Origin of the sequence: Morganella sp. EGD-HP17 (assembly GCF_000512315.2) — a bacterium.
GTDB classification, from domain to species: Bacteria; Pseudomonadota; Gammaproteobacteria; order Enterobacterales; family Enterobacteriaceae; genus Morganella; species Morganella morganii.
Genome location: NZ_AZRH01000006.1, coordinates 1 through 57,671, shown reverse-complemented (window position 1 = coordinate 57,671; position 57,671 = coordinate 1). Strand labels below are relative to the sequence as shown.

54 protein-coding genes and 1 other annotated feature are annotated in these 57,671 nt (G+C 49.3%); of the genes, 32 read left to right on the top strand and 22 right to left on the bottom strand.

The features are described 5' to 3' along the window. The first annotated feature begins 131 nt into the window (after positions 1-131). From X965_RS08175 to X965_RS08165, 3 genes are all read left to right on the top strand, one after another. Positions 132-5,423, top strand: coding sequence for a DUF637 domain-containing protein (locus X965_RS08175; protein ID WP_036417729.1), 5,292 nt, complete (start codon positions 132-134; stop codon positions 5,421-5,423). A 1-nt stretch (position 5,424) separates the two neighbouring features. Then, entirely contained in the window at positions 5,425-5,931 is a 507-nt protein-coding gene (locus tag X965_RS08170) for a contact-dependent growth inhibition system immunity protein (protein ID WP_072144567.1), read from the top strand. A gap of 100 nt (positions 5,932-6,031) precedes the next feature. Beyond that, complete coding sequence (locus tag X965_RS08165) at positions 6,032-6,538, top strand: contact-dependent growth inhibition system immunity protein (RefSeq protein WP_004235272.1); 507 nt, start codon at positions 6,032-6,034, stop codon at positions 6,536-6,538. A gap of 39 nt (positions 6,539-6,577) precedes the next feature. Here X965_RS08165 and arsC read toward each other — a convergent pair whose 3' ends face one another. Both arsC and X965_RS08155 read right to left on the bottom strand, forming a co-directional pair. Further along, positions 6,578-6,931 carry an arsenate reductase (glutaredoxin) gene (gene arsC / locus X965_RS08160; protein WP_036417727.1) on the bottom strand — a complete coding sequence of 118 codons (354 nt, stop codon included), beginning with the start codon at positions 6,929-6,931 and terminating at the stop codon, positions 6,578-6,580. An 11-nt stretch (positions 6,932-6,942) separates the two neighbouring features. Beyond that, positions 6,943-8,406, bottom strand: coding sequence for a M48 family metallopeptidase (locus X965_RS08155; RefSeq protein ID WP_004235274.1), 1,464 nt, complete (start codon positions 8,404-8,406; stop codon positions 6,943-6,945). A gap of 136 nt (positions 8,407-8,542) precedes the next feature. Between X965_RS08155 and X965_RS08150 the strand changes: the two genes are divergently transcribed. Next, positions 8,543-9,625: an AI-2E family transporter gene (locus X965_RS08150; protein WP_004239935.1), complete on the top strand. Its 1,083-nt coding sequence runs from the start codon at positions 8,543-8,545 to the stop codon at positions 9,623-9,625. 61 nt (positions 9,626-9,686) lie between these two features. On the opposite strand, the gene X965_RS08145 is transcribed toward X965_RS08150, so the two are convergent. The 3 genes from X965_RS08145 to X965_RS08135 form a co-directional block, all read right to left on the bottom strand. Next, on the bottom strand, positions 9,687-11,021 hold the full coding sequence (locus tag X965_RS08145) for a filamentous hemagglutinin N-terminal domain-containing protein (RefSeq protein WP_036417725.1): 1,335 nt from the start codon (positions 11,019-11,021) through the stop codon (positions 9,687-9,689). A 167-nt stretch (positions 11,022-11,188) separates the two neighbouring features. Continuing rightward, positions 11,189-11,659 carry a thioredoxin-dependent thiol peroxidase gene (gene bcp, locus X965_RS08140; RefSeq protein WP_004239939.1) on the bottom strand — a complete coding sequence of 157 codons (471 nt, stop codon included), beginning with the start codon at positions 11,657-11,659 and terminating at the stop codon, positions 11,189-11,191. A gap of 37 nt (positions 11,660-11,696) precedes the next feature. Continuing rightward, on the bottom strand, positions 11,697-12,239 hold the full coding sequence (locus X965_RS08135) for an ACT domain-containing protein (protein ID WP_004235282.1): 543 nt from the start codon (positions 12,237-12,239) through the stop codon (positions 11,697-11,699). Positions 12,240-12,556: 317 nt separating this feature from the next. Between X965_RS08135 and dapA the strand changes: the two genes are divergently transcribed. From dapA to X965_RS08120, 3 genes are all read left to right on the top strand, one after another. Then, complete coding sequence (gene dapA, locus X965_RS08130; protein WP_004235284.1) at positions 12,557-13,456, top strand: 4-hydroxy-tetrahydrodipicolinate synthase; 900 nt, start codon at positions 12,557-12,559, stop codon at positions 13,454-13,456. A 17-nt stretch (positions 13,457-13,473) separates the two neighbouring features. After that, entirely contained in the window at positions 13,474-14,523 is a 1,050-nt protein-coding gene (gene bamC, locus X965_RS08125) for an outer membrane protein assembly factor BamC (protein WP_004235286.1), read from the top strand. A 277-nt stretch (positions 14,524-14,800) separates the two neighbouring features. Next, positions 14,801-15,829 carry a glycosyltransferase gene (locus tag X965_RS08120; protein ID WP_036417723.1) on the top strand — a complete coding sequence of 343 codons (1,029 nt, stop codon included), beginning with the start codon at positions 14,801-14,803 and terminating at the stop codon, positions 15,827-15,829. 21 nt (positions 15,830-15,850) lie between these two features. Here the strand turns inward: X965_RS08120 and X965_RS08115 are convergent, their stop codons facing one another. Together X965_RS08115 and X965_RS08110 are read right to left on the bottom strand one after the other, a co-directional pair. Further along, positions 15,851-17,005 carry an MFS transporter gene (locus X965_RS08115; RefSeq protein WP_004235295.1) on the bottom strand — a complete coding sequence of 385 codons (1,155 nt, stop codon included), beginning with the start codon at positions 17,003-17,005 and terminating at the stop codon, positions 15,851-15,853. 51 nt (positions 17,006-17,056) lie between these two features. After that, the gene (locus X965_RS08110; RefSeq protein WP_036417721.1) at positions 17,057-17,854 is read right to left on the bottom strand and encodes an inositol monophosphatase family protein; all 798 of its coding nucleotides are present in this window, start codon (positions 17,852-17,854) and stop codon (positions 17,057-17,059) included. Between the two features lie 86 nt (positions 17,855-17,940). Between X965_RS08110 and X965_RS08105 the strand changes: the two genes are divergently transcribed. The 5 genes from X965_RS08105 to X965_RS08085 all read left to right on the top strand — a co-directional run bounded on the left by X965_RS08105 (position 17,941) and on the right by X965_RS08085 (position 23,184). After that, the gene (locus X965_RS08105) at positions 17,941-18,711 is read left to right on the top strand and encodes a DeoR/GlpR family DNA-binding transcription regulator (protein WP_015422764.1); all 771 of its coding nucleotides are present in this window, start codon (positions 17,941-17,943) and stop codon (positions 18,709-18,711) included. 139 nt (positions 18,712-18,850) lie between these two features. Further along, the gene (purC, locus tag X965_RS08100) at positions 18,851-19,564 is read left to right on the top strand and encodes a phosphoribosylaminoimidazolesuccinocarboxamide synthase (RefSeq protein WP_004235306.1); all 714 of its coding nucleotides are present in this window, start codon (positions 18,851-18,853) and stop codon (positions 19,562-19,564) included. Positions 19,565-19,725: 161 nt separating this feature from the next. Next, positions 19,726-20,613: a neutral zinc metallopeptidase gene (locus X965_RS08095; RefSeq protein WP_004235308.1), complete on the top strand. Its 888-nt coding sequence runs from the start codon at positions 19,726-19,728 to the stop codon at positions 20,611-20,613. A 103-nt stretch (positions 20,614-20,716) separates the two neighbouring features. Then, positions 20,717-21,169, top strand: coding sequence for a DUF441 domain-containing protein (locus X965_RS08090; protein ID WP_004235310.1), 453 nt, complete (start codon positions 20,717-20,719; stop codon positions 21,167-21,169). An 8-nt stretch (positions 21,170-21,177) separates the two neighbouring features. Continuing rightward, positions 21,178-23,184, top strand: coding sequence for a tRNA(Met) cytidine acetyltransferase TmcA (locus tag X965_RS08085; protein WP_036417719.1), 2,007 nt, complete (start codon positions 21,178-21,180; stop codon positions 23,182-23,184). Here the strand turns inward: X965_RS08085 and X965_RS08080 are convergent. Together X965_RS08080 and X965_RS19890 are read right to left on the bottom strand one after the other, a co-directional pair. Continuing rightward, on the bottom strand, positions 23,171-23,368 hold the full coding sequence (locus tag X965_RS08080) for a YpfN family protein (protein WP_004235313.1): 198 nt from the start codon (positions 23,366-23,368) through the stop codon (positions 23,171-23,173). The genes X965_RS08085 and X965_RS08080 overlap by 14 nt on opposite strands. Positions 23,369-24,250: 882 nt before the next feature. Further along, entirely contained in the window at positions 24,251-24,373 is a 123-nt protein-coding gene (locus tag X965_RS19890; RefSeq protein WP_004239958.1) for a hypothetical protein, read from the bottom strand. Between the two features lie 526 nt (positions 24,374-24,899). Here X965_RS19890 and mdlC point away from each other — a divergent pair. Together mdlC and X965_RS08070 are read left to right on the top strand one after the other, a co-directional pair. Beyond that, positions 24,900-26,528 (top strand): benzoylformate decarboxylase, encoded by a 1,629-nt coding sequence (mdlC, locus tag X965_RS08075; protein ID WP_036415019.1) that lies wholly within the window; start codon positions 24,900-24,902, stop codon positions 26,526-26,528. 181 nt (positions 26,529-26,709) lie between these two features. Further along, positions 26,710-27,126 carry a DUF454 family protein gene (locus tag X965_RS08070; protein ID WP_015422762.1) on the top strand — a complete coding sequence of 139 codons (417 nt, stop codon included), beginning with the start codon at positions 26,710-26,712 and terminating at the stop codon, positions 27,124-27,126. On the opposite strand, the gene X965_RS08065 is transcribed toward X965_RS08070, so the two are convergent. Genes X965_RS08065 through X965_RS08055 form a run of 3 tightly spaced genes read right to left on the bottom strand, consistent with a single transcriptional unit; the run spans position 27,123 to position 29,320 of the window. After that, on the bottom strand, positions 27,123-27,800 hold the full coding sequence (locus X965_RS08065; RefSeq protein ID WP_004239964.1) for a M15 family metallopeptidase: 678 nt from the start codon (positions 27,798-27,800) through the stop codon (positions 27,123-27,125). The genes X965_RS08070 and X965_RS08065 overlap by 4 nt on opposite strands. Next, a complete protein-coding gene (gene dapE, locus X965_RS08060) occupies positions 27,797-28,927 on the bottom strand; it encodes a succinyl-diaminopimelate desuccinylase (RefSeq protein WP_036417718.1) in 1,131 nt (376 codons plus the stop codon). The genes X965_RS08065 and dapE overlap by 4 nt, the downstream gene beginning before the upstream one ends. A gap of 15 nt (positions 28,928-28,942) precedes the next feature. Beyond that, a complete protein-coding gene (locus X965_RS08055; protein WP_004235323.1) occupies positions 28,943-29,320 on the bottom strand; it encodes an ArsC family reductase in 378 nt (125 codons plus the stop codon). A 162-nt stretch (positions 29,321-29,482) separates the two neighbouring features. Between X965_RS08055 and X965_RS08050 the strand changes: the two genes are divergently transcribed. After that, positions 29,483-30,040, top strand: coding sequence for a hypothetical protein (locus tag X965_RS08050; RefSeq protein ID WP_024473281.1), 558 nt, complete (start codon positions 29,483-29,485; stop codon positions 30,038-30,040). A 29-nt stretch (positions 30,041-30,069) separates the two neighbouring features. Here the strand turns inward: X965_RS08050 and X965_RS08045 are convergent, their stop codons facing one another. Continuing rightward, positions 30,070-30,699: a LuxR C-terminal-related transcriptional regulator gene (locus tag X965_RS08045; RefSeq protein WP_036417716.1), complete on the bottom strand. Its 630-nt coding sequence runs from the start codon at positions 30,697-30,699 to the stop codon at positions 30,070-30,072. Between the two features lie 453 nt (positions 30,700-31,152). On the opposite strand from X965_RS08045, the gene maeB reads away from it, so the two are divergent. The 3 genes from maeB to htpX all read left to right on the top strand — a co-directional run bounded on the left by maeB (position 31,153) and on the right by htpX (position 35,106). Next, on the top strand, positions 31,153-33,432 hold the full coding sequence (gene maeB / locus X965_RS08040) for an NADP-dependent oxaloacetate-decarboxylating malate dehydrogenase (protein ID WP_004235329.1): 2,280 nt from the start codon (positions 31,153-31,155) through the stop codon (positions 33,430-33,432). A gap of 60 nt (positions 33,433-33,492) precedes the next feature. After that, positions 33,493-33,882, top strand: a complete 390-nt coding sequence (locus X965_RS08035) for a VOC family protein (protein ID WP_004239969.1) — start codon at positions 33,493-33,495, stop codon at positions 33,880-33,882. Between the two features lie 342 nt (positions 33,883-34,224). Next, positions 34,225-35,106: a protease HtpX gene (gene htpX / locus X965_RS08030; protein ID WP_004235332.1), complete on the top strand. Its 882-nt coding sequence runs from the start codon at positions 34,225-34,227 to the stop codon at positions 35,104-35,106. Between the two features lie 244 nt (positions 35,107-35,350). Here the strand turns inward: htpX and X965_RS08025 are convergent, their stop codons facing one another. The 3 genes from X965_RS08025 to hxpB all read right to left on the bottom strand — a co-directional run bounded on the left by X965_RS08025 (position 35,351) and on the right by hxpB (position 38,368). Then, a complete protein-coding gene (locus X965_RS08025; protein ID WP_004235333.1) occupies positions 35,351-36,745 on the bottom strand; it encodes an L-cystine transporter in 1,395 nt (464 codons plus the stop codon). 234 nt (positions 36,746-36,979) lie between these two features. After that, positions 36,980-37,537, bottom strand: a complete 558-nt coding sequence (locus tag X965_RS08020) for a metal-dependent hydrolase (protein WP_036417715.1) — start codon at positions 37,535-37,537, stop codon at positions 36,980-36,982. A gap of 165 nt (positions 37,538-37,702) precedes the next feature. Continuing rightward, positions 37,703-38,368: a hexitol phosphatase HxpB gene (gene hxpB, locus X965_RS08015; protein WP_004235335.1), complete on the bottom strand. Its 666-nt coding sequence runs from the start codon at positions 38,366-38,368 to the stop codon at positions 37,703-37,705. 179 nt (positions 38,369-38,547) lie between these two features. Between hxpB and X965_RS08010 the strand changes: the two genes are divergently transcribed. Then, positions 38,548-39,087: a YniB family protein gene (locus X965_RS08010; protein ID WP_004235338.1), complete on the top strand. Its 540-nt coding sequence runs from the start codon at positions 38,548-38,550 to the stop codon at positions 39,085-39,087. Positions 39,088-39,158: 71 nt separating this feature from the next. Here X965_RS08010 and X965_RS08005 read toward each other — a convergent pair whose 3' ends face one another. From X965_RS08005 to X965_RS07985, 5 genes are all read right to left on the bottom strand, one after another. Further along, complete coding sequence (locus X965_RS08005) at positions 39,159-40,022, bottom strand: fructosamine kinase family protein (RefSeq protein ID WP_004235340.1); 864 nt, start codon at positions 40,020-40,022, stop codon at positions 39,159-39,161. Positions 40,023-40,215: 193 nt separating this feature from the next. After that, a complete protein-coding gene (locus tag X965_RS08000) occupies positions 40,216-41,070 on the bottom strand; it encodes a metal ABC transporter permease (protein ID WP_004235342.1) in 855 nt (284 codons plus the stop codon). Beyond that, complete coding sequence (locus X965_RS07995; RefSeq protein WP_036417713.1) at positions 41,067-41,942, bottom strand: metal ABC transporter permease; 876 nt, start codon at positions 41,940-41,942, stop codon at positions 41,067-41,069. The genes X965_RS08000 and X965_RS07995 overlap by 4 nt, the downstream gene beginning before the upstream one ends. Then, positions 41,939-42,823 (bottom strand): manganese/iron ABC transporter ATP-binding protein, encoded by an 885-nt coding sequence (locus tag X965_RS07990; RefSeq protein WP_024473275.1) that lies wholly within the window; start codon positions 42,821-42,823, stop codon positions 41,939-41,941. The genes X965_RS07995 and X965_RS07990 overlap by 4 nt, the downstream gene beginning before the upstream one ends. Then, positions 42,820-43,749 carry a metal ABC transporter substrate-binding protein gene (locus X965_RS07985; RefSeq protein WP_036417711.1) on the bottom strand — a complete coding sequence of 310 codons (930 nt, stop codon included), beginning with the start codon at positions 43,747-43,749 and terminating at the stop codon, positions 42,820-42,822. The genes X965_RS07990 and X965_RS07985 overlap by 4 nt, the downstream gene beginning before the upstream one ends. 237 nt (positions 43,750-43,986) lie before the next feature. Between X965_RS07985 and X965_RS07980 the strand changes: the two genes are divergently transcribed. The 6 genes from X965_RS07980 to rplT all read left to right on the top strand — a co-directional run bounded on the left by X965_RS07980 (position 43,987) and on the right by rplT (position 50,166). Continuing rightward, complete coding sequence (locus tag X965_RS07980) at positions 43,987-44,667, top strand: transglycosylase SLT domain-containing protein (protein WP_036417709.1); 681 nt, start codon at positions 43,987-43,989, stop codon at positions 44,665-44,667. Between the two features lie 452 nt (positions 44,668-45,119). Further along, the gene (locus tag X965_RS07975; RefSeq protein ID WP_239670179.1) at positions 45,120-46,673 is read left to right on the top strand and encodes a phosphoethanolamine transferase; all 1,554 of its coding nucleotides are present in this window, start codon (positions 45,120-45,122) and stop codon (positions 46,671-46,673) included. Between the two features lie 332 nt (positions 46,674-47,005). Then, positions 47,006-48,937 carry a threonine--tRNA ligase gene (gene thrS / locus X965_RS07970; RefSeq protein WP_004235354.1) on the top strand — a complete coding sequence of 644 codons (1,932 nt, stop codon included), beginning with the start codon at positions 47,006-47,008 and terminating at the stop codon, positions 48,935-48,937. A gap of 3 nt (positions 48,938-48,940) precedes the next feature. After that, complete coding sequence (infC, locus tag X965_RS18945; RefSeq protein WP_071592720.1) at positions 48,941-49,480, top strand: translation initiation factor IF-3; 540 nt, start codon at positions 48,941-48,943, stop codon at positions 49,478-49,480. Positions 49,481-49,571: 91 nt separating this feature from the next. Further along, entirely contained in the window at positions 49,572-49,769 is a 198-nt protein-coding gene (gene rpmI, locus X965_RS18940; RefSeq protein WP_004235358.1) for a 50S ribosomal protein L35, read from the top strand. Positions 49,770-49,809: 40 nt separating this feature from the next. Next, the gene (gene rplT, locus X965_RS07960; protein ID WP_004235362.1) at positions 49,810-50,166 is read left to right on the top strand and encodes a 50S ribosomal protein L20; all 357 of its coding nucleotides are present in this window, start codon (positions 49,810-49,812) and stop codon (positions 50,164-50,166) included. A 74-nt stretch (positions 50,167-50,240) separates the two neighbouring features. Here the strand turns inward: rplT and X965_RS07955 are convergent, their stop codons facing one another. Next, the gene (locus X965_RS07955; protein WP_004235364.1) at positions 50,241-50,525 is read right to left on the bottom strand and encodes a hypothetical protein; all 285 of its coding nucleotides are present in this window, start codon (positions 50,523-50,525) and stop codon (positions 50,241-50,243) included. Continuing rightward, positions 50,312-50,434: a sequence feature (Phe leader region), on the top strand. Its footprint overlaps the gene before it by 123 nt. Between X965_RS07955 and pheS the strand changes: the two genes are divergently transcribed. The 7 genes from pheS to X965_RS07920 all read left to right on the top strand — a co-directional run. Next, a complete protein-coding gene (gene pheS, locus X965_RS07950) occupies positions 50,524-51,507 on the top strand; it encodes a phenylalanine--tRNA ligase subunit alpha (protein ID WP_004235365.1) in 984 nt (327 codons plus the stop codon). The two genes, X965_RS07955 and pheS, sit on opposite strands and share 2 nt — an antisense overlap. 14 nt (positions 51,508-51,521) lie before the next feature. Continuing rightward, positions 51,522-53,909 carry a phenylalanine--tRNA ligase subunit beta gene (gene pheT, locus X965_RS07945; protein ID WP_004235367.1) on the top strand — a complete coding sequence of 796 codons (2,388 nt, stop codon included), beginning with the start codon at positions 51,522-51,524 and terminating at the stop codon, positions 53,907-53,909. Positions 53,910-53,913: 4 nt separating this feature from the next. Next, positions 53,914-54,210, top strand: a complete 297-nt coding sequence (gene ihfA / locus X965_RS07940) for an integration host factor subunit alpha (RefSeq protein WP_004235369.1) — start codon at positions 53,914-53,916, stop codon at positions 54,208-54,210. A gap of 111 nt (positions 54,211-54,321) precedes the next feature. After that, complete coding sequence (gene btuC, locus X965_RS07935; RefSeq protein ID WP_004239981.1) at positions 54,322-55,332, top strand: vitamin B12 ABC transporter permease BtuC; 1,011 nt, start codon at positions 54,322-54,324, stop codon at positions 55,330-55,332. Further along, positions 55,332-56,105: an ATP-binding cassette domain-containing protein gene (locus X965_RS07930; protein WP_036417707.1), complete on the top strand. Its 774-nt coding sequence runs from the start codon at positions 55,332-55,334 to the stop codon at positions 56,103-56,105. Before btuC ends, X965_RS07930 begins: the two co-directional genes overlap by 1 nt. Positions 56,106-56,248: 143 nt before the next feature. Then, the gene (arnB, locus tag X965_RS07925) at positions 56,249-57,394 is read left to right on the top strand and encodes a UDP-4-amino-4-deoxy-L-arabinose aminotransferase (protein ID WP_004235375.1); all 1,146 of its coding nucleotides are present in this window, start codon (positions 56,249-56,251) and stop codon (positions 57,392-57,394) included. Then, on the top strand, positions 57,395-57,671 hold a 277-nt coding region (locus X965_RS07920), incomplete at its 3' end, for a glycosyltransferase (RefSeq protein WP_036417705.1).

Here is a 57,671-nt window from a genome sequence, read left to right as displayed (position 1 = left end):
ACAGGGTATTTGTTTCAGGAATGAATTAATTATTATTGATAAGGTCATCATGAGTATCAGCAATGATTGTTCATAGGATATCTTCTGGTGAGTGTATGACTGTATTGCTTAATTAACACACCGGAGGTGTTATGTGCTTTATTAATAAGATGAAAAAATTATTTATTATATTATTTTCTGTTTTTCCCTATTATATATATGCATCAGAAATAACTCCGGCTAATAACCGTTTAAAAGTAAATGTCAAAAGAGATATAACTATTATTGACATTTCAAGGCCGGATGGAAATGGATTGTCACATAATCAATACAGTAAGTTTAATGTTTCTGAAGTCGGCGTGGTATTAAATAACGGAACAGAAGACAGTCAATCTTATCTGGCAGGTGAAATAGAGGGAAACATAAATCTGCGGGGGAGTAGTGCCAGTTTAATTATTAATGAGGTAATCAGTGATGGTCTATCTGACTTTTCGGGGGCTATGGAGGTTTCCGGTAACCCGGCATCAGTTATTATTGCTAATCCCAATGGTATTACCTGTGATGGCTGTCATTTCATTAACACGCCAGATATTACACTTGCCACGGGGAATGTGAATTTTAATCCTGAAAATAAATTTTCATCTCTCAATGTAAGAAATGGATCAATCACGATAAATAAAAAAGGGATGGATACATATGCACAAAAAAATACTAATCTTATCAGTGCTGATACGAAAATAAATGGAAAGATAAATACAAAAAATCTTTTTATTATAAATGGTACAAATAAAATTAATTACCAGGATGGTATTCAGGAATCTATATCCGGTTTTATGGGGAATCAATCATCATCAGTAAATATGACTGAGGAAGGTGGGATTTCGGCTGAAAAAATTCGCATTATTAATACAAGTAGTGATGGCAATGTACAACTAAATAATATTGAGTCTGTTAATAATGGTATAAGTGTAACAGCAAAAAAAGCGGTATTATTATCGGGAAATATAACATCAAAAGAAAGAATAAGAGTAATAGCCGACAACATTATTATAAAAGATAAAGCAAAGGTTGCTTCCGGTCGTGATACTACTCTTATATCAAATGATATTTTAAATGCCGGAGAGGTTATATCAAAAGGTAATGCACGTATTTTTTCTGATGTTGTTAATAATCAGGGCCACGAAGCAATTATACAGGCAGAGGAAAATTTATGGATACAAAAAAATCCGGAAGGTGATTTTAGCAAGAGTGTTGTTAATAAATCAGCTTCACTAAAGTCTGAACGTGGTAATTTAATTATAAAAGCAAAGACATTAACTAATGTCAGTAACTCTGAGCCTGTTGAGTTTTTTAAGATTCCGGCAGAATCTACCGAGGTTCGCAGCGTCGGGAATCAGTTGCGTTATTTGCCTATGTGGCGGCGAGATGGGTTATTGATTGTATATCCGGAATTAAAAAACTTTAAATATGAAAAATGGTTTGATGAAATAGATTTACTAGCTAATGACAGTGTTAATGTTGAAAAATATGCAGTGAGATATAAGAGTGATTATCATCCTGCGTATATAGATTCCGGTAAAAAAATATATATAAATGCGAATCACTTTGACAATAATGATTCATTTTTATCTGCAGGGGGAAATATAGTTTTAACCGGCAAGGATATCAATATTAAAAATCATGGTCTGGGTATTTTAAAACTATGGGAAAGATATGAACCGGAAGATATAAACAGTGAATGGCTGCGTTTTTTTGTTGAGCCGGATACTATTCCCCCCGGGGTAATGGTTAATGATATTAAAATTCCCTTTCAGAAAAAGGAGCAATTTTATACATGGATTAGCCATGGGGTGGCTGACAGTCCATCTGTAAGTTCAGAAAATCTGATTATAGATTATAGCAATACAATTAATGTAGAGAGTAAGATCCCTGAAAAACACTATCCGGTAAATGAGATTATCAGAGATAGTTTTAGTCATCATTTAGCTGCAGAAAATATATTGTTGAATTCTTCATCAATAGATTTGAAGTCAAAAATAGGTGCAATTAATAATTTAAATGTTCAGGCTAAAGAGAAAATTTATTCACGTGAAAGTACATTGGTAGCGGGTAAGTCATTATCATTAACAGCAGATAGTATTGAACTTGAAAATACCAATATAAAGTCCGGTGAGCTGTCTCTTATTGCAAAGAAAGGCGATGTAATATACTCAACAGGAATCAGGCCTGTATTTACATCTGACATTTCTGCGCTGCCTCTGTTACATGCACCTGGTGGCATCTATGCAGATGCAGGAGGTGATATTACATTCAAAAATATAGCATTCACATTAAATAGTCATGTGGATTTATCTTCCCGAAAAAATATACTGATTGATTTTGATCCGAAAACGATATCAGGAATATCCACAAAAAAGGCAGATTATGAAATAAAATCACTGTCAGATAAATTTCAGGAATGGACACTTTCAGATTATATCACCCTGAATGCCGGAAGTGATATTGCTATTAATGGTACAGATATTAGCAGCAAAAATGATATAGGTTTTTATTCCGGCGGAAATATAGATATTACCTTTGATAAAAAATGGGAAGGCCGTAGTGATATCTATGCAAGATATTTAAGGCCCAAAATACGCATTCATTCAGAAAGAAACTTTATTATTAACTCTGCCGGAGATGTAAATCTATTGAATGCAGGCCTGCATGCTGATGAGTCTTTATTATTGTTTTCTGGCGGGGAGTTTAGCCTGGCAGGGATTCCTTATTCAGCAATAAGGTATTCTTATGATGATTACATTGATAATCGCTATGTAAGTTCTTATCTTACAGCAAAGAAAAATATTACATTAGTGGCGGAAGGTGATGTTAATCTGCATGCAGCAATACTCTCCTCTGATGATGATATATATATTCATAGCAGTGGAAATATTCAGTTGGGATCTGAAAAAATACACTATCGTCAGAAAAGACGTGATTATCTGGAAGATACATATCGCCATGTCAGTACACTGGTAAAAAGCAAGAATAAATTAACACTATTGTCTGAAGGCAGTGTTTTATTTCAGGGTGCTGAGCTTATTTCTGATGGTGTAATGGATATCTCGGCAAAGGGCGGGTATTTATATGCACAGGCAATGGAAGAAACGAGTCATTATGAAGATAAGAAAAAGAAATGTAATCGTTGGACATTCTGTATAACAAAAAAAGAAGTTACAAAGGTAAAGTATGAAGTAAAAAATAAAACGACAGAATTTACATCGAAAGAAGATATTAATTTAATCGCCCTGGATGATATCACACTTGAAGCTGCAAAAATTTCAGCAGCTAAAAATGCCAGGCTGAAAAGTATCTCAGGGAAAATTAATTTTAAAGCTGTTAACGACTCACTTTATGAGCAAACCGTCAGCCATTCAAAGGGTTTTTACATTACCCGCCGGGATCAGGGGCACTCGCTGAGCCGCTGGCGGTTGCCGCAGATTTATTACGGCGGAAATTTATCTGTTGATGCAGCAAAAGGCATAACCGCAGACAGTAAAACTTTCAGCATTCCTGAATTTAAAGAATCCGCAATGATGCTGAGCAGCCATACCGGAACAGGTTGGCTGAAAGAACTGATAACCCGTGATGATGTTCAGTGGAACCGGGTCGCAGATGCCTATCAGCGCTGGGACTATAAAGAGCAGCACCTTAATCCGGTGGCATCGGCTGTTCTGGCTGTCGCCGTCACCGCTGCGACATCGGGCTCCGGGCTGGCAGCGTGGGCGGGGAGTACCGCATCTTCCGCAGCCACAGGAACGGCTGCCGCTGTTATTTCCGGAGCCGCGCATTCCGGAATGATAGCACTGACAACACAGGCAGCGGTTGCACTGGCGGAGAATAAAGGCAATTTATCTGAAACATTTAAATCTCTGGGGCGCAGTGAAAGTGTTAAGTCTGTTATTGGTCAGATGGTTGTCGGAGGGGCGTTCAATGGTCTGGATAAATCGATGGGCTGGCAGAACGGAAATCCGGCACAATCGCGGATTCCGTTACTGAGTGACGGAGATTGGCACAAGGTTGCACAGCGCGTTTCCGCCCAGTCTGTAATCAGCTCAGCGGTGGGTTCGGCAGTATCAGAAACAAGTTTCAGGGAGAACTTTATTAGTGCGCTTCTCAGTAACACGGGAAGTCAGTTTAATGCTGAGGGCGCAAAATTAATTGGTGACCACGGTGAAATATTAACGGAACCGGGCAAAGCAATTACGCATGCTGCGGTTGCTGCTGTCAGAGCTGAGCTGACCAACCGGAGTGTCAGAGGAGCGGTTACCGGGGCGCTGGCAGCGTCGGCAGCCGGTATTATATTAGGCGATTCTTTAGATCAGACAGCGCAGGAACATGAACAACAGGCACAGCTGGCCCGGATGACAGGTGCTGTTGCCGGATTGATTGCAACAGGCCATATCAACGGGCTGACCACTGCGGCGGATGCTGCTGAGATCGTTGAACGTTATAACCGTCAGTTTCATTTGCAGGAATTAAAGGCGATAGAGGAACTGGCTGACGGTGATAATTTTAAAAAAGAGCGCCTGCTTGCAGCAGGTTGCCGTCTGATCAACTGTACTGTGCAGGAATCTGCAAATTCACCGGATAAATTACGTTTTGATGCGTTAATGGCAAAATATCCGGAGACATATCTTGAAGATAATTTACTGACAAATTACTGGGTGACAAAAGCGGATGACGGCATTCGTTATTATCCCTGGTCAGTTGCACCTGAAAAAGTACAGCTTTTTACTTACAGTGAAACTGAAAGACATGATGATATTGATGATTTTGTCCGTAATCAATATGCGGAATATATAACAGATTTTACCGGTCTGGAAAAAGCAACTGCCGAAATTATTATCGACAGTATATTGATGTCATCAGTGAATGGCAGGAGAGGTAATCCTGCCAGAATGCATAAACATATCAGAAAGGTCAGTTATGCAGATTTAAATCAAATCTATACCACCGATAAAAAGGGCAATAAAATCCCGATGAAATGGTATCAGTCAGGTTCCTCTGTCAACCAGCAGGGTATGCCGTTTGAGCATTATATTGGTACACAATTACCGCCAGGCTCAAAACTCCCGGATGGATTCAAAACCTTTGATTATTATGACAGTAAAGATAAAATAGCGATTAGCGTAAAAACTATTAACACTCAAACAGATAGTAGACTAAATAAACCTGATGCCATAAAATATATCATTAATGGCCATGTTAATAAAATGGCTCAGTTTACAGATCACATAAAAGAGGGTACTCCATTGAGCACAGATGATATCAAGAAAAGAGTATTACATATTGGTCTTCCGGAAAAAACAACATCTGAACAATGGAAGTCAATAAATAGTGCAGTAAAGAACGCAAACGATAAAAATATAGATATTAAAATAACCATTATAAAAGGTAATTAGTATGAATTCGATAAATTCGGATGAGTTTAATGCAGTCGTAAGTTTTAATGAAGATTATTTTTATTTTTTAAGGATGATTAATCATGGGTTGTTAATACCGGACTATTTATTTGGTGATATTATTATTCCTGTGGATGCAGCAATTGACAATATTGGCTTAAGTTTAAAGCAGGTTCTTACAAAAAATAAAGATGGAGAGTCTGAAAGTTATTATATATTTGATCATGAATTAAACAAGGAGAATTATAAAGAAAACATAGTAAAGTTAATGAGGTTATGCGGATATAAGAATAAAAAATTACTTTTTAAAAAAATGAATAAATGCCTTGTAAGGCAAGTTGGTAATATTATTAAAATAAAACCCCTAAACCATATTAAACTCGAAGCTTGGGACGGTGATGGTATATCAGAAACTGACGATGTCATTATTCCGGTATCGGCTTCAGATGAAGAGTTGGGTAATGCCGTTATCGAGGCGTTTTCCCGCTGTAAGGGAAGGCAATTCTGAGTTCTGTTCCCGGCAGTTACCGGAGGACATAAGGTATCATTGGTTCAGCGAATGATAAGAATATAGAGATTAAAATAACCATTATAAAAGGTGAATAAATATGAACCAAAATACTGAACAGGGGTTAAATGCCAGAATAGGTTTTAATGGCGATTTTTATCATGTTGATACCATGTCCGGGCATGGTATTTTAATTGTGGATAACCTGTTTGAGTCTTGTCTGTTATCAAAAGATACCACAGCGGAAATGCTCGGTTTGTGTTTAAAGAAATGCCTGAAACAAAGCCGGATAGTAGATCCGGGAAATTATGATTTCTTTGACTATAAAAAAGTAAAAGAAAGATATGAAGAATGGATTAAAAACATCATTCAATTGCGCGGATATAAAAATAAAAAAACACTTTTTAAACAAATGAATACATGTAATGCAAGGCAGGTTGGTGACCTTATTACAATAAAACCTTCAAACCATATTAAACTTGAAGCTTGGGACGGTGATGGTATATCAGAAACTGATTATGTCATTATTCCGGTATCGGCTTCAGATGAAGAGTTGGGTAATGCCGTTATCGAGGCGTTTTCCCGCTGTAAGGGAAGGCAATTCTGAGTTCTGTTCCCGGCGGTCACCGGGGACAGATGATCAGGTTCAGATAATCTCCAGCACCTGCTCCGGCGGACGGCCGAGGCGGGCTTGTTTGCCTTTAATCACTATCGGGCGCTCAATCAGTTTCGGGTTATCATGCATGGCCTGAATCAGTGCTTCCTGATCGGTCACTGTCGCGAGCCCCAGCTCACTGTAAAGGGCTTCTTTGGTGCGCATCAGTTTGCAGGCGTCATCAAATTTCAGCTCACGGAGCACAGTTTTGATTTCTGCCACTGACGGCGGAGTGTCCAGATAGAGCATTACTGCCGGAGACACGCCGTTTTCTTCCAGCAGTGCCAGAGTTTCACGGCTTTTGGAGCAGCGCGGGTTGTGCCAGATAGTGACAGTCTCAGTCATGGTTTTCCTCATTATTTAAATTGTTTGAATTGCAGCTGTAACTGGCGGATCTGGTCAATCCGCGCATCATAACGCGCCTGATCATAACTGCCGGGTTTCGCCTGACGGGCGGCTTCGGTCAGGCTGCGGATAGCACCGTCAAAGTTGCCCATTAAGTTCTGATATTCCGCCCGTGCGGCCAGTTCGTCCGTGCGGCGGCCGGCTTTTCCGCCTGCTTCTGCCAGCAGATCCCAGCCGCTCGGGTCAGCAGGGTGATCAAAGGTATAATTGCGCAGAATCTTAGTTGCTTTATCATATTGTTTATTCTGAATATAGGCATTACCGAGGTTTATCTGATATACCGAATTCCCCGGTTCCCGTTTCAGGGCATTTTCCAGCCTGGTCACCGCCTGAGAGGTTCTGTTCAGACCGATATCCACATCTGTCATGACATCGATAAACCAGACATTGTCAGGATCGGCAGCCAGTAATTTCGACAGAATTTGTGAGGCGGGTTCATATTTGTTGTCACGGTAGAGCAGAATGGCACGGGCATAATCCGCCGCCATTTGTTCTTTACTGTTGCCTTTGCTGTAGTTATCAATCATCTGGTCAGTCGCATTGCGCAGCGGCTGGCCGCCGTACATTGCCATCGCCCGGGCGCGCGCCAGCAGGAAATCAAAGGACTGTGGCGGATTTTTACGCGGCATCTGACCGGCACGGCTGCGCGCATCCGCCAGACGGCTGTCCGGCAGGGGGTGAGTCAGCAGCATTTCCGGAGGTTTGGAGCTGTAACGGGACATATCCACCATGATGGTCATAAAGTCCGGCATACCCTGCGGGTCAAACCCGGCACGGCTCAGTGTGCCCATGCCGATGCGGTCCGCTTCCTGCTCGTTGGATTGTGTAAAGCTGATCATATTCTGCTGGATCCCGGCCATGGTCGAGGTCATGGCGGCGGCACCGACCGGGGTGCCGGTCATCAGAAGCAGGATAGAGCCCAGAGTGGCCGCCCAGGCCAGCGGTGCTTTGTTCTGCTGATCTTCCATCATCCGCGCCAGGTGGCGCTGGGTAACGTGAGCGATTTCGTGCGCCATCACAGAGGCGAGTTCACTTTCTGTCAGGCTGTAGCGGAACAGGGAGGTGTGCAGAACCACATTGCCGCCGAAGAAGGCAAAGGCGTTAATGTTCGGGTTGGCTATCAGGAAAAAATTAAACGGGGTTTTGACCGAGTCAGCGTTTGAGACCAGACGCTGGCCGAGATTATTGATATATTGCAGCAAAACAGGATCATAGACCATCGGGGAGCTGCTGCGGATCATCCGCAGATAAAAGTCCCCCATCAGGTTTTCCTGTCCGATACTGAGTGTACCGCCGGCGGTGGTGCCGATTTCAGGTAACGCATCCTCAACCGCAGCCTGTGCGGCAGGCAGTACCGGGAAGGTCAGGGCAAGGCTCAGTAAGACGGCTAACGGTTTTTTCAGAAACGTATTCATAGGATGACGCTTTCCCCGTTGATTATCACTGGTAATAATTCGTGTATCATAGCAAACACTCAAGTAAAATCCTCACACAGTCTGCCCGGTGGGCAGGATTTGTCATATTTTTGCCGCTAATCCCGGGAGCAGAACAATGTTAGATTTGATCATTCAGTGGTACCGACGACGTTTTGCCGATCCGCAGGCAGTTGCTTTGACCGTTATTTTACTGGCGGGTTTCGGAATTATTTATTTTTTCAGCGGTATCTTAGCGCCGCTGCTGGTGGCAATTGTACTGGCGTACCTGCTGGAGTGGCCGATTCATCAGATGGAAAAACGGGGCTGCTCGCGCAAGCTGGCGATTATGCTGATCCTGACGCTGTTTATCGGGGTCAGCGTGCTGGTGATCTTTATCCTCGCGCCGACGGTCTGGGGACAGGGGCGTAACCTGCTGCTGGATATGCCGAATATGTTCAGTCGTTTCAATGAGTTCGCCCGTGAACTGCCGAACCGTTTCCCTGCGCTGATGGATGTCGGGCTGATGGATATGATCCTCGATAATGCCCGCAGCAAGCTGCTCTCAGTCGGGGATTCAGTGGTGAAAATGTCGCTGGCGTCACTGGTGGGATTACTGGCGCTGACCATTTATCTGATTCTGGTGCCGTTGATGGTGTTCTTTTTACTGAAAGATAAAGAACAGCTGCTGCGCGGTTTTCAGCGTATTCTGCCGCGTAACCGCTCACTGGCCGGGAAAGTGTGGGTGGAGATGAATCAGCAGATTTCCAACTATATCCGCGGCAAAGTCACCGAGATGATTATTGTCGGTGTTTGTACTTATATCGTCTTCGCGGTGGTCGGCCTGAATTATGCGTTACTGCTGGGTGTGCTGGTGGGGCTGTCAGTCCTTATCCCGTATGTGGGGGCGGTGATTGTGACGGTGCCGGTGGTTCTGGTCGGGCTGTTCCAGTGGGGACTGGATTCGGATTTCTGGACCATGTTTATCGCCTATCTGGTGGTGCAGGGGCTGGACAGCAATATCCTGGTGCCGATCCTCTATTCTGAGGCGGTGAACCTGCATCCGCTGGTGATTATTTTGTCGATTATTATTTTCGGCGGATTATGGGGATTCTGGGGCGTATTCTTTGCTATCCCGTTAGCAACCCTGATTAAAGCAGTGATTCATTCCTGGCCTGAAGAGGTTGCTGAAGATAATATACAATCAGTATCAAAGGAATAATCAAAAAATAAAAAGTGATGTTTTTATAAAACATCACTTTTATATTCATACCGCTATTCGGTCAGATATCAAAATTATGGGTGGTAACTGACACGTTCTCATTCCGGGAACCATTGCCATAAACACCAACAATACCATGTATTGCAGAGTCAGCATCTGTTCTCAGATAATGGTCATTATAGAATTGTACTGAACCGGCAGTGACATTCATTTTTCCGGTAAACATTATGCCATCGTTTTTAATGTGTACGGCGTCATGCTTTCCTGCAATATTGAATTGTCCGGTTGCAAATGTGGCACCGGTATCATTACTGACAGATAAGGTATTATCTCGCAGATAACCCTGATATGCATTATTTTTCAGGTCAATCATATGGTTGATGTTATGACTGTTAATGGACATATTTTGGGCATAAAAATTATTTGGTTTTTCCCCTGCTGTAGTATTGTAAATGGAGAAATTGCCATTATAATCAACAGTCAGATTTTTTGTACTAATCTTTTGATAATTAGAAATACTACCATTTTTTGCATTAATATTAATATTTGATGCTTTAAGATAACCATCATTAATAAGTTCAGAATGTAGTAAGTTTAAGTTAACCTCCGATAATATAATATTACCGTTATTTGTTAACGTTGCATTTTTGGCATTGACGGTCATTTTACCGCGTATTTTAGTATCGCTGTCGATCAATGAATTCGAATATGAGCCTGAACTATTAACTACTTCCCCCGGGGTTAATTTAATATCAGAAATCTGAGAGTTAAGATTATTTTTAAGATCGATATTATCTGCACCAATATTAATCGTTGTATGCGGTGAATTAACATAAGAGCTGTTGATTTCAACGCTGTTTCCCGTTAATGTCAGGTTGCTTTTTATCGCATTTTTTTTGACATTACTAACGATAACATTATTCGTTATATTTTTAAAACCGATTAGTTTTCCTGTAGTAACATCAAGTGAAGTATTTCCGGCTAATAGTGTCAGGTGGCTAACATTAGATACACCACAGCTGTTACAGTTAACGCCATTCGGGTTAGCAATGACCAGACTGGCTTGTTTACCAATAATGGCCATAGTGCCATCGAGCTGACTGATATTGGTTCCGGTTACTTCGTTGATAATCACACGAGCTGATGGTGAATTATCAATATTCAGGCCATTTTTTCCGACATTGAATTCAGTAAAGTAATTGTGTGAAATACCATTTGAATTTGGTGTGCTGATTGATTGTGTCGGTTTATTATCCTTAATCCGGATATTAACTTCGGGTGATGCCTGATCTGTCGTGATTTTATAACCATCACGATAGGTGAAATCTTGTGTCGCCGCCGATAAATAAGCAGGTGATAAAAATAATAATACGGTAGCAATTTTGGTTAACTTCATTAAGTATCCCTTTTAATAGCGTGACATCATTGTCAGCAGAGATACAATATCATATTAACTTAATTACAAAGTACTAATATCCAGAATATGTATTTTTTTTTAAAAAAACATCAGGAATATAAAAAACACTACCGGGAGATAGTGTTTTTATCATTCCGGCAAATAAATCAGCTGTGAGCTTTGAGGTATTCAAGCACAACCTGATCATGGTCGCTGGTTTTGAATTTATCAAAAACATGCTCGATTTTACCGTCAGCGCCGATTAAGAAGCTGATGCGGTGAATACCGTCATAGGTTTTCCCCATAAACTGTTTTTCACCCCAGACGCCAAATGCTTCAGCAACCGCGTGGTCTTCATCTGACAGCAGGGTAAAATTCAGTAACTCTTTTTCCGCGAAACGAGACAGTTTTTCGGGTTTGTCTGTACTGATCCCCAGCACTTCAACATTGAACTGTTTCAGTTCATCCATATTGTCGCGCAGACCGCATGCCTGGACAGTACAGCCCGGCGTCATGGCTTTGGGATAAAAATACACCAGCACACGCTGACCGGCATAATCGGCCAGGCTGATTGATTCACCATCCTGGTCGGGAAGGCTGAACAGGGGCGCCTTATCACCGGCGTTCAATGGGCTCATTACACACTCTCCGTAAACGTAATAATAAACACAAACATTAATGATTCATCAGGGTAATAGTGCCTTCGGCCTGTAACTCAGCACAAAGACGGTAAAACTGCTGCTGCAGCACCGCGTTGTTTTCCCCTGTCGGGTGATGCGCGGTGATCTGAATCTCCAGCAGTACTGCGTCTGTATCATCCTCCGGCCGGGTTTTGGACACCAGTTCAGCCAGGGTGTAATCCAGTCTCATAAACAGATTGGTAAAGCGTTCCACCAGCCCGGCGGCATCAGGCACGGTGACCTGCGCACTGACACCGGTAGTGGCCGCAGGCTGATGCCCGCGCTGTGTCCGTTTCATGACCGTCAGCAGGTCAAGTTCCGCCGCCAGTACCGGCAGGGTGGCCTCCAGCATGGCAATGGCATTCCAGCTGCCTGACAGCATCATAATAAACGTGAACTCCTCACCGAAAATCGCCAGACGGCTATCTTCGATATTACAGTCACACTCTCCGGCATGACGGGTAATCGCATTCACAATCCCTGCGCGATCCCGTCCCAGTGCAGTGATAACCAGATATTGCTGATCGCGTTGCGGCAAACCCTCATTCCTCTTCATGACACCGTGAATGTGTTAAACATAAAGAAAGATAAGGCCGATAGCAATAACCTGTTGTGTGCTCTGCGGTAATAATCAAATGATTGCGGCATATCAAACCTGCCGGATACAGACACGTTATCATGTGTTCCGCCGTTTTACCGGTGAAAAAAGCGGACATTATTACTTCTTTTTAAGGTGTGCCGCTAGGTATTAACAAAATTCATTAAAAACGTACAGTTAGGGTGTTTTTTTCTGCGCTCTGAACAAGTACCATTAAAATGTTGTCCTATATTTATCCGATTATGAGGGTTTCGTACATGTCACACATAAATGACGTTTTAAAAGGCAGTATTGTTGCGATGGTTACACCACTGGACACACAGGGTCGTGTTGATAAGGCGGGGCTCCGGAAATTAGTGGATTACCATGTCGCGGCAGGTACGTCCGCCATTGTGGCTGTCGGAACCACCGGGGAGTCCGCCACACTGTCACATCAGGAACATGTGGATGTGGTACTGGCGACACTGGAGTTCGCGGAAGGCCGTATTCCTGTTATTGCCGGTACCGGCGCTAACGCGACCAACGAAGCGGTCTGGTTTACTGAGCAATTTGAAAACAGCGGCGTGGCGGCATGTCTGACCGTTACCCCGTATTACAACCGTCCGTCACAGGAAGGTCTGTATCAGCACTTTAAAGTGATTTCAGAGAATACCGCATTACCGCAAATTCTGTATAATGTGCCAACGCGCACCGGCTGTGATATGTTACCTGCAACTGTTGCCCGGCTGGCAAAACTGGACAATATTGTGGCAATTAAAGAAGCGACCGGGAACTTAAGCCGTGTGAATGAAATCAAAACCCTGGTGAATGATGAAAACTTCATTCTGCTCAGCGGTGATGACGCGTCAGCACTGGATTTCACCCTCCTGGGCGGCAAAGGTGTGATTTCTGTGACAGCCAACGTGGCTGCGGCAGAGATGGCACAGATGTTTGATCTTGCCCTGCGCGGGGATTTTGACCGTGCGCGTGTGATTAATAATCAACTGATGGACCTGCATCACACATTATTCTGTGAGCCAAGCCCGTCACCGGTAAAATGGGCCTGTCATCAGCTGGGTCTGATCGCAGAGCAGACACTGCGTCTGCCGCTGTTACCGCTCACGGAAGCGGGGCAGAATACGGTCGGCCGTGCCATGAAGACGGCGGGCATACGATAATATTTTAGGGAATCTGAATGGCAACACTACTGCAAAAATCAAAGGTTACGAAGCTCGCTGGTCTTTCCGTGGTTTTATTACTGGCAGCCTGCTCCGGCGATCAGAACTATAAGCGCCAGGTCAGCGGCGATACTTCGTACCTGGATGCGCCGCAGTTACAGGCGCTGAATGTTCCTCAGGGGATGATCCTGCCGTTACAGAGCGGCCAGTATGATATTCCTCAGGTTAAGCAGGATGGTGCGACCGGTCTGGCGCTGGACATCCGTCCGCCGGTACAGACTGTCAGCCTGTTAGCAGGTTCCCGTACTGAAACAGCAGGAGACGCAAGCCGTCTTCTGCTGGAGAATTCAGCGGAAAACAGAACGCTGTGGGCTCAGATCAACCGCGTTCTGGCCGATCGCTCAGTGCCGGTCAGCCAGCGTGATGAAGCCGGTGGCGTGATTGTCACTGACTGGATTGTCTGGCAGCGTGCGGATGAAGACCTGCCGTTACAGTCCCGCCAGCGCATCAAAATTGAACCGGCCGGTTCACAGGTGGCAGTTGTTGTGACCAGTGAAGGTCTGAAACAGGGTGAAAACCCGGTGACAGATAAAACAGAAATTACCCGTTATAACAACCTGACACTCAACGAGCTGGTGGACGGCCTTGACCGTATGCGTAATGCCGCACGTCAGGAAACCAATGCGTCACAGTATGCGGCTCCGGACGTTCAGAGCGGCAGTGATAAAACCGGTCTGCCGCAGATTATTGTCCGCGCGCCGTTTGATGTGGTCTGGTCCCGTCTGCCGGTTGTGCTGGAAAGCGTCGGCATGAAAGTGGGTGACCGCACCCGTTCGACCGGGAATATTGAAGTGACATACAAAGGGCTGAGTTCTGCAGAGTGGAGCAGCCTGGGTATGGATGATCCGTCAGTGGCCGAAGGTGATTACACCTTACAGGTCGGTGACCTGGATAACCGCAGCAGCCTCCAGTTTATCAGTGCCAAAGGGAAACCGCTGACACAGAAAGAAAATGATGAAATGGTGAAAGCGCTGGAAGCGGCATTCAGCAAATCATCTGTAAAATAATATATTCACGCAACATATAAATGCGTAAATATAATTATCGGTACCGGTCATTGTTAATGGCCGGTATTTTTTTATATCGTTATTATTTTGTAATAAATTGATACACAACCTAATCATTTTTAAGATAAATTTTTATTTCTCTGTCTTACATATCGCATTATTAGCCACGTTTATGCCAGGCTCTCCGGTTATATTTAAAAACTTATAATTATTTTTTCGCTATATTCAGCCGCATTGTCTGCTGAATATCAGGCTACCCGGAATTGACAGGGCTGACATGGATTTATCTTCGGACTCTTCACGACCTTTACTGAGCATTGTTGTTGCCGTCTATAACGGGGAAAAATTTCTTCCTCAGTTTTTTGACTGCCTGCTGAAACAAACACTTCCTGCCTGGGAGCTGATCCTCGTTAATGACGGTTCCAAAGATAATACGGATGCTGTGCTGCGTGAATGGCAGGACAAATTCCCGTCTGTCACTATTCTGGAACAGGCAAATCAGGGCGTTTCTGTGGCGCGGAATACCGGTTTTGCCGTGGCAAAAGGGCAATACATCACGTTTCCGGACATTGATGATGTGATTCACCCGCAAATGTACGGCCGCCTGCTGGAAATTGCGCTTGCCGGAAAACTGGATGTGGCAACCTGCAATGGTACCTATGTTTATGAAGACGGGCGTGAACCACGGCCGATTTTCCCGCCTGATCGTCTGCGTTCCACCGGCGTTCTTTCCGGGCCGGACTGGCTGAAACGGGCACTCAACTCCCGTAAGTTCCTGCATGTGACCTGGCTGAACCTGTACCGCACTGATTTTCTGCGTGAGCAGGGCTATTATTTTGAGCCGGGGCTGCACCACCAGGATATTCCGTGGACAACCGAACTGCTGATGACCGCAGCGCGGGTGGAATATATTGATGAACGTTATTACGATTATCTGATCCATTCCGAATCGGTATCGCATACGCCGCCTGATGACAAAATCCGCGTACGTACAGTCCATAATTACATGAAAATTCTGGAAATGCTGAATGATATCAATCAGCGCCATGCGGATGTCGCGAAGCAGATCCCTGCCTGTCACTGGCAGATTTCCAAAGAAGGGCTGGGGATCCTGCATACCATCAGTGAGATAGAATCTCCGGAGGTGAAACAGGAGATTGTGCGTGAACTGTTTGATCGCGGGATCTGGTCACTCATCTGGGATAACGCCAAAGATTTGCGGCTGCGCTGGCGGCTGGCACGCCGTTATCCGCGTCTGAAAGCGATTCTGAAAGACGCCGCGGAGAATACAGCAACACCGGCCTGACGGCCGGTGTTTTTACATCGGTTACATCCGGACTTTGCGCGACAGCAGCGCGACCAGCAACAGCAGCGCGACCACGGCCAGCAGTGCAGCGGGCAGGGTGAAGCGGTAAGCAATCAGCCCGACAGACGCCGGTCCTGCCAGAATACCGAGATAACCCAGAGTGGTTACCGCCGGGACGGCAACGGCCTGCGGCATACTGGTCTGGCGGCCGATAGCGGAAAACATCACCGGTACCACGTTGGCACATCCCAGGCCGATCAGCCCGTAACCGGTGAGCGCCAGAAGCCAGTTGTCACTCAGCACACTCAGCAGAAGACCACCGGCAGCCAGCAGGGCGCCCCACAGCACCACCTGCGGCCGTCCGAGTACCGCAACAATTTTGTCGCCGGTCAGCCGCCCGAGGGACATCAGCACCGCGAAGCAGGCAAAACCCAACCCGCCCATGCTTTCCGGCACATGACGATACTCTGTCAGGAAAACCGCACTCCAGTCCAGCACACTGCCTTCGGCCAGAAAGGTGGCGAAGCAGATAATCCCTATCAGTAATACCGCACCGCGCGGCACAGCAAATGCAGGGCCTTCTGACGGCCAGGCGTAATCCAGCATGCCTTTATAACTGAGAGCCAGCAGCAGAAGGCAAATCACCGTTACGGCACCGGCCGCCTGTAATGCGTCCATCCCGGCCAGCATAAAGCCGCTCATGGCACCCGCACCGGCAATGCCGCCGACACTGTAGAACCCGTGAAAGCCGGACATCATTGGTTTTGGTGCCGCTTTCTCAACAATAATGGCCTGAATATTCATGGCACAGTCGGTAATGCCGATCCCCATACCGAAAATAATCAGCGTCAGAGCCAGTAACCCGGTGTGATTAATGACCGCCAGCAGTGGCAGGGCTGCACTAAGCAGGAGAACGGAAACAGTCATCACCCGGCGGCAGCCGAAACGGGTGGTCAGTACACCGGTCAGCGGCATGGCGACCAGCGCACCGCCGCCGAGACAGAGCAGTAATAACCCGAGAACCCCGTCATTCACGCCGGTGTTCAGTTTGGCAAACGGCACCAGTGCTGCCCAGGCCGCGGAGGCAAAACCGGCGACAAAAAAGAGCGCGCGGGTGGCTATCTGTTCCCGTTCCGCCGGTACGGCGGGCGGTGTTACTGTAATTACATCACTCATTCACAACAACCTTTGTAATACGAATTTATAATCATAATCATTATACGATTATTAAATATTTTTGTTCAGAATAGTCAGCACCTGCTGATGGAGACGCGGACAACCACTGGCGAGAACAGCTCCGCCCTGTATGGCCGGTCCGCCGTCAAGGGTTGTCACGCAACCACCGGCCTGCTCAATGATCGGGATAAATGCAGCGATATCATATGGCTGAAGGGCGTAATCAAAGCACAGGTCGATTTTACCTGCCGCTACCATCGCCATGGCATAGCACTCGCCGCCGAAACGGGTCATTAAGACCTTTTCCATCAGGTCGGTCAGCCGGATTTCCGGGAAACGGGGCATCGGCTCCGGTGAATTGGTGTGCAGAATGGCATTGGCCAGGGTGATGTTTTTGCGGGTTTTCATCACATATGTCCCGTGCGGGCTGCTGTGCCAGCTGCGTTCACCGTCTGCCCAGAAACGCTCGCCGGTGCAGGGCTGGCTCATCATTCCCATAACAGGTGTTCCGCGACAGGTTAATCCGACCAGTGTTCCCCAGACCGGCAACCCGAGCATAAACGGGCGGGTGCCGTCCACCGGATCAAGGATCCACTGATAATCCCCTTCGCCGGTCAGACCGAACTCCTCACCTAAAATACTGTGCTGCGGATATGCTGCGCTGATCATTTCCCGCAGTGCGATTTCAGCCTGCCGGTCTGCATCCGTTACCGGATCAAAACTGACACCTTCTTTGATTTTGGTATCGACGGACAGTGTATGCCCGGGTAAAAAACGCGGTAACGTCTCTTGTGCTGCGCGGTTGGCTAACTGATGAAAAAATGCGATATCCGGATGATGTGTGTTCACAGAATGACCTCAGCAGTGACAGGGTTTTGATTGACCCGCAGGGGATGCCCGTTTATGATGCTTTATGCAATTTACAGGAGAAATATATGCTCGATTATGCAGCTTTTCCGGAACAACGGCAAGCCCTGATCCGACAGTTATTACACAGTGACGGCCGGGTACAGTGCAGCACACTGGTTGATCAGCTTGGTGTATCAGAGCACACCATCCGCCGTGATTTGCAGGTTCTGGCGGATGAAGGGCTCTGTAAACGGGTGTACGGCGGTGCGGTCAGTGTACTGGGCGATGTGGCGGATTTTCAGCAGCGGATCGGGCAGAACAGTGCAGAAAAAGAAAAAATTGCGCTCGGTTGTGCAGGATTGATCCGCAATCACAGCACGATCTTTCTGGACGGGGGGAGTCAGAACCTGTTGCTGGCACAGCACATGCCGAAAGATTTTTCCCTGACCGTGATAACACATAGTCCGCTTATTGCAGCCGCACTGAGTGACTACCCGCATTTTGAGCTGATTGTGCTGGGCGGAAAGCTGCACCGCGCTTCCGGCACCTGCATCGGGGCACAGGCACTGGAGCAGCTGTCTTATCTGAATATTGACCTCTGTTTTCCCGGCGGATGCGCACTGGATGCGGACAGTGGTCTGACGGTCACCGGATTTGAGGAAGCCGCTTTCAAACGGGCACTGATAAGACAGAGCAGTCTGACCGTGGCCGGTGTGACCGGTGACAAACTCAGCCGTATTGCACCTTACCGCGTGGCGGCATGTGAGGAACTGGATCATGTGGTGCTCACTCTGAAGGTTCCGCAATCTGCCCGTGACCTGCTGACAGCCCGGGGTTTATCCCTCATTATGGTGTAAACACACTTCTGCCGGACAACACTCTCTTTCCGGGTCTGTATCTTTTCTTACGCAAACGATTGCTTATTGCCTCGTTCTGAGGGAGAATATTGTCCGTCAGGCGATACGCCTATTATTAATCCTGTCTGGAGAGTGCAAGATGCAAAAACATGCTGAACTGTATCGTGGGAAAGCCAAAACGGTTTACACCACGGATAATCCCGATCTGCTGATTCTGGAATTTCGTAATGATACATCAGCACTGGATGGTGAGCGCATCGAGCAGTTTGACCGCAAGGGCATGGTCAATAATAAATTCAACCACTTTATCATGGGTAAACTGGAAGCTGCCGGTATCCCGACGCAGATGGAACGCCTGTTATCTGATACCGAAATTCTGGTGAAAAAACTGGATATGGTGCCGGTCGAGTGCGTCATCCGCAACCGCGCTGCCGGTTCACTGGTGAAACGTCTGGGCGTGGAAGAGGGTATGGTGCTGAATCCGCCAATCTTCGATCTGTTCCTGAAAAATGACGCCAAACATGACCCGATGATCAATGAATCCTACTGCGAAACCTTCGGCTGGGTCAGCCGGGAAAATCTTGCGGAAATGAAGCGCCTGAGCTACATCGCCAATGACGTATTATCCCGTCTGTTTGATGACGCCGGTCTGATCCTGGTGGATTTCAAACTGGAATTCGGTCTGTATAAAGGTCAGGTAGTGCTCGGCGATGAATTTTCACCGGACGGCAGCCGTCTGTGGGATAAAGAAACTCTGGATAAAATGGATAAAGACCGTTTCCGTCAGAGCCTCGGCGGCCTGATTGAAGCCTATGAGGAAGTGGCACGCCGTCTGGGTGTGAAACTGGATTAATCATTCATCTCCTGAATTCATGGCCGGTGATAACAGAACCCGCGTATCACCGGCATTAAGCTGATTTATCACTCCCCTGAAAGAAAGAAGCATTTTTCCTCACTTCATTTTCTCTGTACTATGTAGTTATCCGACTATTATCCGATAAGCAGAGAATCATCATGCGTTGGCAAGGGCGTCGCCAGAGCGACAATATTGAAGACCGCCGCAGTGCGGGGGGCAGAATTCCGGGCGGATCCGCAGGCGGGCCGCGTATTCCGCTGCCGCGCGGCAAAGCCGGACTGGTTGTGGTCGTTATCGTGGTCGTGGCCGGTTTTTACGGCATTGACCTGACCGGCCTGGTTACCGGTGATCCGGTTAATATCGGGCAGACCACCTCACAGCAGCGTCCGGCACAGAACAGTGCACAGGAGCAGAAACAGGCGGAATTTACCGGCGTGATGCTGGCGGAAACCGAAGCGGTCTGGGGACAAAAATTCGCACAGATGAACCGGCAGTACCGCGAGCCGAAACTGGTGCTGTACCGGGGCGCAACACCGACCGGTTGCGGTGCAGGGCAGGCTGTGATGGGGCCGTTTTATTGTCCGGCAGATCAGAAAGTCTATATCGACCTCTCTTTCTACGATGACATGCGCACTAAATTAGGGGCGGGCGGGGATTTCGCGCAGGGCTATGTGGTCGCTCATGAAGTGGGGCACCATGTTCAGCATCTGCTCGGTATCGATCGTCAGGTACGCGAGCGCCAGCAGCGCAGCAGTCAGAAAGAGGCAAACCGCCTGTCAGTGAAAATGGAATTACAGGCTGACTGTTTTGCCGGGATCTGGGGCCATGAGATGGAAAAAGCCGGGATCCTCGAAAACGGTGATCTGGAAAATGCTCTGAATGCGGCGCAGGCCATCGGCGATGACCGTCTGCAAAAACAGAGTCAGGGACGGGTTATTCCGGACAGCTTCACACACGGAACATCCGCACAGCGTTATGAGTGGTTCAAACGCGGTTTTGACAGCGGTAATATTGCGCAATGTGACACATTTTCCGCACTGAAATAAGCCTTTCTGCCGGTTTTTCCTGCAAAACCGGCAGAGTTTGATTATCATCGTATAACGGCATACTATTGGCGGCTTTCATTCCCCCCGACACGCAGGATCTGATATGAGTAATATTGACCCGACCCTGATTATCCTCCTGGTCTTAGCCGGGCTCGGGCTTATCAGTAATAACATGACGGTAACCCTGGCTATTCTTTTTCTGCTGGCTGTGCGCATCACGCCGCTCAACGGCTATTTCCCGTTTGTGGAAAAATATGGCCTCAAGCTGGGGATCCTCATTCTGACCGTCGGTGTGATGGCACCGATTGCCAGCGGTAAAATCAGTGCCAATGATGTTTTAAGCTCCTTTCTGAACTGGAAATCCCTGCTGGCGATAGTGATCGGCATACTGGTGTCCTGGCTGGGCAGCCGGGGCGTTACACTGATGAGTAACCAGCCGTCCACGGTTGCTGGTTTGCTGGTGGGTACCATTATCGGTGTCGCGCTGTTCAGAGGGGTGCCGGTCGGGCCGCTGATTGCGGCGGGGATCCTGTCGCTGCTTGTCGGTAAGATGTAGCGGTTCTCATGTTACCTGCACTGTTTCACGCCTGCACAGAACAGCTCCGTATACAGGGTATCCGCCGTCTGTGGGTACTGAGCGGCAGTGATGACTGGTGTGAATCCCGGTTACAGGAAATCAGAGACGCGGCGCCCGGCGACTGGCCGGTCATTTCCGCTCAGCTGCCCGGCGGTATCGCGGCGGAAAAAGCCCGTTTGTTGCTGGGACAGGAGTTCCGTCACGGCGTGTTTGATGCCCGGCGCGGGCTGCACAGTGAAGCACTGGCTATGCTGGCCGGCACATTACAGGCGGGCAGTTGGCTGATCCTGCTGCTGCCGCCGGAATCACAATGGCAGACCCGGCCGGATGAGGACAGCCTGCGCTGGAATGACGGCGGACAGATGATCCCCGCGCCGCATTTTATGCGCCACTTCGCCCGTACACTTATTCATCCCGCTCATCTCTGCCGGTATGAAAACAGGCCATTTGACATGACTCTGCTGCCGCCGCAAAACGCGTGGCAGCCGCCGGATGGCACACCGACCCCTGCGCAGCAGCAGATACTGGCACAGCTCCGCCGTGCGGAAAGCGGCATTTTCTGTCTGACCGCGGCCAGAGGACGGGGCAAATCCGCCGTGGCCGGTCTGTTCCTGGCAGAATCGCCGGGCCGTCATTTATTATGTGCCCCGGCAAAAGCCACGGTCACGGTGATACAGCGCTATCTTCATGATTCACAACAAACGGAATTTATCGCCCCGGATAATTTACTGACACTGGCGGAAACGGCGGATGTCAGCACATACGGCTGGCTGGTGATCGACGAAGCGGCGATGATCCCGTTGCCGCTGCTCGCGCGTTTTACGGCGGTATTTCCCCGTGTGCTGCTGCTGACCACTGTTCAGGGTTATGAAGGCACAGGGCGGGGATTTTTACTGAAATTTTGTCACTCACTGCCGCAGTTTACCGCACTGACGCTGACGCAGCCGGTACGCTGGGCGGAGCATGACCCGGCGGAAACCTGGCTCGATAAGGCACTGTTGCTCACCGAGCCGGCGGAAAAAATCATACCGGCGGGGGAGTGTGAATATCAGTCCGTAACACAGCAGGCGTTATGTGATGATCCGGATTTATTGTCCGGGTTTTACGGCCTGCTGACGGCAGCGCATTACCGGACATCCCCGCTGGATCTGCGGCGGCTGGCCGATGCGCCCGGACAGCATTTCGCGCAGTTCCGCCACCGGCAGCAGGTGACTGCGGCGCTCTGGCTGACCGACGAGGGTGGGTTACCGGCAGCACTGACACTGTCTGTCTGGGCGGGCACGCGGCGGCCGCGCGGAAATCTGCTGGCACAATCGCTGGCGGCACACAGTTATTTCCCGCAGGCGGCACAACTGCGTTCACGCCGTATCAGCCGTATTGCCGTACATGCAGGCTACCGGCGCAATGCGCTGGGACGTCAGTTATTACAGCGGGCGGCTGACGCGGCAAAAAACAGCGGTATGGATTATCTGTCCGTCAGTTTCGGCTATACCCCGGAACTGGCTGCGTTCTGGACATCCTGCGGCTTTCGTTTTGCCCGAATGGGGACACACCCGGAAGCGGGCAGCGGATGTTATACCGCAATGCTGCTGCTGCCGCTGACGCGGGCCGGACAGGCACTGGCGGATGACGCAGAACAGCAGTTTGCCCGGGATTGCACTGTTTTTTCTCAGATATGGGGATTTTCACCGGTACCGCCGGAGCAGGCGGAATCACTCAATGAATGGGAATGGCGGATGCTGGCCGGGTTTGCGTATGCCGCTAAACCACAGGCGGTGGCAGATCCTGCATTGGTACTCCTGCAAAGGGAATACCCGGCACAGACAGCGGAATTGTCACAGTTGCTGTCCGGTAAACCAGAGATACTGAAAGCTCGCCATATCAGCGGAAAAAAGGCATTACTTAGTGTGCTGAGACAGGAAACAGCAGTGATACTGCAGATACTGCGCCCGCAGTGGGCGCAGCAGACAGCAGAAGAGATCAGGACTTTTTAGATTTATTATCCGGCCAGTCATCCTCATCATCCCACTGTGCGTTATTATCACGGTGAGGCGGCAGTTCCCTGCGGTTCTGCAGATATTTTTTGTGATCCACGCGTTTGAGATCTTTAATGGCGTTCAGGATCACGCCGACAAACAGCACCAGGATGACCCACCAGTAGTCTGCTAACCAATGCATTGTTGTTACCTTTTTTTGTCTTTATTTATCAATAAATCAGAATGGATAAGTCACTATCATTCAAAATGAGTTTAAAACCATTACCCAACGGGTTGTCTCCCCGGTTAACTGAGGTGTCTTCCCCGGCTTTCACGAACTATCCGGAAACGGTTGTGGTCGTTAATTCTTTCCTGAAAGATGAAGCTATAAGGTTATCACATCCGCCATACACGGAATAACATTTCTTAATCACATCTTCCGGGGACATGCCAGGATATTCAGGCGGATATCGCCACCCTTGCCGCATATCGGGCAAGGCATAAAAATAGCACAGCGATGCACGCCACGTCAGAACCGTACGCAGCGCGACACGGTTTGGTTATCATGTTGTTTACCTGCAGATATACCTGAAAAATAACAGGTACATTGAAATTTTATTGATGCTGATTAAAATATATTTAGCGATAACAATGAGGAGTAATTTATGGAAGCTTTTGCTTTATTACCTTTGATTACAGCAACCATTCCCGGCGGTATCTTTTTTCTTCCTGTCACATTTATGTTTATTTCCGTCTGACGGACACTAAGGCAGTTATGTTCCAACTGCCTTTTCCATAAATTAATGGCGTATAATTTCACTACGGAACAATGCCCGCACCCCGGACCGGGGTAATGCTTTCTGTGCATATTCAGGAATGCCATCATACAGTTTTTGCCGGTATGTTTTCAGCACATCGGTGATACGCTTTACCTGGTTATATTTCAGGTAATTATATATTACCAACCCGCTCAGGTGGTTTTTAAATGGGTTTATTTATCAATACATTGAATCTTAAATATGACTTTTTTCATCCTGTATGACTAATGCACTATTGTTACCGCTCTTATTTATTAACATCCGGGTTAAAAGCCGATACCTGTACCGATTCCCACAGAAGCGCCTTCAGAACCTCCGGATGCACCGACACCAACCCCGGCACAGCCTGAAAGAAGAATAACGGCAATAAAGCAGAATATTTTCAGCATATGACCTCTGCACATAAACAGTCTGAATAGTTCGGATAGTATACCGGAAATAAAAAAAAAGCTCTCTGCATCCGCGGAGAGCTGAAAAAAAGCAAAATAACCAATTGGTACCACGCGGCAGACAATAACAGCACTGAGTTAAACGGAACTGTAACGGACTAACAAACTGCCAGCATGTTATCGCGTTGTTTACTCTCAACCGGCCCCGCCAGGGGTATTACACTGACCTTTTATGATGGGGTTATCTGGTCTTACCTCTATCTTTCTGCTTTATATCAGAAATAATAATTCTGCCGGTCTGATAATCAGGAACAGGGCCATAAAGCCGCAGTTTGATCTTTATTTTCCGCTGTAATAGAGTCCGGAATATCGGAATTTTTCACTGTTCTGTTAATTTATATTTACGATGTTTATCATTGTTATTTAAGTGAAAATTATCGTCAGACAGATAAAGTGGTCAGCATGCTTTTTCCATTCGCCGGTATATCCGGTATCAGCAGAATAATGATTTCACAGGAGCATTACGATGGGAAAAACAATCCGTCAGGTGACATTTGAATTACTCCGGCAACTGAATATCACGACTGTTTTTGGTAATCCCGGCTCGACAGAAGAAACTTTCCTGAAAAACTTTCCGGCAGATTTCCGTTATATCCAGACACTGCATGAATCGTCTGCGGTCGCCGCTGCGGATGGTTATGCGCAATCCACCCGTAATGTTGCACTGGTCAATGTGCATACCTCCGCCGGGCTGAGTAACGCGATGAGTAATATTCTTACCGCGTATATGAACCGCACGCCGCTGATTATTACCGCCGGTAACCAGACCCGCGACATGCTGCTGATAGAGCCGTGGCTGACCAATATTAAGCCGGAAACACTGCCGGAGCCGTGGGTGAAATGGAGTTATCAGCCGGTGAGGGCGGAAGATGTTCCGGCGGCCTTTATGCGGGCGTATGCGATGGCACTGCAACCGCCGGCAGGCCCGGTATTTTTATCGATCCCGCTGGATGACTGGGATAAACCGGCTGAAGCGGATGCGGCGGTTGTCCGCAGCGTGTCTCACCGTATCAGTGCCGACCCGGTGCGGATGCGGGAGTTTGCGCAGAGTGTGTCAGGGGCGAAAAATCCGGTACTGATTTACGGCTCATCCCTTGCGCGGGGGGAGGGCTGGGAGGCAGGGATCCGGCTGGCGGAAAAACTGAATATCCCGGTGTATTCGGCACCAGCTTCCGAGCGCCCGCCGTTCCCGGAATCTCATCCGCTGTATGCAGGCGGCCTGCCGTTTGCCATGAAACCACTCTCGGACAAACTCGCCGGGCATGATGTGGCGCTGATCATCGGTGCGCCGGTCTTCCGCTATTACCCGTATGTGGCCGGTGACTATATCCCGCCGGGACTCCGGTTGCTGCATATCACGGATGATCCGCAGGAAGCCGGTCGGGCGCCGGTCGGAGACAGCCTGTTATGTGATGCGGTACTGGCGGTTGAGCAGTTAACTGAGCTGGTGAGTGCACGACCGGCACTGGCAACTGCCGTCAGTAAACAACCGCACGGTATGGCGCCGCATCCCGCCGCGCCGGAAGCTGCGTCAGACGGGCTACTGAGTGCTTCACAGCTGTTCCGCGCGGTCAGAAGTGCGATGCCGGAAGAAACGATTCTGACCGAGGAATCCCCCTCTAACCTCGGCGAACTGCATGCTGCCTGGCCGGTGGATAAACCGGACTCATTTTACACCTTTGCCAGCGGTTCACTCGGCTGGACATTACCGGCCAGCGCCGGGATTGCCCTCGGTGAACGGGACAGCGGGCGTAACCGGCCGGTGGCGGCGATTATCGGTGACGGCTCCATGCAGTACTCTGTGCAGGGATTATGGACTGCCGCACAGCATCAGTTACCGATCCTGTTTGTCATTCCGGAAAACAGGCAGTACGGCATTCTGAAATCTTTCGCGGTGCTGGAAGATACGCCGGGGGTGCCGGGTCTGGATATTCCGGGGCTGGATATTGCGGCTCTTGCCACCGGTTACGGCTGTACAGCGGTCCGGGCAGAAACAGAGGCTGAGGTAATTGCGGCCTGCAAAGCGGCATTACAGCGCAAGGGGCCGACAGTGCTCGTTGTGCCGATCCGGCCGTCAGTACCGCCACTGATGTGATATCAGTATCAATCATTTGATTTTCTGCCGGTAATAATACTGACAGCAACCTGAGCGGCTCTCTGTGCGGAACAGAGAGCCGTTTTGTCAGCGGATTATCATTTGTGATCACAAGCCGGTTGAATAAGGTGTTACACAACGATAACATTGAGTTGCATTCTCATTACCGGAGACTCAGGACGTGAAGCCGTTCACCCGCATACTGCTGCTGTTATCAGGCTGGATTGCCGTCATACTGGCAACCCTCGGGGTTGTGCTGCCGGTATTGCCGACGACGCCGTTCCTGCTGCTGGCTGCGTGGTGTTTCTCCCGTTCATCTCCCCGGTTCCATCACTGGCTGCTGTACCGTTCCTGGTTCGGCGGGTATATCCGCCACTGGCAGACACACAAAGGCCTGCCGCGCAAGGCAAAACGGCGTGCAGTAATCGTGATCCTGCTGACGTTTGCGGTGTCGCTCTGGCTGGTGAAACTGATTTATATCCGGCTGTTACTGCTGTGTATTCTGGTCTGGCTGCTGATCTTTATGCTGCGCCTGCCGGAAACAGATGAAATGACGCCGGAGAATACCCCGGCGTCAGAGGAGAAATCACCGGATTAATCGCTTTCCGGTAATGTGACATATTGCTGATAAATTGCGTCAAGATTAGCCAGTAACCATGTTTTACCGGCGATGTCCTGTGTTTTCAGTACTCTTTCAAGCGTTTCCGGGGTGTAAAGCTGCTCCGCTTCATAAGAGAGCGGCCAGTAGCTGATATGCCACGGTTCATAAGCCACACCACCGGTCTGACGCTGTGTGAACGGCAGATAAAAATCAAACTGTGCCATATTATCCGCCAGCCAGGCGGAAAGGGCGGCAAAATAGCCGCCTTCCTCGTATTCCCGGGGCTCAAGCTGAAGAGCAATATCAGCAGGCAGACGGAACGGATCGTAATAATCGACCTCTGTTCCCCAGTGATGACGGCTGGCACCCGGAATGGCAGACCAGCGCAGAATCGCCTGACAGCGCTCCGCCTCTGACAGCCCTGAGACATCCAGCGGGCGGTTTTCTGCGTCATTCACAGTGCGGACCCCGGCAAATTTTTCATTCCAGATAATCTGCTGACGGGAAAAATCGCGGAAGGAGCTGGCGGGCATCAGTTTAAATCCGGCGGTTGCCGCCGCTTTCTGCATGGCAAGAAACGCTTTGGTGGCATTAAATTGCAGGTGATGATTACCGGCAAAATTAATGACATGATCACGGGTCTGCCCGGTCAGCATTTCAAAGGTCATCATAGCAGTATCTGCTCCATAATCCGTTGATAGATACGGCTGAGTTGCTGCAAATCAGCGGCGCTGACGCATTCATTCACTTTATGAATGGTGGCGTTGATCGGACCCAGCTCCACAACCTGTGTGCCCATCCGCGCAATAAAGCGTCCGTCAGAGGTTCCGCCGCTGGTGGAGAGCTGTGGTGTCAGATTACAGTACTGACCGATAGCACGGCAGACTGCACCGGTCAGCAGGCCTTCCGGGGTCAGGAACGGGTGTCCGGACAATGACCAGTGAATGGTGTGTTTCAGCTGATGTTTTTCCAGCAGCGCGGCAATCCGCGCTTTCAGTGATTCAGCGGTGGATTCGGTGCTGAAACGGAAATTGAACTGAATAAACAGATCACCGGGAATGATGTTGTTACTGCCGGTACCGGCACGGATATTGGCTATCTGCATGCTGGTCGGCGGGAAAAACTGATTGCCGTTGTCCCAGTGTTCAGCCACCAGCTCCTGTATAAACGGCGCGGCGCGGTGAACCGGGTTATCAGCCAGATGCGGATAGGCGACATGGCCCTGGGTGCCGTGAATCGTCAGGTTTGCGGTAACGGAACCCCGGCGGCCGTTTTTAATCATATCCCCTAATTGGGACTGGCTTGACGGCTCACCGACCAGGCAATATTCCACCTTTTCATGGCGCGCCATCAGCGTTTCCACCACTTTCACGGTGCCGTTGACGGCTGACGCTTCTTCATCTGAAGTGATAAGAAAAGCAAGGCGTCCCGGATAGTCCGGATAACGTTCAGTAAAACGCTCGGCAGCAACAATCATGGCTGCCAGCGAACCTTTCATATCGGCAGCACCGCGCCCGTACAGCATGCCGTCAATCAGTGCCGGTTCAAACGGCGGGGTGCGCCAGTGGCTGAGGTCACCCGGGGGAACCACATCGGTGTGACCGGCAAAGGCCAGCGTTGTGCCGTTGCCGCCCCGGTATGCCCAGAAATTCTGTGTGTCGCCGAAAGGCATGTGTTCGACGGTAAACCCGGCGGCAATCAGGCGTTCAGCCATCAGTGCCTGGCAGCCTTTATCATCCGGGCTGACCGATTCCCGGCTGATAAGCTGTTTTGCCAGTTCTGTTACAGGACAATGCATGGTGTTTCCTCTGTATCAGGCAGGAAGACTGAAGAACTGCTGATAATCATCAGCTTTAAAACCAAGGTGATAACGGCCGTCCGCAGAGACCAGCACCGGGCGTTTGATCAGCGCCGGTTTTTCTGACATCAGACGGATGGCGGACTGTGCATCTGTCACCGCATCCTGTTCTGTCTTATCTAACTGACGCCAGGTGGTGCCGCGTTTGTTGAGCAGCAGTGTCCAGTCAATATGACGGGCAAATTCACTGAGCAGTTCTGTATCCGCGCCATCCTGCCGGTAATCATGAAACTCATACGCTATCTGATGAGCATCCAGCCATGCCCGGGCTTTTTTCATCGTGTCGCAGTTTTTAATCCCGAAAATCCGGCAGACGGAGGTTGTATTTTTCATCTTTTATCCTTTGTCGTGAACACGAAAAATAGCATAATGCGGGAATTTGATGCAGTTATCCAGAATCTTACGTGCAGAGAGTATTCGATAAATGCAAAAAAGTGGGGTAGCATTACGCCATAACCATGACAAAAACATCCGGAAGATGTTGAGACAGGATCGATGAAAGAGTACTTAGCCGGAAGCACGCTGTTATTTGCCAGCTTTACCCTCGCGGGACAAACGGACGTGTATCTGAATGAACTTCAGCTCAAATTTACGGAAAACAGCGAACTGTGCCTGGATGAGCACAAATGGCCGCAGTTCAGCTCAAGTCAGTCAGAGCCATGGATGATTTCACGGCTGAATGCGCTGGCTTCCGTCGGTTTTATCAGTGCGACTATTGAATCGTCCGGTGTGGAATATCAGCTGACGGACAAAGGTAAAGAAGCCTGGCAGGCGCATGAGGATTTTTGTTACGGCGCACTGCGTATCAGTAAAATCAAGGCGATAGAGCCCCAGGGCAACGGCATCAGCACCGTGTACTTTTACTATGGTGTGACCGGTATGCCGGACTGGGCGCGTGATAAAAACATCCGTTACGCCTACAGTGAAGTGGATACGATCCTCCGGGGGATGAATAAAGAGGTGATCCAGGTGGATGTCCGCGAAAATCCGGACGGCACACTTGAACTGCTCAATTACCCGACACCGGCGAGTATCGACGAAGAAAGCGAGTAACCCCCGGACAGCCATCCCGGGGATCCCTCTCAGCGGGGCAGCCGGTATTTCAGATAGAGCAGGCTGGCGGCGAGCCGTGTGGAGACATTCAGCTTTTTCAGTATATTGCGGATATGAACTTTCACCGTTTCTTCCGAAATAAACAGCGCCCGTGCAATTTCCTTATTTTTCATCCCGCAGGCCAGTTCTTTGAGAACATCGGCTTCCCGTTGTGTCAGGTAACTGACCGGATCGTGATAGTGTTCACGTTCCTGCAAAATTTTATAAATCGCCTCACTGAAGATCTTTTTTCCTTTAAAGGCATTTTTAATCTGACTTAATAAATAATCAACATCGCAATTCTTTAATAAATAACCATCAGCTCCGGCATCAATAGCAGCGTATATATCATTCCGTTCCCGTGACTGTGAAAACACCAGGATATAACTGGATATTTTTTTGTGACGTAATTTTTTAATGAAATCAATACCGGAAAAAGCACGGACATTGATATCCAATATAATCATTCTGGGGGTATGCTGATGGATATGGCTGAACAGACCATTGTTGTCAGTAAATTCCGGCATGATGGTTAACGTATAATCCGGTTGTAAAAGCATTTTAAAACCATAGCGTAACAACGGATGGTCATCAATAACCATAATAGTGTGATGAGGCATAGAGTTCTCCCTTGCCGGGTGTACGGTATGAGATGATATTAATTAAAACGATTTAATTGATATATTAATTATTGAAATACAAAATATACCATAATCGCCAGGACAATTAATTTTTACGCAAAAGTGTTATATGTGCAAATAACAAAGTATTTAAAAATAATAATGTCCCTAATAACATGAAGCATATTATAGGGATGAAGTTCATGGTTTAAGACAGGAAGATATAATTGGCGGTATAGCCGGAGAAGGCCGCTATTATCAGATAACCAATAAGAGATATGTTGTTTTTTTCAACAGGTTCAGCACATTAACTACATGAATATTACACTTTTTTCACTATTCCGCTATTTATCAGTATACTGATTATGTAGCGCTGAATAACGTGGCCGGCGGCAGAGCTTACGCTGCCGGTCCGCCCTGACCCTGTTATTAACGCCTGTAAAGGATCCTGAAATGGACGAACAATTAAAACAAAGTGCCCTTGAGTTTCATCAGTTTCCCTCTCCCGGTAAAATTACCGTTACCCCGACCAAACCGCTGACCACCCAGCGTGATCTGGCTCTGGCTTATTCACCCGGAGTTGCGGCTCCCTGTCTCGAAATCGCGGATGATCCGCTGGCAGCTTATAAATATACCGCCAAAGGCAACCTGGTCGCGGTAATTTCCAACGGTACGGCGGTGCTCGGCCTCGGTAATATCGGGGCGCTGGCCGGTAAGCCGGTGATGGAAGGAAAAGGGGTTTTATTTAAAAAATTCTCCGGTGTGGATGTCTTTGATATTGAAGTCAATGAGACCGACCCGGACAAACTGGTGGATATTATTGCCTCTCTGGAGCCGACATTCGGCGGCATCAACCTGGAAGATATCAAAGCACCGGAATGTTTCTATATTGAAAAGAAACTGCGCGAACGCATGAAAATCCCGGTCTTCCATGATGACCAGCACGGTACCGCGATTATCAGTACTGCAGCTGTACTCAACGGACTGCGTATCGTCAATAAAGCGATCGGTGATGTCCGTCTGGTGGTCTCCGGTGCGGGAGCTGCCTCTGTTGCCTGTATGAACCTGATGGTGTTGCTGGGCCTGAAACGCGACAATATTATTGTCTGTGACTCGAAAGGGGTTATCTACAAAGGCCGTGAAGCCAATATGGCGGAAACCAAAGCGGCGTATGCTATTGATGATAACGGTATGCGGACACTGGCGGATGCGATGCCGGGCGCGGATATTTTCCTCGGCTGTTCCGGCCCGGGCGTGCTGACACCGGAGATGGTCAAAGGTATGGCGCGTGACCCGCTGATTCTGGCACTGGCCAACCCTGAGCCGGAAATCCTGCCGCCGCTGGCACTGGCCGTCCGTCCGGATGCCATCATCTGTACCGGGCGCTCGGATTATCCGAACCAGGTCAATAACGTGCTTTGCTTCCCGTTTATTTTCCGTGGTGCGCTGGATGTCGGCGCAACAGCGATTAATGAAGAGATGAAACTGGCCTGTGTGAAAGCGATTGCCGATCTGGCGCTGGCGGAGCAGAGCGAGCAGGTTGCCTCCGCTTACGGTGGTCAGGAATTATCTTTCGGCCGTGAATATATTATCCCGAAACCGTTTGATCCGCGTCTTATCCTGAAAATCGCCCCGGCTGTGGCAAAAGCGGCGATGGAAACCGGTGTGGCGACGCGCCCGATTGAGGACTTCAGTGTCTATCTGGAACACCTCAATGAGTTTGTCTACAAAACCACCCTGTTTATGAAGCCGATTTTCTCCATGGCACGTAAAGATCGCAAACGTATCGTGCTGGCCGAAGGGGAAGAGCCGCGCATGCTGCATGCGACACAGGAACTGGTCAGCATGGGGCTGGCGTATCCGATCCTGATTGGCCGCCCGGATGTGATTGAAATGCGAATCAAAAAGCTGGGACTGCAGATTGTGCCGGATCAGGATTTTGAAATCGTTAACAATGAAAGTGACCCGCGTTTTGCTGAATACTGGCAGGAATATTATCAGCTGATGAAGCGCAAGGGCGTGACTCAGGAACAGGCCCGCCGTGCCATTATCACTAACCCGACCAGTATCGGTGCCATCATGGTGCACCGTGGTGAGGCGGACGGTATGATCTGCGGGGTGGTCGGCGATTATCACGATCACTACCGGATTGTGGAAAATGTGTTTGGTTTCCACGAAGGCGTGCACACGGCGGGGGCAATGAATGCGCTCAGTCTGCCGACCGGTAACACTTTTATCGCCGATACCTATGTGCATGATGAGCCGACAGCCGAACAACTGGCGGAGATCACCCTGATGGCCGCCGCCGCGGTGCGCCGGTTCGGTATCGAGCCGAAAGTGGCGCTGTTATCCCGCTCCAGCTTCGGCTCCTGTCCGTCGCCGTCCGCAGAGAAAATGCGTGATACCCTGGCGCTGATCCGTGAACGGGAACCGTCACTGGAAATTGACGGGGAAATGCACGGTGATGCGGCGCTGGTGGAAGCTATCCGCCGTGATCTGATGCCGGACAGCCCACTGAAAGGTGCGGCAAACCTGCTGATTATGCCGAACGGGGAAGCAGCCCGTATCAGTTATAACCTGCTGCGTGTGACTACCTCGGAAGGGGTGACGGTCGGTCCTGTGCTGATGGGGATTAACAAGCCGGTGCATATTCTGACGTCTATCTCCTCTGTGAGGCGTATCGTCAACATGGTGGCACTGGCAGCGGTGGAAGCGCAGACTCAGCCTCTGTAAAAGAAAGCAGTAAATAAAGGTGATATACGCCCCGGCAACGGGGCGTTGTACAGGAAAGATATGCTGAAGATTGAAAAAGTGGATCATATTGCCGTGATTGCTTCTGACCTCACGGCCAGTCTGGCGTTTTATTGCGATGTACTGGGATTAACGGTGCTCAGTGAGCACTATCGTGCGGAACGGGATTCTTACAAGGTGGATCTGGCACTGAACGGAGAATACCTGCTGGAGCTTTTTACCTTTCCGGCAAGCCCGGTACGGGTATCACAGCCGGAAGCCTGTGGCCTGCGCCATCTGGCATTTGCAGTGCAGGATCTGACCGCATGGGAAACACACCTGAAACAATGCGGTGTCCGTTGTGACAGCATTCGCACGGATGGATTTACCGGCAAGTCATTTTTCTTCTGTTTTGACCCGGATAATCTGCCGGTGGAGTTTTATGCCCGCTGACGGATAAAAAAAAGCCAGCGCGATGGCTGGCTGAGAAACTTCGAAATACTGGAAGCAATGTGAGCAATGTCGTTTGCCAATACCTTAGTAATTTACTCAGGTACCGACAACGAGAATGATAATTTTTCCCATTTAAAAAGTAAAGTGTTTTTTTAATAAAAAACGCTGATTATCTGCACAGCAAACCAAACCGCACAAAACAGCAAAAGGTCACTTTATTAAAATTAAGTGTAAAGTTGTTTAATAATTAAAGTTATTCGGTTAAAAAGCCTTGAAATATGGCAAAATGCCCCTATTTTCTGAGGCATATGATGGGCACACTATTTAAAGGATCATACTGATATGATGCGAATTGCATTATTTTTACTCACAAACCTGGCCGTAATGGTTGTCTTCGGCATTATTCTGTCGCTGACCGGCGTTCAGAGTCAAAGTGTGACCGGACTGATGATTATGGCAGGGTTATTTGGCTTCGGCGGCGCATTTGTGTCTCTGCTGATGTCAAAATGGATGGCACTGCGCTCTGTCGGCGGGCAGGTGATCACCAATCCGTCCACTCAAACGGAGCGCTGGCTGGTGGAGACGGTACGCCGTCAGGCACAGCAGGCCGGTATCGGCATGCCGGAAGTGGCGATCTACCACGCGCCGGATATTAACGCCTTTGCAACCGGCGCACGCCGTGATGCGTCACTGGTGGCGGTCAGCTCCGGGTTACTGGAAAACATGAGCCGCGATGAGGCGGAGGCGGTTATCGCCCATGAAATCAGCCATATCGCGAATGGTGACATGGTGACCATGACGCTGTTACAGGGCGTGGTAAACACCTTTGTTATCTTTATTTCCCGTATTCTGGCACAACTGGCGGCAGGTTTTATGTCAAACAACAATGACGAAAACTCAGGCAGCCAGGGCAACCCGATGATTTATTTCGCGGTATCGATGGTACTGGAAATTGTGTTCGGTATTCTGGCCAGCATTATCACCATGTGGTTCTCACGCCGCCGTGAATTCTATGCGGATGCGGGCTCTGCAAAACTGGTGGGCCGCGAGAAGATGATCGCCGCACTGCAACGCCTGAAAACCAGTTACGAACCGCAGGAAGAGGGCAGCATGATGGCGTTTTGCATCAACGGCCGCAATAAATCATTCAGCGAACTGTTTTTATCACACCCGCCGCTGGATAAGCGTATTGAAGCACTGCGCAGCGGTGAGTTTCTGAATTAATCACTACATACTGATAAAAAGGCCGTTACGCCCAGCGTTACGGCCTTTTTTATGCCTGTCTGCGGAGCAGTAATAATGCCGAAGGTGGCATCCGAAAACATAACGTGACAGGCGGATCCGATGATTAACCCGGCGGTGTGACGTGGGGGAAGTCTGCAGGAACCATGGTGATATCAATAAAAAGCCCGTATTCATATCCTGAATACGGGCTTTCTGTTATCTGACGATAATCAGCGGCGGGATATTATCCCTGCTGTAAATCTTCGTCGTTATCGTTATTAAACAGGGTTTTGTCTGTCTGGCCCAGGATCTGACTGGTGACTGTCCCGGCAGTCATGGAACCACTGACGTTCAGGGCGGTACGGCCCATATCAATCAGCGGCTCGACAGAGATCAGCAGCGCGACCAGAGTGACCGGCAGACCCATTGCAGGCAGAACAATCAGTGCCGCGAAGGTGGCACCGCCGCCGACACCGGCAACACCGGCTGAACTGACGGTGACGATACCGACGAGTGTGGCAATCCACAGCGGGTCAAACGGGTTGATACCCATGGTCGGGGCAACCATCACCGCCAGCATGGCCGGGTAAATCCCCGCACAGCCGTTCTGACCGATGGTGGTACCGAAGGAAGCTGCGAACCCGGCAATAGAATCAGGAATACCGATACGGCGGGTTTGTGCTTCCACACTCAGCGGAATACTGGCCGCACTTGAACGGCTGGTAAAGGCGAAAGTCAGTACCGGCGCGATTTTACGGAAGAAACGCAGCGGATTGATACCGGCAGCGCCGACAATCAGGCCGTGAACGACGAACATCAGCAGGATCGCAATATAAGAAGCAACGACGAAAGTCCCTAATTTAATGATGTCCTGAATGTTTGAACCGGCAACCACTTTGGTCATCAGAGCAAATACGCCGTACGGGGTAAAGCGCATCACCAGACGCACCAGTTTCATCACCCACGCCTGCAGGATATCAATCGCGCTGAGCACTTTGGCACCGCGCTCTTCGTTGTCTTTAATCAGCTGAAGTGCAGCCACACCCATAAAGGCGGCAAAAATCACCACGCTGATGATGGAGGTCGGGTTAGCACCGGTCAGGTCAGCAAACGGGTTTTTCGGAATAAAGGACAGGATCAGCTGCGGCACGGTCAGGTCAGACACTTTGCCTGCATACTGGGATTCCAGCTGGGTCAGGCGTGCGGTTTCTTTCACACCCTGAATCAGACCATCTGCGGTTAAGCCGAAAGCGAGGGTGATCAGAATACCGATTAAGGCGGCAATTGCTGTGGTGATCAGCAGGGTGCCGATCGTCAGCACGCTGATTTTACCCAGCGATGATGCCTGATGCAGACGGGCAACCGCGCTGAGAATAGACGCGAAGACCAGCGGCATAATCACCATCTGTAACAGCTTCACATAGCCGTTACCGACGATATCAAACCACGGCAGCGCCTGTTTTACTGCGTCATGCTCCGTGCCGTAGAATGCATTCAGCCCGAGGCCGAACAGAACACCGATCACCAGACCGGTGAGTACCTTTTTGGACAGACTCCAGTCCTTATTACTGCTGAGCTTCATCAGCACCAGCAGCAGAATAACGAATATGGCGAGATTGCTGATTAATGGAAAGTTCATCCCGGTCTCCGATACCTGTTGGTATGTTGTTATAGTGTGTTGACTAAATCGCATACAGTTATGCAGATGCTAAAACTGTAAAGGATGCGTTATAGATTAACAGGAGTTTTCTGCAGTACTTATAATTAATCTGCATTATTTATAGCTATATTGTAGATCACAGTGGTTGATTTAGCCTGAATCGTCATTAAACAGATGTTTTTCTATAGCTGATGGTTATATAAAACGGATTATTTATAGCCTGGCCGATATCTGAGCCAGTATCAGTTCCCAGACATGATCCCACCAGACCTCCCAGTGAGCAGGCAGATAGAACGAGGCCACCAGTACAACCAGCGCCACACTGCGTTCCGCCCGTTTATTGGCTTTGCTGCCCAGCAGCGGGATGCAGAAACGCCAGCGTACCGGCCATAACAGCGGGATCCCGGCGGTTGTCAGCATATCTCCGGCCAGGTGGCTGAGATACCCGACAATCACGGCCTGATAAAAATCCGCCGGAACAGACCAGCTGACCGGCAGTTGTGTGCGGAACAGAATAACGCCGGTCAGAATTGCCAGCAGACTGTGGGTGAAACCCCGGTGGCCGCACAGGCGGGAGATTGGCACTGAAATAAAGCGAACCCACTGACCCAGCATGGATTTAGGATGATCGATATCCGGCAGCAGAGCACCGGCGAGGGCGCCGGGGATCAGGTGCAGCCAGTCCCCCTGACTGATATCAGGCGAAATCTGAAGCTGATGAACCATCACTACAGAAGCGACAGAGAAAAGCAGGTGACCCTCAGCTGTCATGATACCGGGTAAATACTCAGGTGTTTATTTATACAGTGTTACAGTATAAAGTCTTTTATGACGCCCGGCCAGAGGGTAAGAAAGAAAAAGGCTTATTTATTAATGAATAACTCCGGAATATTTCACTAACGGAGCAGGGCGGGATATTTCCCGCCACAAAAATAATCAGCGGACCATAGCCGCAGTCAGTTCGCTGAGCGATGACAGGCGGTAATCTGCCAGTGACCAGCGCGGGTCGGCGGCCATTTCAGCGGACGGAACCACAATGGAGCGCATGCGGGCGGCTTTACAGGCAATCATACCGTTAACGGAATCTTCCAGCGCCACGCACTGCACCGGCGGAACACCCAGTGCTTCAGCGGCATTCAGATAAACCTGCGGATGCGGCTTGCTGTAGGGCAGATCACCGGCAGACACCACCGCATCAAAATAATGGCGGATATTAAACATCTCCAGCACAGATTCCAGCATATAGAGCGGCGAGGCGGAAGCCAGAGCAATTTTCAGTCCCTGTGACTGACACAGGGAGAGCGCATGTTCCACACCGGGCAGAAGCGGACGCTCTTTTTCCACCATGGCAATTGTGGAATCAATAATCCGCTGAATGACCTCTTCTTTAGAGGGAGTCTGCCACGGCGAAACCTGATACCACAGCTCCACGACCTGGTCGATACGCAGACCCAGCAAATCGGGCAGCTTATCCCGCAGTGACATATCCAGGCCGATGCTGCTGAAAACCTGATTTTCGCTCTGAAGCCAGAATGGCTCGGAGTCAATCAGTAAACCATCCATATCAAAAACAGCGGCCTGTACCGGTAAGGTGTGGGACATAGTGTAGCTCCTGAGATCCTGCAATGAATTAAAACATTCTCTGATTGTAACAAGCCGGGGCAGAGAGTTCATTAAGTGACTTAATAATTTACGGGGTAAAAAAGTCCGGAATAATGATAATGATTTTCTCCTGATTTCTGCGCTATGATTACAGGGAAAAAATCAAATGAGGAAAGCGCATGACGCTGCAACAGGCCCGCTGGGTTGCTGTATTTAAACGGGTGGCAGGCTGGGTGGTTTTTATTCCGGCCCTGATCTCAACCATTGTTTCGTTACTGAAACTGGCTCATCAGCAGAGTACCGGCAGTGATAAAATTAATGCCGTTATCGGGGATTTTATCAATGTGGTGACGGAAATGATCCGTGTGAATACACCGTTCCTGAACACATTCTGGAATAACTCCCCTGTACCGGATAAATTACTCGGTTTTGAAGGTCACAATCTGAGTTTTTTACTGATTTATATCCTGATGTTTGTGGGGCTGGCGCTGAGTGCATCCGGTATCCGTATGTCCCGGCAGGTAAAATTTATCCGCGAGAATATTGAAGATCAGGCCATTATTGAAAATGCCAGAGAGAGCGGAAAAACACCGGCGGATTTAATCGCCAAAATACGTATTCCGAATCACACTATTTTCCGGCAAATTTTTGTGCTGTATGTGCTGCCGGTATTTATCGGCGCAATTGCGTGGTTTTTAATTAAGTTCCTTAACTGGTAAGCAAAACAGCCTGAATAAAAAATACCCCGCAGAGTCTCTGACGGGGTATTTTTTTGTCTGTAAGACAGGGATTAACCGGCGAGAATATCGTCAATAATCGTCTGCGCACTCTGATAATAACGATCGCCAAATAAATGGCTGCGGTGAAGCTGATAATAGAGCTGATAGAGCGGCTGGCGCTCTAAGAAACCACTTTCCAGCGGCCAGACCTGCTGATAGCCGTCGAGGATTTGCATCGGCAGCTCAGGGAAAAAAGAGAGCATCGCCAGATCACACTCACGATCACCCCAGTAACACGCCGGGTCAAACGCGACTGTTCCGCCGTCAGCCACCGCCGCACAGTTTGACGGCCACAGATCGCCGTGGAGCAGGGATGGCTGCGGCTGGTGGTCAGACAGCTTTTGCTGTACACGCCGGATAATGCTGTCAATATCGCCGAAGATGATACCTTTTTCTTTCGCCAGCTGTAACTGCCAGCCAATCCGTTTTTCAGCAAAGAAAGAAGCCCATTTTTTATCCCAGGCATTCGGCTGGGGATTGGTACCCAGCAGGTTATCTTCATCGAAACCGTAACGAGGCTGTTCATGCCACTGGTGCAGACGCGCCAGCTGCTGCCCGAACATATAGGCGGAATGGGAATCAAAAGGCTTCAGCGGCAGATATTCCATAATCAGGAAGCTGAACTCTTTTGTCGACCCGACACCATAAACGGCGGGGGTTGTCAGTGTACGGCTGCGGCTGAGAGCATCAAGCTGCTCCGCCTCGGTTTTGAATACCTGCAACATGTCACGCCGGTTATATTTGATAAAAACCGGATGATCGCCGTAACGGGCACTCCGGGAACGGTGGATTTCACCGCCATCGAGTTGTTTCTTGTCAGAGAACGAGTGTTCGCCGAAATGTTCACTGAGTATACGTCCTGCTGCCTGCCACATGAGCCACCTCACTAAGCCGTCTATCAGTCAGTCTATCTTACCGCCGGAAAATAAAAGAAAAAAGCGGACATCTCACACAAATTACACAGTAAGAGCAGGGAAATACAGAAAAGGACAAAAACGGATGGCTGTTTCGGAAGAGTCCGGAAGCGGGGGATATCCCGGTGACAGAATATCCCCCGTGAACAGAAGGTCAGGCAACCTGTCTGCGGCGTTTGAGGGCGGATAACCGCAGCTGGTTATAAATCAGTGCCAGCACAAAATAGAGTGCCTGAACCAGGACAATACAGGCACCGGTGGCGCCGTCGATATGGAAGCTGACGACAGTGCCGATATAGCTGGAGCTGACAGAGACCAGAATCGCCACCAGGATCATTTTGCCGAAGCTGCGGCACAGCAGGAAGGCGATGATACCCGGAGAAATAAGCATAGCGATTACCAGAATGATCCCGACCGCCTGGAGAGAGGCGACGATGGTCAGTGCCAGCAGTGATAACAGCCCGTAGTGCAGCATGCGGACCGGCAGTCCGATAACCCGTGCCTGGTTGGGATCAAAGCAGTACAGCATGAAATCTTTGTATTTCACCATCAGTACCACCATGGTCAGCCCCGCGATAATCAGGGTCTGACGCAGTTCAGCCTGCGTGATCCCGAGGATGTTACCAAACAGAATGTGGGTCAGGTGTTGTTCGGTATCAATGCGGGTAAATAGTACCAGACCGAGGGCAAACATACCGGAGAACACAATCCCCATCACGGTATCTTCTTTGATCCGGCTGTGTTCTTTAAGGTAACCGGTGGCAAAAGCACAGAAAAGCCCTGATACAAACGCACCGATAATCAGCGGAATGCCCATCACGAAGGCCAGCACAATACCCGGCAGTACCGCATGGGAAATTGCATCCCCCATCAGCGACCAGCCCTTTAGCACCAGGAAGCAGGAGAGAACGGCACAGACCGCGCCGGTCAGAATAGCGGCAAACATGGCCCGCTGCATAAACGGAAAGGCAAACGGGTCAATAAACAGAGAGGTCAGAAAATCACTCATGAGTTTGCCTCCTGACGCAGTTTTGCTGATTCACGACGGGCACGGCGGCGGGCGGAGAGCATGCCGTGTTTTGGTGCGAAGAAGAAGGCAATCATGAAAACAATAGTCTGTAAGGTCACAATCATGCCGCCGGTCGCGCCGTTCAGAAAATAACTGATGTAGGCACCGGCACTGCTGGTGACTGCTCCTAAAACGACGGCGATAATCAGTAATTTTTTAAACTGATCAGTTAACAGATAGGCAGTGGCTCCCGGGGTAATCACCATCGCAATCACCAGAATCGCCCCGACTGTCTGGAGTGCCGCGACAGTACAGGCACTGAGCAGGGTAAAGAAAATAATTTTCAGTGCCAGCGGGTTCAGGCCGATAGAGCGGGCATGGGTTTCATCAAAGAAAACCACCAGCAGATCTTTCCAGATGAACATCAGTACGAGGAAAGAAACCGCAATAATAATTTCCACCTGCAGCATGTCCTCATCGGCAATCCCGAGGATATTCCCCATAATAATGGTCTGTACATTGACAGAGGTCGGGTTCAGGGAAACGATCAGCAGACCGGCGGCAAAGAAGGTGGAAAATATAAACCCGATCACCGCATCTTCCCGCAGGCGGGTCAGATGCCGGATAAAGGTCATGGAAAGGGCAGCGAGCATCCCGGTGAAGAACGCACCGACAGAGTAGGGGAAACCGAGAGCGTAAGCCCCCGCCACACCGGGAACCACAGAGTGGGAGAGGGCATCTCCCATCAGTGACCAGCCCTTGAGCATCAGGTAAGCGGACAGAAAGGCACACACCGCACCCACAATACCGCTCACCCAGATGGCTTTCACCATATAGTTGTATTCAAACGGCTGAAGTAACAGCTCTGTCATGGCTGCTCTTCCTTACTGCCGGTTTTCACCGTCAGATTGTCCTGATGGCCGTAGAAGACAGCGGCGCGTTCATCATCGGTAATAACAGTCAGTGAACGCGGGTCATCGTCGTCATGCAGATCCGGCCCGGACAGATTGATATGACGCAGCACACCGCCGAAGGTTTTTTCCAGGTTTTTCTGGGTAAACGTGGTGGCGGTCGGGCCGCTGTCGAGCACAGTACGGTTTATCAGAATCACATGGTCACAGAATTCCGGCACACTGCCGAGGTTATGGGTGGAGACCAGTACCAGATGCCCCTCTTCGCGCAGTGAGCGCAGTAAATCGATAATGGCATTCTCTGTTTTGACATCCACGCCGGTAAAAGGCTCATCCAGCAACAATACTTTGCCGTTCTGTGCCAGGGCACGGGCCAGAAACACACGCTTTTTCTGGCCGCCGGAAAGCTCGCCTATCTGGCGGTGACCCAGCCCGGTAAGGCCGACACGTTCCAGTGCATCGGCGACAGCTTTTTTGTCTTCTTTACCGGGAATGCGCAGAAAACCCATTTTTCCGTAACGGCCCATCATCACCACATCAGAGACCAGAACAGGAAAGTTCCAGTCCACTTCTTCTGTCTGCGGGACATAGGCAATCACATTCTTTTTCAGCGCAGCACGCACCGGTTCATCATTCAGTGTCACCCGGCCCTGTGTCGGTGTGACCAGCCCCATAATAGTTTTAAACAGGGTGGATTTACCGCTGCCGTTAATACCGACGAGGGCGCAGATAGAGCCGCCCTCTATGCTGAAACTGGCATCAAAAATCGCGGTATGGCCGTTGTTATAAGTGACAGTGGCGTTATCGACAACCAGCTGTGGTTTGCTGAATTGATCACTCATTGATGAAATCCTTTGGCGATAGTATCTACAGTGGTATTGAGCAGATCAATATAGGTCGGAACAGGGCCGTCAGCGGCAGACAGGGAGTCCACATACAGTACGCCGCCGTACTCTGCACCGGTTTCTTTGGCGACCTGTTTAGCCGGTTTGTCGGAAATGGTGCTTTCGCTGAATACAACCGGAATTTTATATTCGCGGACGGTATCAATCATGTGGCGGACCTGTTGCGGTGTACCTTGCTCTTCTGCGTTAATCGGCCACAGGTATACTTCCTGAAAACCGTAGTCATTGGCCAGATAACTGAATGCGCCTTCGCTGGTCGCCAGCCAGCGCTGATTTTCCGGGATATTGGCCAGACGGGCACGGAGCGGGGTATCAAGTGCTTTTATTTTCGCGGCATACTCAGCCGCGTTTTTATTGTAGGTTTCCGCATTCGCCGGGTCATGCTTTACCAGCGCAGCCCGGATATTTTCGATGTACATCAGCGCGTTGGTCGGGGACATCCAGGCATGCGGGTTCGGGTTACCGTTATAGGCGCCGCCACGGATGGAATTAGGGGTAATACCTTCGGTAATGACAACCGCCGGGACATCCTGTAAATTTTCAAAGAAGCGCTCAAACCAGCGTTCCAGGTTCAGGCCGTTCCACAGGATAAGATCCGCATCCTGCGCCCGCATAATATCTTTCGGGGTTGGCTGGTAGTCATGGATTTCGGCACCGGGTTTGGTGATGGATTCCACAACAGCGGCATCACCGGCCACGTTCTGCGCCATATCCTGAATAATGGTGAAAGTGGTTACGACCTTAAATTTTTTCTCCGCTGCAGCGGCATACCCGCTGACCGCGCACAGGGTAAGCAGCAGCACAGCATGGCGGAATATCTGTGTCAGGGACGGAAGGGAAAACGCATTTTGTTTTTTGTTCATTTTATCAGCCTGCCTGGTTAAAGTGTGACAATCACTAAGGATATCGTTATTGATAATGATTATCAATATCATTTGATGTTGTCAAGCACTTCCGCAATATCTTTATAACATTCAGTACGATCGATTCACACTATGCTATGAATCACATAAAATGTAAAAGTTAAGTAAACTCCTTTTGGTTTATGTGTGTTTTCAGTATTCTTAGCTTCGTCAGAATGCCGGATAAAGGGTAACAGAGTGAAAAAAACCGTTAGTGTGATTGCTTTAGCATTATTGTTGGCGGGCTGCTCAGGAAGCAGCAAACAGTCCCGTACCGGTTCCGGTGGCTGGATAACGCCGCCATCGTCCGGCATCAGTGATTATTCCGCCTATCCGGCAAAGGGCAGTGGCGTCTATCCGGCCACTCCGTTTGATCAGTTTATCCGCCAGGCATCCAACCGTTATGAAGTCGATGAAACACTGATCCGCGCCATTATTGAGGTGGAATCGTCTTACCGGCCGGATGTGATCAGCAAATCCAACGCGGTGGGTCTGATGCAGATTAAAGCCTCAACCGCCGGGCGCGATGCCTACCGTGTGAAAGGCCGCAACGGTGAACCGAGTACCCGTGAACTGCTGGATCCGCAAACCAATATCGACATCGGTACCACCTACATCCGGATTATCCGTGACCAGCATCTGGCCGGCATTACTGACCCGCAAACTCTCAATTACGCAACGATTGTCTCTTATGTTAACGGCGCCGGCGCATTGCTGCGTACGTTTGATAACAACCGGGCACTGGCGATTGAAAAAATTAACGCGCTGTCAGCCGATGAATTTTATGAGCATGTGCAGAGCAAACACCCTGCGTCACAGGCTCCCCGTTATCTGTGGAAAGTGAAAAACGCGTACCGCGCACTGGCGATGGCTGACTGATCCTCTGATTTTTTCCTTCATAAATTATTTTTCCGTTGCAGTGTGAATCTGCAGCGGAATTGTCCCGCTGCAAAAAATCCGTCTGATATTTCGGTATGACGCGTCCGTCTTCTGTGTATAAAAAGCATACGACCTGCATCATTAATAATGAAGAAAAGAATGAGGGAGTATGAGGAATTGCGTGTTGTGCGGAAAAAATGAAAAAAAAGCCCTGATTCAGGATCAGGGCAAGAGAAATACCAAAAGTTCACTTATCTCTACTACGGACGGAGTATAACGGACAACATTTTACAATTGGTGAATTAACAATGATAAATTGTATCAATGTTTTACCTGGTAGTTTTGTGGTGTGAATAATTGAGGGCTGTGATTGTTACAAAGCGGTCGTCCCCGGAGGAAAGTCCCGCTATAATGCGGGACTTTCTCTGTACTGATAATTAAAATTGCCGGGTATGATGACAACACGTATGTTACGGATTTTTATTGCGACAGCCGGACTTTTTCTGTTTCTGTCGGTTCTGCATTTAAGTTTTGGTTATGAATATAAGTTTATTTATGTTCTCAGTGCGGCAGCACTGTTTACATTTTGCCTGTCATTCAGCCGGGTGCTGTATGTTCTGCTGCTGACGATATATTTACTTTTGGGCCTTATTTACGGGGCGGTGGGGATCAATTACGGTTATCCCGATGTGAATGCGGTTGGTTCACTGATGTATACGGATAACGGTGAATCACTGGAATATATTGCCGGGCTGCCTTTTAAAACCTATCTGTATCTTGCCGGGCTGCTGGTATCTGCAGGTTGTGCACTGCTGATGAAGCCGCTGAAAAAACGTCATCAGCGAATTGTATTGTTTACCGTCTTTTTTATTACCGCATTCTGGTCATCCTCAAAAGATTATATTCAGGGAAAATCGGAAGGATTTGTCTCGGTATTTAAGTCCGGTTTACCGGAAATTCGTTTTTTCCGTGACAGTTATGAAAGCTATGTGCAAATCCGCAAAGATAATCTGCGTTATGCCAAGGTTATTGAAACCAGTGATCACTGGGATCCGCAAGTCACAGAGACTGGTTATGACACCTATATTCTTGTCATCGGTGAAAGTGTCCGCAAAGATTTTATGCATGCATTCGGTTTTGAATTACACCCGAATACACCGTGGATGAGCAGCCGCAACGGCCTGTTTTTCGATAACTACATTTCTGCGTCCGGCTCCACCACGCTGTCTCTGACAAATGCACTTGCCGTCCGTGAAGGGAATGTGACAAACCTGAGTGATAATCTTGTCGCACTGGCGAATAAAGCCGGTTTTCATACGTACTGGATTTCAAATCAGCATATGAAAGGCATTTATGATTCTCCGGTGGGGATTATGGGGAAAAAAGCGGGTTTTTATCATTTTCTCGCCCCGAACCGTTCAGATAAAGGCGGGCCGGATGAAATGCTGCTGCCGTTCGTCCGCGATGCGCTGGCAGAGAAGAACGGTAAAAAACTGATTGTGGTGCATTTAATCGGTTCTCATCCGCAACCCTGCGGAAGACTGACTGAAAATTTCGATAAATTTATCGGTTCCCGTAATATTTCCTGCTATATCAAAAGTATTGAGAATACCGATAAATTACTGTCCGATATTGCCGCGATGGCAGGGCAGGAGCATCAGCGCTGGACAATGGCTTACTTCTCTGACCACGGTCTGCTGTTTACGGATAAGGGCACGGAGAATACCAATCTGACACACGGCGACAGCATGAAACAAAATTTTCAGGTGCCGTTCTTTATTACTGCGTTTGATGCACAGTCACAAAACCGTATAACACATTTCCGCAGCGGATTATCGATGTTGCCGCTGCTGAGTCAGTGGATGGGCATAAAAGAGGCTAGGCTGGATAATCATTGTGACTGGTTGCGGGATACGCAATGTGCCGGCCAAAAGAGTGTGGTGAATTTTAAAAATGAACTGAAATCATTTGATTCATTACCTGAAGATAATCTGGTTCTTCCCTGAAAACGGCCTGCGGCGGATTCTGACAGTACAAAAAAATGATTTAAAATCCGCCGCAGGCACTGTTTTAAAAAGGAAATGTTCATAATTCCTGCATTCTTTGTGACACGGCACACTTTTTCAGATACCTGGCCACATAAATCTATTAATCCTTATTTGCTGTGCTAGTATGGATTTTGAGTTCCGGCAAGGGCGCCCGGCAGATTATGATCCGCAGGTGTGACCCGGCTTGCAATGTACGCAAGAAATTGCCGGTAACGTACTGAAAATCAAATAAATGAGATTTCTATATGTGATCTTACGTATGGGTCACCACTGTAGATAAGGATTTAAAAATGCCTGTAATTACTCTTCCTGACGGCAGTCAGCGCCAGTTTAACCATCCTGTTTCTGTCCTTGATGTTGCGAATGATATCGGTGCCGGTCTGGCGAAAGCCTGTATCGCGGGTCGTGTCAACGGTACGCTGGTCGATGCCTGCGACATGATTGAACACGATGCAAATTTAGCCATTATCACCGCCAAAGACGAGGAAGGACTGGAAATTATCCGTCACTCCTGTGCTCACCTGTTAGGTCATGCCATCAAACAATTATGGCCGAACACCCGCATGGCGATTGGTCCGGTAATCGATAACGGTTTCTATTATGACGTTGATCTTGATGAGTCACTGACCCAGGAAGACCTCGAGAAACTCGAACAGCGGATGATGGAACTCGCCAAAAAAGATTATGACGTCGTGAAAAAACGCGTCACATGGGGCGAGGCCCGCGAGACGTTTGTTTCCCGCGGCGAAGATTACAAGGTTGAAATTCTGGACGAAAATATCGGTCAGGATGAGCATCCTGCACTGTATTTCCATGAAGAATATGTCGATATGTGCCGTGGTCCGCACGTACCGAATATGCGCTTCTGCCATAACTTCAAATTGCAGAAAGTGGCCGGTGCCTACTGGCGCGGCGACAGCGAAAACAAAATGCTGCAGCGTATTTACGGCACAGCGTGGGGCGATAAGAAGCAGTTAGCCGCTTATCTGCAGCGCCTGGAAGAAGCCGCAAAACGTGACCACCGTAAAATCGGTAAGCAGCTTGACCTGTATCATATGCAGGAAGAAGCGCCGGGTATGGCGTTCTGGCATAACGACGGCTGGACAATTTTCCGTGAGCTGGAAGTGTTCGTCCGTGTGAAACTGAAAGAGTATGATTACCAGGAAGTGAAAGGTCCGTTTATGATGGACCGCGTTCTGTGGGAAAAAACAGGACACTGGGAAAACTACAAAGAGCACATGTTCACAACTTCTTCTGAGAACCGTGAATACTGCATTAAGCCGATGAACTGTCCGGGTCACATTCAGATCTTCAACCAGGGTCTGCGTTCTTACCGTGACTTGCCGCTGCGTATGGCGGAGTTCGGCAGCTGCCACCGTAACGAATCTTCCGGTGCACTGCACGGTCTGATGCGTGTCCGCGGCTTTACTCAGGATGATGCGCATATCTTCTGTACAGAAGAGCAGGTAATGGACGAAGTCAGTTCCTGTATCCGCATGGTCTATGACATGTACTCCACTTTCGGCTTTAAAAAGATTGTGGTTAAACTGTCCACCCGCCCGGAAAAACGCATCGGTTCTGATGTCCAGTGGGACAAAGCCGAAGCTGACCTGGCAAGTGCACTGAAAGAAAACAACATCGAATTCGAATATCTGCCGGGCGAAGGTGCCTTCTACGGGCCGAAAATTGAATTTACTTTGTATGATTGTTTGGATCGTGCATGGCAATGTGGTACAGTGCAGCTCGATTTCTCTCTGCCGGCTCGTCTGGGGGCAACTTATGTTGCCGAAAACAATGAACGCGTGACCCCGGTGATGATTCACCGCGCGATCTTAGGCTCGATGGAGCGCTTCATTGGTATCCTGACTGAAGAAACTGCCGGTTTCTTCCCGACATGGTTAGCGCCTAACCAGGTAGTGGTGATGAACATCACTGATTCTCAGGCCGATTATGTCCAGAAAGTCGTCAAAGAACTGCAGGATGCCGGAATTCGTGCAAAAGCAGACTTGAGAAATGAGAAGATTGGCTTTAAAATTCGCGAACACACGCTACGTCGTGTTCCGTATATGCTGGTCTGCGGTGATAAAGAGATGGAAACAGGCGAAGTGTCTGTTCGTACCCGCCGCGGCAACGATCTTGGCAGCATAAACGTGAGCGAATTTAAAGACGCACTGCTTGAAGAAATTCGCAGTCGCAGACTTGAAGAACAACCGGAGGAATAAGGTATTAAAGGCGGAAAAAGAATTCAAACAGCACGTCCGAACCGTATCAATACGGAAATCCGTGTCAATGAAGTTCGTTTAACTGGTCTTGAAGGCGAGCAGCTTGGTGTTGTCAGCCTGAGAGAAGCTCTTGAGAAAGCCGAGGAAGCCGGGGTTGATTTAGTTGAAATCAGCCCTAATGCCGAACCGCCCGTTTGCCGTATCATGGATTACGGCAAATTCCTCTACGAGAAAAGCAAATCGGCTAAAGAGCAGAAGAAGAAACAAAAAGTTATTCAGGTTAAGGAAATCAAATTCCGTCCTGGCACAGATGAAGGCGACTATCAGGTCAAACTACGCAACCTGGTTCGTTTTCTTGAAGATGGCGATAAAGCCAAAATCACACTGCGGTTCCGTGGTCGTGAAATGGCGCACCAGCAGATTGGTATTGAAGTGCTTAACCGCATCAAAGACGATCTGAGTGAATTAGCTTCCGTCGAATCCTTCCCGTCGAAGATCGAAGGTCGCCAGATGATCATGGTGCTCGCTCCTAAGAAGAAATAGTCCGGCAATCCAAGTAATAAATGCCGGGGGCAACCCCGGCTTTTATTCGCCGGATTAATTCGTTGTTTAACAATGCGAAGTGGAAATAAAAATGCCAAAGATTAAAACTGTACGTGGTGCAGCTAAGCGTTTCAAAAAAACCGCCAAAGGTGGTTTCAAGCGTAAGCATGCTAACCTCCGTCATATCCTGACTAAAAAATCAACTAAGCGTAAACGTCATTTACGTCCGAAAGGTATGGTCTCCAAAGGGGATCTGGGTTTAGTTGTCGCTTGCCTGCCATACGCATAAGCAAGTTTTTTAGCAAAGTTTACGACTTTAGGAGATTAGTATGGCTCGTGTAAAACGTGGTGTCATTGCTCGCGCACGTCACAAAAAAATTCTGAAACAAGCGAAAGGTTACTACGGTGCCCGTTCGCGCGTTTATCGTGTTGCCTTCCAGGCAGTAATCAAAGCTGGCCAGTATGCTTACCGTGACCGTCGTCAGCGTAAGCGTCAGTTCCGTCAGCTGTGGATTGCACGTATCAACGCAGCAGCTCGTCAGAATGGTCTGTCTTACAGCCGTTTCATCAACGGTCTGAAAAAGGCATCCATCGAAATCGATCGTAAGATCTTAGCCGATATCGCTGTATTCGATAAAGCCGCATTTACTGCGCTGGTCGAAAAAGCAAAAGGCGCTCTGGCGTAATTGTTCAGACAGAAGAGGGAGCTTGCTCCCTCTTTTGCTATCCGGCAGAAAAAATCTGCGGAATGAATAATTTGTCATTGTATATCCGCATGTTTTTCGCGTAATATGACAAAATACATCCGGTTAACTGATAAATAGTTGAGAAAATGAATAATATCGTTTCTTTCCGCTTCTTTTTTTACTTTAGCGCCTGAACTCAGGGGGCTTTGCGCGTAAAAAAGAAACGAAAAGTAACGCCGTAAGCCTCCAGTTTGGAGGCTTTTTTGTTTCAGGGGCTTGCCGGAACGGGTGAGATAATCACGTCCGGCAGCACCGTCGTCATAATTGAAGACCACAGGGTCAGAGGAATAGGAAAACATGCCACATCTCGCTGAACTGGTTGCTCAGGCAAAAGCAGCCGTCGAAGAGGCAAAGGATGTTGCAGCGCTGGAATCGGTACGTGTTGAATACCTGGGTAAGAAAGGGCATTTAACCTTACAGATGCAATCGCTGCGGGATCTGCCGCCGGAAGATCGTCCTGCTGCGGGTGCAGTGATTAACGAAGCCAAACAGGAAGTTCAGACCGCACTGAATGCCCGTAAAGATTCTCTGGAATCTGCGGCGCTGAATGCCCGTCTGGCTGGAGAGCGGATTGATGTCTCTCTGCCGGGACGCCGCATGGAAAATGGCGGTCTGCATCCGGTCACCCGTACCATTGAGCGTATCGAAACCTTTTTCGGCGAACTGGGCTTTTCTGTTGAATCCGGCCCTGAAATCGAAGACGACTATCATAACTTTGACGCACTGAATATTCCGGCACACCATCCGGCGCGTGCTGACCACGATACCTTCTGGTTTGATGCCAAACGTCTGCTGCGTACGCAGACCTCCGGCGTGCAGATCCGTACCATGAAAGATAAACAGCCGCCAATCCGCATTATTGCGCCGGGCCGTGTTTACCGTAATGACTACGACCAGACTCACACCCCGATGTTCCATCAGACAGAAGGTCTGATTGTGGATACTGATATCAGTTTCACCAATCTTAAAGGCACACTGCATGATTTCCTGAATCATTTCTTTGAAGAAGAAGTGCAGGTGCGTTTCCGTCCGTCCTACTTCCCGTTCACTGAACCGTCAGCGGAAGTGGATGTAATGGGTAAAAACGGCAAATGGCTGGAAGTGCTGGGCTGCGGGATGGTACATCCGAATGTGCTGCGCAATGTCGGTATTGACCCGGACATTTACTCCGGTTTCGCCTTTGGTATGGGGATGGAGCGCCTGACTATGCTGCGCTACGGCGTGAGCGATTTACGCGCATTCTTCGAAAATGACCTTCGTTTCCTCAAGCAATTCAAATAAGGCGGGATACTCTCATGAAATTCAGTGAACTCTGGTTACGCGAATGGGTAAACCCGGCTGTCAGCAGCGACGCGTTATCTGATCAGATTACGATGGCCGGCCTGGAAGTGGACGGCACAGAAGCCGTTGCCGGTCAGTTTAACGGTGTGGTTATCGGGGAAGTGGTTGAGTGCGGACAGCACCCGAATGCCGATAAACTGCGTGTGACAAAAGTGAATACCGGCGGTGACCGCCTGCTCGATATTGTCTGCGGCGCACCAAACTGCCGTCAGGGGCTGCGTGTGGCTGTTGCGACAGTCGGAGCGGTCTTACCGGGCGATTTTAAAATCAAAGCTGCCAAACTGCGCGGCGAGCCGTCAGAAGGTATGCTCTGCTCATTCTCTGAGCTGGGTATCAGCGCTGATCACAGCGGTATTATTGAATTACCGGCAGATGCGCCAGTCGGTACCGATCTGCGCGACTATATGAAGCTGGATGATACCGCGATTGAAATCAGCATCACGCCGAACCGTGCGGACTGCCTGAGCATCCGTGGTGTGGCCCGTGATGTGGCGGTTCTCAATAAGATGGATTATCAGGCTCCGGATATGTCCCCGGTCGCCGCTGTCCATCAGGACACGTTCCCTATCCGTGTTGATGCGCCGCAGGCGTGTCCGCGTTTTACCGGACGTGTGATTAAAAACGTCGATGTGACAGCAAAAACTCCGCTGTGGATGGTGGAAAAACTGCGCCGCGGCGGTATCCGCTCTATCGATCCGGTCGTGGATATCACCAACTACGTCCTGCTGGAGCTGGGTCAGCCGCAGCATGCTTATGATCTGGATACCCTTGAGGGTGAGCTGATTGTCCGCATGGCAGAGCAGGGTGAGAAACTGACGCTGCTGGACGGCAACGAAGTCACACTGACAGATAACATTCTGGTGATTGCAGATCGCCGTGGTGCGCTGGGTATGGCCGGTATTTTCGGCGGCGAGCACTCTGGTGTGTCTGACACCACTAAAAATATCCTGCTGGAAACCGCATTCTTTAACCCGCTGGCTATCACCGGCCGTGCACGTCAGTATGGTCTGCATACCGATGCTTCACACCGCTTTGAGCGCGGCGTGGATCCGCAGTTACAGCGTATCGCGGCTGAGCGTACCACCCGTCTGATTCTGGATATCTGCGGCGGTGAGCCGGGCGAAATCATTGAAGTGGTTTCTGAAGCAGATTTACCGAAAGCGGCAACGATTACACTGACCCGTAACAAGCTTGACCGTCTGATCGGCCATTATGTGGATGATGCGCAGGTAACGGATATCCTGACCCGTCTGGGCTGCGATGTGAAAATTTCTCAGGATCAGTGGCTGGTGACTGCGCCGTCATGGCGTTTCGACATGGAAATTGAGGAAGATCTGGTGGAAGAAGTGGCCCGTATTTACGGCTACAACAATATCCCGGATGTTCCGCTGCGCGCTGACCTGATTATGACCTCCCGTCACGAAGCACATCTGCCGCTTAAGCGTGTGAAAACACTGCTGGTTGACCGTGGCTTCCAGGAAGCTATTACTTACAGCTTTGTCGATCCGAAAATCCAGACCCTGCTGCACCCGGGTCAGGACGCGATTATTCTGCCGAACCCGATTTCTGCAGATATGTCAGCCATGCGTCTGTCATTGCTGACCGGCCTGTTAAGCACTGTTGTGTACAACCAGAACCGTCAGCAGAGCCGTGTCCGTCTGTTTGAATCCGGTCTGCGCTTTGTACCGGATGCGGCCGCAGACCTCGGGATCCGTCAGGAAACCATGCTGGCAGGCGTTATCGCCGGTAACCGTAATGAAGAACACTGGTCATCGGAAAAACAGGTCGTTGATTTTTATGATTTAAAAGGTGATCTGGAAGCCATTTTGGAATTGACTGGCAAATTAGATCGTGTATCGTTTAAAGCAACGACAAATCCGGCCCTCCATCCGGGACAAGGTGCTGAGATTTATCTGGAAGATGAGCATATTGGTTATATCGGTGTGGTTCATCCGGAACTGGAGAAAAAACTGGATCTCAACGGCCGTACGGTTGTCTTTGAAATCCGCTGGGACGCACTGACAAACCGTATTATTCCTGAGGCTGAAGCAATTTCACGCTTCCCTGCGAACCGCCGGGATATCGCCATCGTTGTGCCGGAAAACGTCGCTGCACAAGACATTCTGAACGAATGTAAAAAAGTTGGCGTAAATCAGTTAGTTGGCATAAACTTATTTGACGTGTACTGTGGTAAGGGTGTTGCTGAGGGTTATAAGAGTCTGGCGATCAGTCTGACCTTACAGGATACAGAGCGTACACTTGAAGAAGATGAAATTGCAGCAACCGTAAACAAATGCGTTGCCGCGTTGCAACAGCGATTTAAAGCATCCTTGAGGGACTAAACCTATGGCGCTTACTAAAGCTGAAATGTCAGAAAATCTGTCGGAAAAACTGGACCTGAGCAAACGCGATGCGAAGGACCTGGTAGAACTGTTTTTTGAAGAGGTACGCCGTTCTCTTGAGAATGGTGAGCAGGTGAAATTATCCGGTTTCGGAAACTTTGATCTGCGGGACAAGAATCAGCGTCCGGGCCGTAACCCTAAAACGGGTGAAGATATTCCTATCACAGCCCGTCGTGTTGTCACTTTCCGTCCGGGGCAGAAACTGAAAGCCAAGGTCGAAAAATCGACACCGAAAGAGTAAGACCTGAAACGACCTCTTATGAGGTCGTTTTCTTTTCTGTGGTTTGTCAGACATTAACCTCCTTCTGACTCAGGTATACTATCTCCCGTCTTGATTAATGACAGGGATCTCATGCATATTCACAACCCCATCACGAAGCTGGTACAGACGCGGAAAAAGCGGGATGTACAGCGCATAATTCTTCTTTCTGTTACCTTGCTGATAATGATCGCCGTTGCACTGTGCGCCGGTGAGATGTGGATTTTACCGGACCAGTGGTTATCTGAAACCGCGCAGTTATTTGTCTGGGATCTGCGTTTCCCGCGTGTGCTGGCGGTGATTGCGGTGGGGGCCGGGCTGGCAATGGCCGGTGCGGTGATGCAGGCCATTTTTGAAAACCCGCTGGCGGAACCGGGGCTGCTCGGCGTGAGTAACGGTGCCGGGGTGTTTGTTGTCTTTATCGTCCTGTTTTTCAAAGGCATGCCGCCGCTGTGGGTGCTGGGGGGCGGGGCGGTGATCGGGGCGACACTGCTGACACTGATTTTACTCTGGTTTGCTCATTTCCGGCGACTGAGTAACAGCCAGCTGCTGCTGGTCGGCGTGGCTCTCGGGGTTATCTGCGGCGCATTTATGACCTGGATGGTGTATTTCAGCACCAGTCTGGATTTACGCCAGCTGATGTACTGGATGATGGGAAGTTTTTCCGGGGCGGACTGGCGGCTCAGTCCGTTGCTGGCGGCGATAGCGGTGGTGGCCGTGTGGCTGCTGTGGCAGGCACCGGTGCTTAACTATCTTGCGTTGGGCGAGGTTAATGCCCAGCAGCTCGGGGTATCGGCACACCGCTGGCGCAATGTGTTTATTATTGCCGTCGGGTTGCTGATCGGCCTGAGTGTGGCGGTGGCCGGCGCTATCAGCTTTATCGGGCTGATTATCCCGCATATGCTGCGGCTGATGGGTATTACTGATCACCGGACATTATTACCCGCCTGTGCATTATTTGGTGCCGTCAGTCTGTTGCTGGCGGATTTATGCTCACGGCTGATTTTATCCAATGCCGAAATTCCGATCGGCGTGGTGACTGCAACCATCGGCGCACCGGCCTTTATTTATCTGCTGACCCGGCATCACGGAGGACGCCGCTGATGAATAATCTGTTACTTGATGTCAGCGGGATCCACATCGGCCGCCGTCTTACCTGTGATGCCCTGCAATTTTTTGCCGGACAGCAAATCCATCTGCTGGGACCGAACGGCTCCGGCAAGAGTACTCTGCTGGCCGCACTGGCGGATGCTGTGCGTTATGAGGGGCAAATCCGCTACCGCGGTACGGACTTAAAATCGATCCCCAAACGGCAGCAGGCACAGTTCCGTGCGTATCTGACCCAAACCACCGATTGTGTCCCGGTGATGACGGTGTTTCAGTATCTGCAGCTCTATATGCCGGCGGTGCAGGAAAATACACAGCTTATTTATCAGTTGTGCGGCGATTTTCAGCTGGAGCTGTTACTGCCGCGTATGCTGACGCAATTATCCGGCGGTGAATGGCAGCGGGTGAAAATAGCGGCGATATTTCTGCAATTATGGACAACGGATGACTTGTCCGGGAAATACTTATTACTGGATGAGCCGCGTAACCACCTGGATATTACCCAGCAGGCGATGCTGGATAAATGGATAGCCCGGTTTTGTGAACAGCAGGGAACGATTATTACCAGCGGTCATGATTTAAACCACAGTTATCTGCATGCCGATGCGGTGGTGTTACTTAAAGCCGGTCAGTTACTTGCCGCCGGTGAAACTCAGATAATTATGACTGAAGATATCTTGAGCGAACTTTTTCAGTCTGAAATAAAAAGTATCAGACCAATACAAGAAACACAGTGGCAAATAACAGATTGGCATCAACAACGGCGCTGATTTTTGTTATGCTGTCACATATATTTGTTGTTATGTAGTCGCTGTAAAGATTAAGAATTGTTTAAACGAAGCCCTGGTGTTGAGCGTCAATTGAATCAATTCAGGATATAATCATCACTTCCGATTCTTATTAGGTTGTATTTATGCTTGAGTTTCTTCCGTTTTCCCGGCCAGCTATCGGCGAGTCAGAGATCGCGGCTGTTGAAAAAGTACTGCGTTCCGGCTGGATCACCACCGGCCCGCAAAATCAGCAGCTGGAAGCGGATTTCTGTCAGCGTTTCGGCTGTAAACACGCCATTGCTCTGGCATCCGCAACTGCCGGTATGCATGTTGCGCTGATGGCACTGGGTGTCGGCCCGGGAGATGAAGTGATCACGCCTTCACAGACCTGGGTTTCCACCATCAATATGATCGAGCTGCTCGGCGCGGTACCGGTGATGATTGATGTTGACCGCGACACACTGATGATTCAGCCGGATGACGTCCGTACGGCGATTACCCCGAAGACCAAAGTCATCATTCCTGTTCATTATGCCGGAGCGCCCTGTGATTTGGTTGCTTTACGTGCTATTGCGCAGGAACACAATATTTTCCTGCTGGAAGATGCCGCACATGCCGTTGGTACCCGTTACCGTGACGAGTGGATCGGCGAAAAAGGCACCGCTATTTTCTCTTTCCACGCGATTAAAAACGTCACCTGCGCGGAAGGCGGATTAATTACTACAGATAACGATGAACTTGCACAGCGTATCCGCTGTCTTAAGTTCCACGGGCTGGGTGTGGATGCGTTTGACCGTCAGATGCAGGGCCGCAAACCGCAGGCAGAAGTGGTCGAACCGGGGTTCAAATATAACCTGTCAGATATCCACGCCGCGATTGCGGTGGTGCAGCTGAGCCGGATGGACGAACTGAACGCACGCCGCGCACATCTGGCACAGCTTTACCGTGAAGCCCTGGAGGGGCTGCCGGTTAAATTGTTATCCGTGCCGGATTACCCGCATCTGCATGCCAATCATCTGCTGATGATTCGTGTGGATAAAGCGGTCTGCGGCATCGATCGCGATACCTTTATGGAGCAGTTAAAAGCGGTCAATATCGGGACAGGTCTGCATTTCCGTGCAGCTCATACCCAGAAATATTACCGGGAACGGTACCCGTCATTATCACTGCCGAATTCGGAGTGGAACACCGCGACATTATGTTCGCTGCCGTTCTTCCCGGATATGAAAGACAGTGATGTGACCCGTGTGACAGACGCAATCAGAGCTATTCTTGCGGAGCAGAAATAAGTGTCATTTAACGAAATTAAGAAAGTCTCAGTGGTAATTCCGGTTTACAACGAGGAAGAGAGTCTCCCTCAGTTGCTGGAACGTACAATCAAAGCCTGTCAGTCGCTGAAGCAGGCGTATGAAATTGTGCTGGTGGATGACGGCAGCCGTGACCGTTCAGCAGAAGTGCTGACGCAGGCGGCAGAGATCCCTGAAAACCATGTGGTTGCTGTCCTGCTGAACCGTAACTACGGCCAGCATTCCGCAATTATGGCGGGGTTTAGACAGGCCGGGGGGG

Coding starts and splice junctions, on each gene's coding strand:
- X965_RS08175 (WP_036417729.1), top strand. CDS start 132: ATGTGCTTTATTAATAAGATGAAAAAATTATTTATTATATTATTTTCT.
- X965_RS08170 (WP_072144567.1), top strand. CDS start 5,425: ATGAATTCGATAAATTCGGATGAGTTTAATGCAGTCGTAAGTTTTAAT.
- X965_RS08165 (WP_004235272.1), top strand. CDS start 6,032: ATGAACCAAAATACTGAACAGGGGTTAAATGCCAGAATAGGTTTTAAT.
- arsC (WP_036417727.1), bottom strand. CDS start 6,931: ATGACTGAGACTGTCACTATCTGGCACAACCCGCGCTGCTCCAAAAGC.
- X965_RS08155 (WP_004235274.1), bottom strand. CDS start 8,406: ATGAATACGTTTCTGAAAAAACCGTTAGCCGTCTTACTGAGCCTTGCC.
- X965_RS08150 (WP_004239935.1), top strand. CDS start 8,543: ATGTTAGATTTGATCATTCAGTGGTACCGACGACGTTTTGCCGATCCG.
- X965_RS08145 (WP_036417725.1), bottom strand. CDS start 11,021: ATGAAGTTAACCAAAATTGCTACCGTATTATTATTTTTATCACCTGCT.
- bcp (WP_004239939.1), bottom strand. CDS start 11,659: ATGAGCCCATTGAACGCCGGTGATAAGGCGCCCCTGTTCAGCCTTCCC.
- dapA (WP_004235284.1), top strand. CDS start 12,557: ATGTCACACATAAATGACGTTTTAAAAGGCAGTATTGTTGCGATGGTT.
- bamC (WP_004235286.1), top strand. CDS start 13,474: ATGGCAACACTACTGCAAAAATCAAAGGTTACGAAGCTCGCTGGTCTT.
- X965_RS08120 (WP_036417723.1), top strand. CDS start 14,801: ATGGATTTATCTTCGGACTCTTCACGACCTTTACTGAGCATTGTTGTT.
- X965_RS08115 (WP_004235295.1), bottom strand. CDS start 17,005: ATGAGTGATGTAATTACAGTAACACCGCCCGCCGTACCGGCGGAACGG.
- X965_RS08105 (WP_015422764.1), top strand. CDS start 17,941: ATGCTCGATTATGCAGCTTTTCCGGAACAACGGCAAGCCCTGATCCGA.
- purC (WP_004235306.1), top strand. CDS start 18,851: ATGCAAAAACATGCTGAACTGTATCGTGGGAAAGCCAAAACGGTTTAC.
- X965_RS08095 (WP_004235308.1), top strand. CDS start 19,726: ATGCGTTGGCAAGGGCGTCGCCAGAGCGACAATATTGAAGACCGCCGC.
- X965_RS08090 (WP_004235310.1), top strand. CDS start 20,717: ATGAGTAATATTGACCCGACCCTGATTATCCTCCTGGTCTTAGCCGGG.
- X965_RS08085 (WP_036417719.1), top strand. CDS start 21,178: ATGTTACCTGCACTGTTTCACGCCTGCACAGAACAGCTCCGTATACAG.
- X965_RS08080 (WP_004235313.1), bottom strand. CDS start 23,368: ATGCATTGGTTAGCAGACTACTGGTGGGTCATCCTGGTGCTGTTTGTC.
- X965_RS19890 (WP_004239958.1), bottom strand. CDS start 24,373: ATGCTGAAAATATTCTGCTTTATTGCCGTTATTCTTCTTTCAGGCTGT.
- mdlC (WP_036415019.1), top strand. CDS start 24,900: ATGGGAAAAACAATCCGTCAGGTGACATTTGAATTACTCCGGCAACTG.
- X965_RS08065 (WP_004239964.1), bottom strand. CDS start 27,800: ATGATGACCTTTGAAATGCTGACCGGGCAGACCCGTGATCATGTCATT.
- dapE (WP_036417718.1), bottom strand. CDS start 28,927: ATGCATTGTCCTGTAACAGAACTGGCAAAACAGCTTATCAGCCGGGAA.
- X965_RS08055 (WP_004235323.1), bottom strand. CDS start 29,320: ATGAAAAATACAACCTCCGTCTGCCGGATTTTCGGGATTAAAAACTGC.
- X965_RS08050 (WP_024473281.1), top strand. CDS start 29,483: ATGAAAGAGTACTTAGCCGGAAGCACGCTGTTATTTGCCAGCTTTACC.
- X965_RS08045 (WP_036417716.1), bottom strand. CDS start 30,699: ATGCCTCATCACACTATTATGGTTATTGATGACCATCCGTTGTTACGC.
- maeB (WP_004235329.1), top strand. CDS start 31,153: ATGGACGAACAATTAAAACAAAGTGCCCTTGAGTTTCATCAGTTTCCC.
- X965_RS08035 (WP_004239969.1), top strand. CDS start 33,493: ATGCTGAAGATTGAAAAAGTGGATCATATTGCCGTGATTGCTTCTGAC.
- htpX (WP_004235332.1), top strand. CDS start 34,225: ATGATGCGAATTGCATTATTTTTACTCACAAACCTGGCCGTAATGGTT.
- X965_RS08025 (WP_004235333.1), bottom strand. CDS start 36,745: ATGAACTTTCCATTAATCAGCAATCTCGCCATATTCGTTATTCTGCTG.
- X965_RS08020 (WP_036417715.1), bottom strand. CDS start 37,537: ATGACAGCTGAGGGTCACCTGCTTTTCTCTGTCGCTTCTGTAGTGATG.
- hxpB (WP_004235335.1), bottom strand. CDS start 38,368: ATGTCCCACACCTTACCGGTACAGGCCGCTGTTTTTGATATGGATGGT.
- X965_RS08010 (WP_004235338.1), top strand. CDS start 38,548: ATGACGCTGCAACAGGCCCGCTGGGTTGCTGTATTTAAACGGGTGGCA.
- X965_RS08005 (WP_004235340.1), bottom strand. CDS start 40,022: ATGTGGCAGGCAGCAGGACGTATACTCAGTGAACATTTCGGCGAACAC.
- X965_RS08000 (WP_004235342.1), bottom strand. CDS start 41,070: ATGAGTGATTTTCTGACCTCTCTGTTTATTGACCCGTTTGCCTTTCCG.
- X965_RS07995 (WP_036417713.1), bottom strand. CDS start 41,942: ATGACAGAGCTGTTACTTCAGCCGTTTGAATACAACTATATGGTGAAA.
- X965_RS07990 (WP_024473275.1), bottom strand. CDS start 42,823: ATGAGTGATCAATTCAGCAAACCACAGCTGGTTGTCGATAACGCCACT.
- X965_RS07985 (WP_036417711.1), bottom strand. CDS start 43,749: ATGAACAAAAAACAAAATGCGTTTTCCCTTCCGTCCCTGACACAGATA.
- X965_RS07975 (WP_239670179.1), top strand. CDS start 45,120: ATGATGACAACACGTATGTTACGGATTTTTATTGCGACAGCCGGACTT.
- thrS (WP_004235354.1), top strand. CDS start 47,006: ATGCCTGTAATTACTCTTCCTGACGGCAGTCAGCGCCAGTTTAACCAT.
- rpmI (WP_004235358.1), top strand. CDS start 49,572: ATGCCAAAGATTAAAACTGTACGTGGTGCAGCTAAGCGTTTCAAAAAA.
- rplT (WP_004235362.1), top strand. CDS start 49,810: ATGGCTCGTGTAAAACGTGGTGTCATTGCTCGCGCACGTCACAAAAAA.
- pheS (WP_004235365.1), top strand. CDS start 50,524: ATGCCACATCTCGCTGAACTGGTTGCTCAGGCAAAAGCAGCCGTCGAA.
- X965_RS07955 (WP_004235364.1), bottom strand. CDS start 50,525: ATGTTTTCCTATTCCTCTGACCCTGTGGTCTTCAATTATGACGACGGT.
- pheT (WP_004235367.1), top strand. CDS start 51,522: ATGAAATTCAGTGAACTCTGGTTACGCGAATGGGTAAACCCGGCTGTC.
- ihfA (WP_004235369.1), top strand. CDS start 53,914: ATGGCGCTTACTAAAGCTGAAATGTCAGAAAATCTGTCGGAAAAACTG.
- btuC (WP_004239981.1), top strand. CDS start 54,322: ATGCATATTCACAACCCCATCACGAAGCTGGTACAGACGCGGAAAAAG.
- X965_RS07930 (WP_036417707.1), top strand. CDS start 55,332: ATGAATAATCTGTTACTTGATGTCAGCGGGATCCACATCGGCCGCCGT.
- arnB (WP_004235375.1), top strand. CDS start 56,249: ATGCTTGAGTTTCTTCCGTTTTCCCGGCCAGCTATCGGCGAGTCAGAG.